At 71.4% G+C, this 55675-nt stretch carries 57 protein-coding genes and 1 tRNA gene (2 of these 58 running past the window's edge); 24 read left to right on the top strand and 34 right to left on the bottom strand.

Going from position 1 to position 55675, the window contains the following annotated elements:
- The 4 genes from ACWEN0_RS02745 to ACWEN0_RS02760 form a co-directional block, all read right to left on the bottom strand.
- Positions 1-616: the start of a ricin-type beta-trefoil lectin domain protein gene (locus ACWEN0_RS02745; RefSeq protein WP_451968327.1), read on the bottom strand. 722 nt of this gene lie to the left of the window's left edge; only the first 616 of its 1338 coding nucleotides appear in the window; its start codon is at positions 614-616; its stop codon lies beyond the left edge, outside the window.
- Between the two features lie 201 nt (positions 617-817).
- A complete protein-coding gene (locus ACWEN0_RS02750) occupies positions 818-2152 on the bottom strand; it encodes an NAD(P)/FAD-dependent oxidoreductase (protein ID WP_451968328.1) in 1335 nt (444 codons plus the stop codon).
- Positions 2153-2236: 84 nt separating this feature from the next.
- Positions 2237-2920 carry a uracil-DNA glycosylase gene (locus ACWEN0_RS02755; RefSeq protein ID WP_451968330.1) on the bottom strand — a complete coding sequence of 228 codons (684 nt, stop codon included), beginning with the start codon at positions 2918-2920 and terminating at the stop codon, positions 2237-2239.
- Positions 2917-3576 (bottom strand): endonuclease V, encoded by a 660-nt coding sequence (locus ACWEN0_RS02760; protein ID WP_451968332.1) that lies wholly within the window; start codon positions 3574-3576, stop codon positions 2917-2919. The genes ACWEN0_RS02755 and ACWEN0_RS02760 overlap by 4 nt, the downstream gene beginning before the upstream one ends.
- A gap of 31 nt (positions 3577-3607) precedes the next feature.
- On the opposite strand from ACWEN0_RS02760, the gene ACWEN0_RS02765 reads away from it, so the two are divergent.
- Positions 3608-5101: a S10 family peptidase gene (locus ACWEN0_RS02765; RefSeq protein ID WP_451968334.1), complete on the top strand. Its 1494-nt coding sequence runs from the start codon at positions 3608-3610 to the stop codon at positions 5099-5101.
- Between the two features lie 67 nt (positions 5102-5168).
- Here the strand turns inward: ACWEN0_RS02765 and ACWEN0_RS02770 are convergent, their stop codons facing one another.
- The 13 genes from ACWEN0_RS02770 to ACWEN0_RS02830 all read right to left on the bottom strand — a co-directional run bounded on the left by ACWEN0_RS02770 (position 5169) and on the right by ACWEN0_RS02830 (position 19050).
- Positions 5169-6002, bottom strand: coding sequence for a hypothetical protein (locus ACWEN0_RS02770; protein ID WP_451968336.1), 834 nt, complete (start codon positions 6000-6002; stop codon positions 5169-5171).
- 134 nt (positions 6003-6136) lie between these two features.
- Positions 6137-7843: a S8 family serine peptidase gene (locus ACWEN0_RS02775; protein WP_451969821.1), complete on the bottom strand. Its 1707-nt coding sequence runs from the start codon at positions 7841-7843 to the stop codon at positions 6137-6139.
- Between the two features lie 103 nt (positions 7844-7946).
- The gene (locus tag ACWEN0_RS02780; RefSeq protein ID WP_451968338.1) at positions 7947-8945 is read right to left on the bottom strand and encodes an ABC transporter ATP-binding protein; all 999 of its coding nucleotides are present in this window, start codon (positions 8943-8945) and stop codon (positions 7947-7949) included.
- On the bottom strand, positions 8938-9933 hold the full coding sequence (locus ACWEN0_RS02785; protein WP_451968340.1) for an ABC transporter ATP-binding protein: 996 nt from the start codon (positions 9931-9933) through the stop codon (positions 8938-8940). Before ACWEN0_RS02785 ends, ACWEN0_RS02780 begins: the two co-directional genes overlap by 8 nt.
- Before the next feature lie 6 nt (positions 9934-9939).
- A complete protein-coding gene (locus ACWEN0_RS02790; protein ID WP_451968341.1) occupies positions 9940-10893 on the bottom strand; it encodes an ABC transporter permease in 954 nt (317 codons plus the stop codon).
- Entirely contained in the window at positions 10886-11815 is a 930-nt protein-coding gene (locus ACWEN0_RS02795; protein WP_451968342.1) for an ABC transporter permease, read from the bottom strand. Before ACWEN0_RS02795 ends, ACWEN0_RS02790 begins: the two co-directional genes overlap by 8 nt.
- Before the next feature lie 100 nt (positions 11816-11915).
- The gene (locus ACWEN0_RS02800) at positions 11916-13502 is read right to left on the bottom strand and encodes a peptide ABC transporter substrate-binding protein (protein WP_451968344.1); all 1587 of its coding nucleotides are present in this window, start codon (positions 13500-13502) and stop codon (positions 11916-11918) included.
- A 352-nt stretch (positions 13503-13854) separates the two neighbouring features.
- Complete coding sequence (locus tag ACWEN0_RS02805; RefSeq protein WP_451968346.1) at positions 13855-14808, bottom strand: Ppx/GppA phosphatase family protein; 954 nt, start codon at positions 14806-14808, stop codon at positions 13855-13857.
- 27 nt (positions 14809-14835) lie between these two features.
- Positions 14836-16008: a lytic transglycosylase domain-containing protein gene (locus ACWEN0_RS02810; RefSeq protein ID WP_451968348.1), complete on the bottom strand. Its 1173-nt coding sequence runs from the start codon at positions 16006-16008 to the stop codon at positions 14836-14838.
- Between the two features lie 153 nt (positions 16009-16161).
- On the bottom strand, positions 16162-16671 hold the full coding sequence (locus ACWEN0_RS02815) for a DUF501 domain-containing protein (RefSeq protein WP_451968350.1): 510 nt from the start codon (positions 16669-16671) through the stop codon (positions 16162-16164).
- Between the two features lie 15 nt (positions 16672-16686).
- Entirely contained in the window at positions 16687-17049 is a 363-nt protein-coding gene (locus tag ACWEN0_RS02820; protein WP_451969823.1) for an FtsB family cell division protein, read from the bottom strand.
- 192 nt (positions 17050-17241) lie between these two features.
- Positions 17242-18528: a phosphopyruvate hydratase gene (gene eno, locus ACWEN0_RS02825; RefSeq protein ID WP_451968352.1), complete on the bottom strand. Its 1287-nt coding sequence runs from the start codon at positions 18526-18528 to the stop codon at positions 17242-17244.
- A gap of 60 nt (positions 18529-18588) precedes the next feature.
- Entirely contained in the window at positions 18589-19050 is a 462-nt protein-coding gene (locus ACWEN0_RS02830; RefSeq protein ID WP_451968354.1) for a VOC family protein, read from the bottom strand.
- Positions 19051-19123: 73 nt separating this feature from the next.
- Here ACWEN0_RS02830 and ACWEN0_RS02835 point away from each other — a divergent pair, with 73 nt between their 5' ends.
- Entirely contained in the window at positions 19124-19528 is a 405-nt protein-coding gene (locus tag ACWEN0_RS02835; protein WP_451969825.1) for a tetratricopeptide repeat protein, read from the top strand.
- A gap of 214 nt (positions 19529-19742) precedes the next feature.
- Here the strand turns inward: ACWEN0_RS02835 and ACWEN0_RS02840 are convergent, their stop codons facing one another.
- Positions 19743-20489, bottom strand: a complete 747-nt coding sequence (locus ACWEN0_RS02840; protein WP_451969827.1) for a murein transglycosylase — start codon at positions 20487-20489, stop codon at positions 19743-19745.
- 369 nt (positions 20490-20858) lie between these two features.
- Between ACWEN0_RS02840 and efeU the strand changes: the two genes are divergently transcribed.
- Genes efeU through ACWEN0_RS02870 form a run of 6 tightly spaced genes read left to right on the top strand, consistent with a single transcriptional unit; the run spans position 20859 to position 26203 of the window.
- Positions 20859-21704: an iron uptake transporter permease EfeU gene (efeU, locus tag ACWEN0_RS02845; RefSeq protein ID WP_451968356.1), complete on the top strand. Its 846-nt coding sequence runs from the start codon at positions 20859-20861 to the stop codon at positions 21702-21704.
- Complete coding sequence (gene efeO, locus ACWEN0_RS02850; RefSeq protein WP_451968358.1) at positions 21701-22846, top strand: iron uptake system protein EfeO; 1146 nt, start codon at positions 21701-21703, stop codon at positions 22844-22846. The genes efeU and efeO overlap by 4 nt, the downstream gene beginning before the upstream one ends.
- A complete protein-coding gene (gene efeB / locus ACWEN0_RS02855) occupies positions 22843-24099 on the top strand; it encodes an iron uptake transporter deferrochelatase/peroxidase subunit (RefSeq protein WP_451968359.1) in 1257 nt (418 codons plus the stop codon). The genes efeO and efeB overlap by 4 nt, the downstream gene beginning before the upstream one ends.
- 48 nt (positions 24100-24147) lie before the next feature.
- Positions 24148-24717, top strand: coding sequence for a TetR/AcrR family transcriptional regulator (locus ACWEN0_RS02860; protein WP_451968361.1), 570 nt, complete (start codon positions 24148-24150; stop codon positions 24715-24717).
- Positions 24714-25775 (top strand): SGNH/GDSL hydrolase family protein, encoded by a 1062-nt coding sequence (locus ACWEN0_RS02865; RefSeq protein WP_451968363.1) that lies wholly within the window; start codon positions 24714-24716, stop codon positions 25773-25775. Before ACWEN0_RS02860 ends, ACWEN0_RS02865 begins: the two co-directional genes overlap by 4 nt.
- A 17-nt stretch (positions 25776-25792) precedes the next feature.
- Positions 25793-26203, top strand: coding sequence for a PPOX class F420-dependent oxidoreductase (locus tag ACWEN0_RS02870; RefSeq protein ID WP_451968365.1), 411 nt, complete (start codon positions 25793-25795; stop codon positions 26201-26203).
- Between the two features lie 36 nt (positions 26204-26239).
- On the opposite strand, the gene ACWEN0_RS02875 is transcribed toward ACWEN0_RS02870, so the two are convergent.
- From ACWEN0_RS02875 to ACWEN0_RS02910, 8 genes are all read right to left on the bottom strand, one after another.
- Entirely contained in the window at positions 26240-26644 is a 405-nt protein-coding gene (locus tag ACWEN0_RS02875; protein ID WP_451968367.1) for a hypothetical protein, read from the bottom strand.
- Positions 26645-26730: 86 nt separating this feature from the next.
- Positions 26731-27294 carry a hypothetical protein gene (locus ACWEN0_RS02880; protein WP_451968368.1) on the bottom strand — a complete coding sequence of 188 codons (564 nt, stop codon included), beginning with the start codon at positions 27292-27294 and terminating at the stop codon, positions 26731-26733.
- A complete protein-coding gene (locus ACWEN0_RS02885; RefSeq protein ID WP_451968370.1) occupies positions 27291-28640 on the bottom strand; it encodes a hypothetical protein in 1350 nt (449 codons plus the stop codon). The genes ACWEN0_RS02880 and ACWEN0_RS02885 overlap by 4 nt, the downstream gene beginning before the upstream one ends.
- A gap of 50 nt (positions 28641-28690) precedes the next feature.
- Positions 28691-29494 carry an ABC transporter ATP-binding protein gene (locus tag ACWEN0_RS02890; protein WP_451968371.1) on the bottom strand — a complete coding sequence of 268 codons (804 nt, stop codon included), beginning with the start codon at positions 29492-29494 and terminating at the stop codon, positions 28691-28693.
- A gap of 10 nt (positions 29495-29504) precedes the next feature.
- Positions 29505-30311, bottom strand: coding sequence for a zf-HC2 domain-containing protein (locus tag ACWEN0_RS02895; protein ID WP_451968372.1), 807 nt, complete (start codon positions 30309-30311; stop codon positions 29505-29507).
- Entirely contained in the window at positions 30308-30868 is a 561-nt protein-coding gene (locus ACWEN0_RS02900) for an RNA polymerase sigma factor (protein ID WP_451968373.1), read from the bottom strand. Before ACWEN0_RS02900 ends, ACWEN0_RS02895 begins: the two co-directional genes overlap by 4 nt.
- Before the next feature lie 60 nt (positions 30869-30928).
- Positions 30929-31855 carry a MazG family protein gene (locus tag ACWEN0_RS02905; RefSeq protein ID WP_451968375.1) on the bottom strand — a complete coding sequence of 309 codons (927 nt, stop codon included), beginning with the start codon at positions 31853-31855 and terminating at the stop codon, positions 30929-30931.
- Positions 31852-32877 (bottom strand): hypothetical protein, encoded by a 1026-nt coding sequence (locus tag ACWEN0_RS02910; protein WP_451968376.1) that lies wholly within the window; start codon positions 32875-32877, stop codon positions 31852-31854. Before ACWEN0_RS02910 ends, ACWEN0_RS02905 begins: the two co-directional genes overlap by 4 nt.
- An 85-nt stretch (positions 32878-32962) precedes the next feature.
- Here ACWEN0_RS02910 and ACWEN0_RS02915 point away from each other — a divergent pair, with 85 nt between their 5' ends.
- Positions 32963-33370, top strand: coding sequence for a hypothetical protein (locus ACWEN0_RS02915; RefSeq protein ID WP_451968377.1), 408 nt, complete (start codon positions 32963-32965; stop codon positions 33368-33370).
- Positions 33371-33432: 62 nt separating this feature from the next.
- Here ACWEN0_RS02915 and mfd read toward each other — a convergent pair whose 3' ends face one another.
- Positions 33433-36990, bottom strand: coding sequence for a transcription-repair coupling factor (gene mfd / locus ACWEN0_RS02920; RefSeq protein WP_451969829.1), 3558 nt, complete (start codon positions 36988-36990; stop codon positions 33433-33435).
- Positions 36991-37042: 52 nt separating this feature from the next.
- Positions 37043-37960, bottom strand: coding sequence for an LLM class flavin-dependent oxidoreductase (locus tag ACWEN0_RS02925; protein WP_451968378.1), 918 nt, complete (start codon positions 37958-37960; stop codon positions 37043-37045).
- A gap of 65 nt (positions 37961-38025) precedes the next feature.
- On the opposite strand from ACWEN0_RS02925, the gene ACWEN0_RS02930 reads away from it, so the two are divergent.
- On the top strand, positions 38026-38799 hold the full coding sequence (locus ACWEN0_RS02930) for an MmyB family transcriptional regulator (RefSeq protein WP_451968379.1): 774 nt from the start codon (positions 38026-38028) through the stop codon (positions 38797-38799).
- Here ACWEN0_RS02930 and ACWEN0_RS02935 read toward each other — a convergent pair.
- Together ACWEN0_RS02935 and ACWEN0_RS02940 are read right to left on the bottom strand one after the other, a co-directional pair.
- Complete coding sequence (locus ACWEN0_RS02935) at positions 38775-39263, bottom strand: DedA family protein (protein WP_451968381.1); 489 nt, start codon at positions 39261-39263, stop codon at positions 38775-38777. The genes ACWEN0_RS02930 and ACWEN0_RS02935 overlap by 25 nt on opposite strands.
- Positions 39235-39831 (bottom strand): class I SAM-dependent methyltransferase, encoded by a 597-nt coding sequence (locus ACWEN0_RS02940; protein WP_451968383.1) that lies wholly within the window; start codon positions 39829-39831, stop codon positions 39235-39237. Before ACWEN0_RS02940 ends, ACWEN0_RS02935 begins: the two co-directional genes overlap by 29 nt.
- Positions 39832-39962: 131 nt before the next feature.
- On the opposite strand from ACWEN0_RS02940, the gene ACWEN0_RS02945 reads away from it, so the two are divergent.
- The 5 genes from ACWEN0_RS02945 to ACWEN0_RS02965 all read left to right on the top strand — a co-directional run bounded on the left by ACWEN0_RS02945 (position 39963) and on the right by ACWEN0_RS02965 (position 44459).
- Entirely contained in the window at positions 39963-41081 is a 1119-nt protein-coding gene (locus ACWEN0_RS02945; RefSeq protein WP_451968385.1) for a sensor histidine kinase, read from the top strand.
- On the top strand, positions 41078-41734 hold the full coding sequence (locus ACWEN0_RS02950) for a response regulator (RefSeq protein ID WP_451968387.1): 657 nt from the start codon (positions 41078-41080) through the stop codon (positions 41732-41734). The genes ACWEN0_RS02945 and ACWEN0_RS02950 overlap by 4 nt, the downstream gene beginning before the upstream one ends.
- 46 nt (positions 41735-41780) lie before the next feature.
- Positions 41781-42623 carry an alpha/beta fold hydrolase gene (locus ACWEN0_RS02955; RefSeq protein WP_451968389.1) on the top strand — a complete coding sequence of 281 codons (843 nt, stop codon included), beginning with the start codon at positions 41781-41783 and terminating at the stop codon, positions 42621-42623.
- A 16-nt stretch (positions 42624-42639) separates the two neighbouring features.
- A complete protein-coding gene (locus tag ACWEN0_RS02960) occupies positions 42640-43821 on the top strand; it encodes a PQQ-dependent sugar dehydrogenase (RefSeq protein WP_451968391.1) in 1182 nt (393 codons plus the stop codon).
- A 245-nt stretch (positions 43822-44066) separates the two neighbouring features.
- Positions 44067-44459 (top strand): NUDIX hydrolase, encoded by a 393-nt coding sequence (locus tag ACWEN0_RS02965; RefSeq protein ID WP_451969830.1) that lies wholly within the window; start codon positions 44067-44069, stop codon positions 44457-44459.
- Between the two features lie 69 nt (positions 44460-44528).
- On the opposite strand, the gene ACWEN0_RS02970 is transcribed toward ACWEN0_RS02965, so the two are convergent.
- Entirely contained in the window at positions 44529-45122 is a 594-nt protein-coding gene (locus ACWEN0_RS02970) for a TetR/AcrR family transcriptional regulator (RefSeq protein WP_286003625.1), read from the bottom strand.
- Positions 45123-45217: 95 nt separating this feature from the next.
- On the bottom strand, positions 45218-46183 hold the full coding sequence (locus tag ACWEN0_RS02975) for an acyl-CoA desaturase (RefSeq protein WP_451968393.1): 966 nt from the start codon (positions 46181-46183) through the stop codon (positions 45218-45220).
- Positions 46184-46387: 204 nt separating this feature from the next.
- On the opposite strand from ACWEN0_RS02975, the gene ACWEN0_RS02980 reads away from it, so the two are divergent.
- The 5 genes from ACWEN0_RS02980 (at position 46388) to ACWEN0_RS03000 (ending at position 51676) form a co-directional block, all read left to right on the top strand.
- Positions 46388-46459: transfer RNA gene (locus ACWEN0_RS02980), tRNA-Gln, on the top strand.
- A 39-nt stretch (positions 46460-46498) separates the two neighbouring features.
- Positions 46499-48253, top strand: coding sequence for a diguanylate cyclase domain-containing protein (locus ACWEN0_RS02985; protein WP_451968395.1), 1755 nt, complete (start codon positions 46499-46501; stop codon positions 48251-48253).
- A gap of 48 nt (positions 48254-48301) precedes the next feature.
- Positions 48302-49774, top strand: coding sequence for a bifunctional UDP-N-acetylglucosamine diphosphorylase/glucosamine-1-phosphate N-acetyltransferase GlmU (glmU, locus tag ACWEN0_RS02990; protein ID WP_451968397.1), 1473 nt, complete (start codon positions 48302-48304; stop codon positions 49772-49774).
- Positions 49771-50751: a ribose-phosphate diphosphokinase gene (locus tag ACWEN0_RS02995; protein WP_451968399.1), complete on the top strand. Its 981-nt coding sequence runs from the start codon at positions 49771-49773 to the stop codon at positions 50749-50751. Before glmU ends, ACWEN0_RS02995 begins: the two co-directional genes overlap by 4 nt.
- Before the next feature lie 64 nt (positions 50752-50815).
- Positions 50816-51676 (top strand): TIGR03621 family F420-dependent LLM class oxidoreductase, encoded by an 861-nt coding sequence (locus tag ACWEN0_RS03000; RefSeq protein ID WP_451968400.1) that lies wholly within the window; start codon positions 50816-50818, stop codon positions 51674-51676.
- Here the strand turns inward: ACWEN0_RS03000 and ACWEN0_RS03005 are convergent.
- Positions 51670-52311, bottom strand: coding sequence for an NAD(P)-dependent oxidoreductase (locus ACWEN0_RS03005; RefSeq protein ID WP_451968402.1), 642 nt, complete (start codon positions 52309-52311; stop codon positions 51670-51672). The two genes, ACWEN0_RS03000 and ACWEN0_RS03005, sit on opposite strands and share 7 nt — an antisense overlap.
- A 98-nt stretch (positions 52312-52409) precedes the next feature.
- Positions 52410-53525 carry a hypothetical protein gene (locus ACWEN0_RS03010; protein ID WP_451968403.1) on the bottom strand — a complete coding sequence of 372 codons (1116 nt, stop codon included), beginning with the start codon at positions 53523-53525 and terminating at the stop codon, positions 52410-52412.
- Positions 53526-53860: 335 nt separating this feature from the next.
- Here ACWEN0_RS03010 and ACWEN0_RS03015 point away from each other — a divergent pair, with 335 nt between their 5' ends.
- The 4 genes from ACWEN0_RS03015 to ACWEN0_RS03030 all read left to right on the top strand — a co-directional run.
- Positions 53861-54472 (top strand): 50S ribosomal protein L25/general stress protein Ctc, encoded by a 612-nt coding sequence (locus ACWEN0_RS03015; protein WP_451968405.1) that lies wholly within the window; start codon positions 53861-53863, stop codon positions 54470-54472.
- A gap of 9 nt (positions 54473-54481) precedes the next feature.
- On the top strand, positions 54482-55075 hold the full coding sequence (pth, locus tag ACWEN0_RS03020) for an aminoacyl-tRNA hydrolase (RefSeq protein ID WP_451968406.1): 594 nt from the start codon (positions 54482-54484) through the stop codon (positions 55073-55075).
- A gap of 21 nt (positions 55076-55096) precedes the next feature.
- On the top strand, positions 55097-55411 hold the full coding sequence (locus tag ACWEN0_RS03025) for a DivIVA domain-containing protein (RefSeq protein ID WP_451968407.1): 315 nt from the start codon (positions 55097-55099) through the stop codon (positions 55409-55411).
- Between the two features lie 168 nt (positions 55412-55579).
- Positions 55580-55675: the 5' end (the start) of a DivIVA domain-containing protein gene (locus ACWEN0_RS03030; RefSeq protein WP_451968408.1), read on the top strand. 261 nt of this gene lie beyond the right edge of the window; the window shows 96 of its 357 coding nt (coding positions 1-96); the start codon lies at positions 55580-55582; its stop codon lies off the right edge, out of view.

A 55675-nucleotide genomic window follows, 5' to 3' on the forward strand; every position in this document is an offset into this window, starting at 1 on the left:
TCACCTTGACGCCCTTGTTCTTGGCGTCGCGCAACAGGTCCTGCTCGTTCGACGGGATGCCCGTCGGGTCGACCGCCAGCGTGTAGTCCACCTGGACCGCCGGGTTCTGCTGCTGCAGCGCGGCCAGCGCGGAGTTGCGGCGCTGGTTGGACGCCGTGTCGTTCAGGACGCCGCCCTCGATGTCGAAGTCGAGGCGGGGCGTGCCGTACGTGGTGACGACGTTCGCGTACGCCGCCGTCAGGCTCGACGTGTTCGTGCAGGTCTGGGCCAGCTCACCGCCTTCGGCGCCGCCGAACGACGGGATGACGTTGCCGCCCGCCGCCTGCAGCGAGCTGATCTGGGACTTGAACGAGCCGACGCCGGTGCCGTTCGCCTCCCACACCGGCGTGCAGCCGGACTGCGGGGTCAGGAACGCCAGCGTGTAGAACTTCGTGCCGGTCGCGTTCAGGTCGGCGGCCAGCTGGCCGGCGTCGGCGTCGCTGATCTGCAGGTACGGCGCCGCGTAGTGGGCGGGGAACGCGGCGCCGGCCGCGGCGGCGGTCGAGGGGGTCGTGGCGAGGACGGCGGCACTCACGAACGCGGGCAAAGCCGCTGCGAGGGCACGGGAAATGCGCATGGGAGCTCCCGGAGGGGACTGTGGGGAGGAGCGGGGGCGGACTTATTCCGCGTTGTGAAGAAAGGGTTTACCCGCTCATCGGCCCAGTTGTCCAGACCATGTCGCTCACCGGCACACAGCCGGGCATCCGCCACCAAAACGCCCCAACAGCAGCAAAAAGCCCCCGGCCGAAACCGGCCGGGGGCGTTCAGCGAACGGAGGTCAGGACTTCGAGACGCGCGCGAACTCGTCCTTCGGGTTGTTGATCTGGCCCAGCGAAATGACCTCGCGCCGGAACAGGCCGCCCAGGATCCAGTCGAACAGGATGCGGATCTTGCGGTTCCAGGTCGGCATCGCCTTGAGGTGGTAGGCGCGGTGGAACAGCCAGGCCGGGAAGCCCTTGATCTTCAGGTTCAGCGCGTCGGCGACGCCCTTGTGCAGGCCGAGGCTGGCGACCGCGCCGAGGTTCTTGTGGTAGTAGTCCTTCGGCTTGCCGCCGCGGATCACCTTGATGATGTTCTTCGCCAGCAGCGTCGCCTGGCGGACCGCGTGCTGGGCGTTCGGCGGGCACGTCGCCGTCGGGTCCTCTTCGGTGCGCGAGAGGTCCGGGATCGCCGCGTTGTCGCCCGCGGTCCACACGTCCGGGTGGCCGACGACCTGCATCGCCGCCGTCGCCTCGACGCGGCCGCGCTTGTCGAGCGGGAGGTCCGAGTCGGCGAGCACCGGGTTGGCCTTCACGCCGGCGGTCCAGATCAGCGTGTCGGTGTCGAACTCCGTGCCGTCCGAGAGCACGACGTGGCCGTTCTCGAACGACTTCGCCGCGGTCGAGAGGTACACCTCGATGCCGCGCTTCTCCAGCTGCTCGACCGTGTACACGCCGAGGGTCTCGCGGACCTCGGGCAGGATGCGCCCGGCGGCCTCGACGAGCACCCAGCGGACGTCGGAAGGCTGGATGTTCGGGTAGTAGTTCTCCACCGCGAAGCGGGTCATGTCCTCGAGCTCGGCCAGCGCCTCGATGCCGGCGAACCCGCCGCCGACGACGGTGAACGTCAGCAGGCGCTTGCGCAGCTCGGGGTCGAGCGTGCTGGCCGCTTCGTCGAGCTTCGTCATGATGTGGTTGCGGAGGTAGATCGCCTCGCCGATGGTCTTGAAGGCGATGCCCTGCTCGACCAGGCCCGGGATCGGCAGGATGCGCGCGACGGCGCCGAGCGCGACGACGAGGACGTCGTAACCGAGCTGCTCGATGTGGCCGTCGGCCGCCTCGACCGTGACGGACTTCTTCTCGTTCTCGATCTTGGTGACGCGCGCGGTCAGCACGTGGCAGCGCTTGAGGACGCGCCGCAGCGGCACGACCACGTGCCGGGGCTCGATCGCGCCGGCCGCGGCCTCCGGGAGGAACGGCGCGTAGGTCATGTGGGGCTGCGGGTCAACGACGGTCACGGAGGCCTCGTTGGCCCGGAGCATCTTCTGGAGGCCGTACGCCGTGTAGAGCCCGACGTACCCACCACCGAGGACGAGGATCCGAGTCGGTTCCGACTTCGACTTCGCAGCAGCCATGTCCTCATGGTGACACCTTCGCGGGCGGCTCGCTCGGGGACCCCATCCGGCTGTGACCAGCGTCGCGGCCGTTTCCGTAACGATTCAGTCCGACGCTGTCACCGAGGTCGCCGCCCGGAACACCCCGGCCACCATGGCGTGGGTCACGCGGCGAGTCTGGACATTGCGCGGCGACACGTGATAACAGCCGAAAAGGCGCAGGTCGTCCAGTTCCACGACCGCTCCGTGCGCGAAGGCCGGGCGCGGCTGCGGCACCGGCCAGCCGGCCGCGGCGAGCACGGGCAGTAACGCCTGCCAGCCGAACGCCCCGAGCACCACGATCGCGCGCAGTGTCGGACGTAACAGTGTCAGCTCTTCGGCGAGCCACGGGCGGCAGGTGTCGCGCTCGGCCGGCGTCGGCTTGTTGTTTGGCGGCGCGCACCGCACCGGTGAGACGAGCCGGGTGCCGTACAGCTCGAGGCCGTCGCCGAGCCGCTCCGACGTCGGCTGCGACGCGAGCCCGACCTCGTGCAGGACGCGGAAGAGGAAGTCGCCGGACGGGTCGCCGGTGAACATCCGGCCGGTGCGGTTCGCGCCGTGCGCCGAGGGCGCCAGGCCGACGACCGCGAGCGACGCGTCCGGCGGGCCGAAGCCCGGCACCGGCCGCGCCCAGTACTCCTCGCCGCGGAACGCCGCCTTCGTGCCCACGACGCCTTCGCGCCAGGTCACCAGCCGCGGGCAGGCGCGGCACCCGGCCACGGCGGCGTCCAGCTCGGCCAGGGACCTCATCGCAGCGCCGCCCGGCACAGCCGGTCGGCCCGGCGCGTCGTCTCGGGGAGGCGGTAGCGCGGGGTCAGCGCCAGGGTCAGCCGGCACGCGTGCGCCAGGCCGATCCGGTGCCCGGCCGAGACGTACACCGGCTTGACGCCGTGCTGGGTCCGCAGCACCGAGCCGACGACCTCCCCCGCGTCGACCAGCGGCGCCGACGAGCCGCGCGCCGCCCCCGGGGCGTCGTGCGTGCCGACGAACCGGGTCTTGCCGACGCCGAACGCGCGCAGCCCGGTGAGCACCCCGAGGTGGCAGGCCAGGCCGAAGCGGCGCGGGTGGGCGAGGCCGTGGCCGTCGCAGACCAGGACGTCCGGCTCGCGGTCCAGGCGCTCGAGCGCGGCCAGCAGCGGCGACAGCTCGCGGAAGGCGAACAGGCCGGGTTCGTACGGGAAGACGGCCCTCGCGCGGTGCGTCCGCTCCTCGACGACCGTCAGCCCGGCCGTCTCGAGCGTGACGGCCGCCGCGGCGATCACGCCGTCCTCGTCGTAGGCGACGTCGAGGCCGGTCACCGTCGGCGGCAGCTCGGGGCCGTCGTCGGTCAGGTCCACCCGGCCGCGCAGGCGCTCCTGCACGGCGAGCGCCTGCTCCGCCGTCGCCGGCCAGTCCCCGGTGTGCACCAGGTCACCCTGCCACAACTAGGTTGGGGCCATGGCGGACACGACCCCCGAAGAGGCCCCCGAGAAGAAGGCCGAGGACACCACCGAGGTCCCGGCCGAGCCGACCGACGACATCGTCACGACCCAGCACACCATCACCGTGAAGCGCAAGAAGCTCGCGTACACGGCGAAGGCGGGCCGGATCGTGCTCCGCAAGGAGGTCGTCAAGGACGGCAAGTCGGAGGGCTTCAAGGCGAAGGCGGAGGTGTTCGTCACCTCCTACACCCTCGACGACGCCGACCCGGGCTCGCGGCCGGTGACGTTCGCCTTCAACGGCGGCCCCGGCTCGTCGAGCATCTGGCTGCACATGGGCCTGCTGGGCCCGCGCCGGGTGCTCTCGGGCGACGTCGACGACCTGGTGCCGCCGCCGTACGGGCTGGCCGACAACCCCGAGACGCTGCTCGCGCACAGCGACCTGGTGTTCATCGACCCGGTGTCCACCGGCTACTCGCGCGCGGCCGAGGGCGGCGAGACGAAGGACTTCCACGGCTTCAAGGGCGACATCGAGTCGGTCGGCGAGGTCATCCGGCTGTGGGTGTCGCGGCACGAGCGCTGGCTGTCGCCGAAGTTCCTGGCCGGCGAGTCGTACGGCACGCTGCGCGCCGCCGGGCTGGCCGCGCACCTGCAGGAGCGGCACGGGCTGTACCTCAACGGCCTGCTGCTGATCTCGTCGGTGCTCGACCTCGGCACGCTGCGGTTCACCGAGGGCAACGACCTGCCGTACTCGCTGTACGTGCCGACGTACGCGGCGATCGCGCACTACCACGGCCTGCACGGCGAGCGCCCGCTCGACGACGTCCTCGCCGACGCCGAGGACTTCGCGGCCAAGGAGCTGCCGTGGGCCCTCTCGCGCGGCGCGCGGCTGTCCACTCAGGACCGGGCGGACGCGGTGGCCACGCTGGCGTCGCTGACCGGGCTCACCGAGTCCTATGTGGACCGGGTGAACCTGCGGATCGAGCACGTCCGGTTCTTCACCGAGCTGCTGCGCGACCGCGGCCTGACGGTCGGCCGGATGGACGGCCGGTTCACGACGTGGGAGCCGGACGGCGGCCGCGAGCACATGAGCGACGACCCGTCGATCTCCCGTGTGGTCGGCGCGTACGCGGCGGCGTTCAACCACTACGTGCGGGCCGAGCTCGGGTACGAGAACGACCTGCCCTACGAGATCATCCACGAGGACACGTTCAAGGCGTGGTCGTATTCGGACTTCGAGGGCCGCTCGGTGTCGGTGGTGGACTCGGTGAGCGCGGCGATGCGCGCGAACCCGCACCTGCAGGTCCACGTGGCGTTCGGCCACTACGACGGCGCGACGGCGTACTTCGCGGCCGAGCACGTGCTGGCCCACCTGCAGATCCCCGAGGAGCTGCGCGACAACATCGACACGGCGTACTACCCGGCGGGGCACATGATGTACGTCCACGAGCCGACCCGGGTGCAGCAGTCGAAGGACCTGGCGAAGTTCGTCAAGAAGGCGTCGAACCGCTGAGGTCCGCCGGTCCCCGGGGGTCAGGCCGGCGCCCGGGGACCGGTGACGTGCGTTCGACGGCGGTCGGTCACCGGCCGTAGCAGCCCGGCGGCAGGCGCCGGTAGCGGCGGCGGACCAGCAGCCAGCCGGTCAGCTGCAGGACACCGACCGTCACGAGATAGGCCAGCGCCAGCCCGCCGAGCCAGCCGGGCGTCGCCCAGTCGACCACGAAGACCGGCATCGCCAAGAACGCGTACAGGAAGCTCGGCGCGAACCGGTACGCGTCCTCGGCCCGCAGCACCTCGTCGACCCGCAGGGACGCGGCGTCCTCCGCGATGACCGGGCCGCGCAGCACCCGGCCGAGCACGAGCGCGGTCGCGCCGGCCCCGGCCGCCAGCGCGACCGTGTGCACCCCGGCCTCCACCGACGGCGAGTACCAGTGCTTCCAGGTGAACTGCGGCTCGGTGACGAACGCCGCCGCGCACAGCACCGCGCCGCCGGCGAACGTGAGGGCCGTCGAGACGAGGTACCACCAGCCGACCTGCGTCACGGCCGTCCGCAGCGGGAGCGGTGCGCCGCCGGCCAGGCTCTCGGCGAGCCGTTCCCGGCGCTGCGCGCTCCGCCAGCGCAGCACCTGGTAGGCCGCGAAGATCACGGCGTAGGCGGCGGTCCGCCCGGGCAGTTCCACCGTGGTGAACGCGATTCCGGCGAACAACCACACGAACGCCACGCCGAGCGTGTAGGCGGGGATCCCCCGCCCCGCGGCACCGCGGCCGCCGATGCGCAGGGCCAGCAGCCGGGTCGGCAGCCACACGCTCACCCCGCGCCGGGCCAGCCACATCCGCGCGCGGCCCACCTCGAGCACCGTCGGCTCGCCCGGCAGCCTCGGATCCACTGGCAACGCCGGTTCACGCACCACCACCGGAACCTCCCCCTGTGCCCGGTACCACGCCGACCGCCCCGGGAAGGTTGTCTCCCGGCGCGGGCTTCGGAGAGCCTTCCCCCACCACGGAAAAACGGCCCACCCCCGCACGGAGGTGGGCCGTTCCGCGAACACTACTTCAGGTACTGCGCCCCGTGGGTCACCGCCGAGTAGGCGTCGACCGCGCCGTGGCCGTAGAAGCCGTTGAACGACGCGTCGCCGGTGCACGTTGCCGTGAACGTCGCGTCGCGGCCTTCCTTCAGGTAGTCCACCGTGCGCGGGACCGGGCAGGCGATCTTCGACGCCGTGCCCTCGAGCACGCGCTGGACCGCGTCCGGCGAGAGGCCGAAGTCGCCGTGCGACGGCTTGCCGTACTGCGAAACGATCAGCGCCGCCACGCCGGTCGCGTGCGGGGTCGCCATCGACGTGCCCTGCAGCCACTGGTAGTAGCCGACGCGGCCGTCGGGCGCCGTCGCCTTCTGGATGCCCGCCGTCGTGCCCGCCGCGGTGATGTTCCCGTCGGCGTCGATGTTCCCGGCCGCCACCCCCACGTTCTTCGGGTACGTCGAGAGGATCTCGTTCTGCAGCGTGCGGAACCACGGAGTGCCGAAGCCGTCGCGGAAGTAGCCGCCCGGCGCGGAAACCGAGATCTGCTCGGTGCCGTAGTTCGAGTAGTCCGCCTTCGCCTGCGACGGCCCGAACGCGCTCACGCCGATCGTGTGCGGGCCCTCGACCGGCAGGTTCAGGCAGGTCGCGTTGTCGACGGTACGCGGGTGCGTGCTGGAGCTCGGGTAGTCCGGGCTGGTGGTGTCCGGCTGCGGTGCGCCCAGGTCGGTGTGCTGGTTCCCCAGCGCGACGACCGAGGTGACCCCCTTGCGGTAGGCGTAGTTCAGCGCGCGGGTCGTGGCCTCGATGATCGTGCGCTGCTCGGCCTGCTCGGCGGCCGAGTCCGCCGGGTTGGCGGTGCAGTTGTACAGCCACGGGTCGGTGTAGAAGGACATGTTGACCACGTCGATGCCCGCGTCGCCGGCGTAGGTCAGCGCGTCCACGGTCGGCTGCAGGAAGAAGAACCCGGAGTCCTGGCCGGCGCGGACGTTCACCAGCGTCACGTTCGGCGCGACGCCGGAGACACCGAAGTCGTTCAACGCGGCGCCGATGGTGCCCGCCACGTGCGTCCCGTGGCCGTTGTCGTCGTGGTCGACCGGGTCCACGCAGCCGCGGAACTCGCAGGGCCCGTCGACGACGGTGCCGTTGACGTCGGTGGGGATGTCCTTGGTGAAGTTGCGCGAGTCGGCGTAGTCGAAGTTCGGGGCGATGTCGGGGTGCGTGCCGTCGACGCCGGTGTCGATGATGCCGACCTTGACGCGCTTGTCGCCGCGCTGCACCGTGTGCGCGAGGTCGGCGCGGACGGCCTGCTGCCCCCAGAGCTGGCTGTCGAGCGGGTCGGTCTTGATCGGCTGGGGCTTCTTCGCGGCGGCCTTCGGTGCCGCGGCGGCGGTGCCCTGGCCCTCCTTCTCGACGGCGTCCGGCTTGGTCTTCGGGGCGCCGTCCTTGGGCGCCTTGCCGATCACGCGTTCCTTCGCGGCGCCGAACACGGCCCGGTTCGCGTTGACGCGCTCGGCGAAGCCGGTGGCCGGGGCGCTGGCCTTGATCAGGCCGACGGCGGTGTTCGTCTCCAGCACGGTGCCGCCCGCGGCCTTGATGGCCTGCTGGGTGGCGCCGATGCTCTGGACGTCCTTGGCGAGCACGGTGAACTCGGTCGCCGGGCCGGACAGGGCGGGCTGCGCCGACGCGACCGGGACCGCGACGGCCGAGATCGCCCCGAACAGCGGGACGGCCATGGCCGCGGCGAGAAGCCTGGGTCTCTTCACGATTCTCCTCCTCGGGAAAGCGGTTCCTGCACCGTATAGATCGGACATTGCACTTACAACGGCAGAAAGTACGTTATGGAACAACCGACTTCTGCTCCGCGAAGTGACAAGCTGACAAGTGGCCGTCCGTCCTCGGCACCAGTTCCGGCACCTCGGTGGCGCACTTGTCCTGCGCCTTCCAGCAGCGCGTGCGGAACCGGCACCCGGACGGCGGATCCAGGGGACTCGGCACGTCCCCGGTCAGCCGGATCACCTGCCGCTGGCCGCGCACCGCCGGGTCGGCCACCGGCACCGCCGACAGCAGCGCCTGGGTGTACGGGTGGGACGGTCGTTCGTAGATCTCCTCGTCCGTGCCGATTTCGACGATCTTGCCGAGGTACATCACCGCGACCCGGTTGGACAGGTGCCGCACCACGGACAGGTCGTGGGCGATGAACACGTAGGACAGCCCGAACTCGGTCTGCAGGTCGCCGAGCAGGTTCATCACCTGCGCCTGGATCGAGACGTCCAGTGCGGACACCGGCTCGTCGCAGATGATCACCTTGGGCCGCAGCGCGAGCGCCCGCGCGATGCCGATGCGCTGGCGCTGGCCGCCGGAGAACTGGTGCGGGTAGCGGTTGAGGTGCTCGGGGTTGAGCCCGACGACCTCCAGCAGCTCCTGCACCTTCGCCGCGCGCGAGCCCTTCGGCGCGACGTCGGGGTGGATCTCGAACGGCTCGCCGACGATGTCGCCGACGGTCATCCGCGGGTTCAGCGACGTGTACGGGTCCTGCAGCACGATCTGGATTTCGCGGCGCAGCTTCCGCAGTTCGGTGCCCTTCATCGAAAAGATGTCGCGGCCTTCGAACGTCGCGCTGCCCGCGGTCGGTTCCTCCAGGCGCATCAGCACCTGGGCCAAAGTGGACTTCCCGCAGCCGGACTCGCCGACGACGCCGAGGGTCTCGCCCGGCATCAGGTCGAACGAGACGCCGTCGACCGCCTTGACCTGGCCGATCGTGCGCTTGAACAGGATTCCGGTGCGGACCGGGAAGTACTTCTTGAGGTCGGTGACCGACAGGATGGGGTCAGGCACGGGAGTTCACCACCTCTTCGGCGAAGTGGCACGCGCTCGTCCGGCCGAAGCCGATCCCGCGCGGTGGCGGCACTTCTTCGGAACAACGGGCTTCGGCTCGCTTGCACCGCGGGTGGAACGGGCAGCCCGGCGGGATGTCGAGCAGGCTCGGCGGCAGGCCCTTGATGGTTTCCAGGGTCTGTCCCTTGAGGTCCAGCCGGGGCAGGGAGTCCATCAGGGCGGCGGTGTACGGGTGGGCCGGCGCGCGGAACAGCTCGACGACGTCGGCCTGTTCGACGATCCGGCCCGCGTACATCACGGCGATCCGGTCGGCGACCTCGGCGACGACACCCAGGTCGTGCGTGATGAGCACGAGCCCCATCTTGCGCTCGGCCTGGATCTCGGCCAGCAGGTCCATGATCTGGGCCTGCACGGTGACGTCGAGCGCGGTGGTCGGCTCGTCGGCGATGAGCAGGTCCGGGTCCAGCGCCAGGGACATCGCGATCATCGCGCGCTGGCGCATGCCGCCGGAGAACTGGTGCGGGTAGTCCTTGATCCGCCGTTCGGCGGCCGGGATGCGGACGGTGTCGAGCAGCTCGATCGCGCGCTTCCGCGCGTCCTTTTTGGACATCCCGAGCCGCACCCGCAGCTGTTCCTCGATCTGGAAGCCGACGGTGAACACCGGGTTCAGCGCGGACAGCGCGTCCTGGAAGATCATCGCGATCTCACTGCCGCGCACCTCGCGGCGGCGTTCGTCGGACGCGGTCAGCAGGTCCTCGCCGCGCCAGCGCACCGCGCCGCCGGTGATCACACCCGGCGGCATGTCGAGGATGCCCATCACGGTCTGCGCGGTGACGCTCTTGCCGGAGCCGGATTCGCCCAGCACGGCCAGGGTTTCGCCCGCGTGCACCGCGTAGCCGACGCCGTTGAGCACGTTCGCGACGCCGTCGGACGTCCGGAACTCGACGTGCAGGTCTTCGACTTCGAGAAGGAGTTCGTGGTCGGACAAGGAGATCTACCTCGACTTCGGATCGAGCGCGTCGCGGATGCCGTCGCCCAGCATCACGAAGGCCAGCACGGTCAGGGTGACGAAGGCACCGGGGAACAGCAGCATGTGCGGGTCGTTCCGGAAGTAGTCCCGCGAGTCGCTGATCATCACGCCCCACGAGATGACGGGCGGGCGCACGCCGATCCCGAGGTAGGCGAGCGTCGCCTCGGCGCCGATGAACGCGCCGAGCGCGATGGTCGCGTACACCAGCACCGGCGCGAGGGTGTTCGGCAGCAGGTGGCGGAAGATGATCCGCGGCGTGCTCGCGCCGAGGCCGCGGGCGGCCTTGACGTAGTCGAGCTGCTTGGCCACCAGCGTCGCCGACCGCATGATCCGCATCGCCACCGGCCAGCTCAGCACCGCGATCGAGCAGACCACCTGGACGATGATCGTGACCGCGCCCGGGTTCGAGCCGGGCGCGTTGAACGTCGTCAGGATGACGATCGCGCCGAGCACGAACGGCAGGCCGGCGAAGATGTCGCCGAAGCGCGAAAGGATGCTGTCGACGAACCGGCCGTAGTAGCCGGCGAGGATGCCGATCACCGAGCCGATCAGGACCGTCAGCAGCGTCGCGAACACCCCGACCAGCAGGGACGCGCGGGTGCCGTAGATCGTCCGGGCGTAGACGTCGGCGCCCTGGTTGTCGTAGCCGAACCAGGCGTCCGCGGACGGGCCTTCGTTGGCGTGGGACAGGTCGCTGAAGCCGGCGTCGCGCGAGCTGAACAGCCCCGGCGCGATCGCGATCAGCACGATCAGCACGATGATCACCGCCGAAGCGACGAACGCCGGCTTGCGCCGCAGCTGACGCCACGCGTCGCTCCACAGGCTGCGGGGCTTCTGCGGGCCGGTGGCGGAGTCGTCGACGCGGGACAGCTCGGCCGCGTCGGCCCCGCCGCCGCCCACCAGGTTCGGGTCAGTCATAGCGGATCCTCGGGTCGAGAACGGCGTAGAGCAGGTCGACGATCAGGCTCATCAGCAGGTACACCAGCACCAGCAGGACGACGACGCCGACGACGGTCGCGCTCTCCCGGTTCTGGATCCCGCGGAAGATGAGCCCGCCCAGGCCGTTGATGTTGAACACGCCTTCGGTGACGATCGCGCCGCCCATCAGCGCGCCCAGGTCGGTGCCGAGGAAGGTGAGCACCGGGATCACCGAGTTGCGCAGCAGGTGGACGCCGACGACGCGGCTCTGCGGCTGGCCCTTCGCGATCGCCGTCCGCACGTAGTCGGCGTGGCGGTTTTCGGCGATGCTCGTTCTCGACAGCCGGGCGACGTAGGCCATGGACAGGCTGCCGAGCGCGATGCCGGGCACGATGAGCTCCCCGATGCCCGGGTCGTCCGACACGCTCGCCTCGATCAGGCCGAGGCCGTTGCCGCCCAGCGCGAGCTGCAGCACGATCGCCGTGACGAACACCGGCAGCGAGATCAGGAAGGTGGTCGAGACCAGCACCAGGTTGTCGAGGAAACCCTTGCCGCGCAGGCCGGTCAGCACGCCGGCGGTGAGGCCGATGACCGCCTCGATGACCACCGCGATCACGGCCAGGCGCAGCGTGATCGGGTACGACGTCGCGATCAGCTCGCCGACGGAAGTGCCGTTGAAGGTCTCGCCCCAGTCGCCGGTGAACAGGCTCCCGAGGTACTTGAAGTACTGGACGAAGATGTTGTCGTTCAGGTGGAACTTCTCGGTCATCTGGGCGATGTAGGCCTGCGGGCAGGCGGCCTGGCCGCACTTGCCCGAGAACGGGTCGCCGGGCACCGCCCAGACCAGGACGTAGATGAGGAAGGTGGTGCCGAAGAACACCGGGACCAGCTGGAGCAGCCGTCGCAGAACATAGCGGATCATGACGTTCCTAGTGCGCGCCGGCCGTCGTGGGTGGTCAGGGCGGTGGGAACCGCCCTAGCCACCCACGACGGCGTGGTGGTGGGTACGGCCGGTCAGCGCGTCACTTCTTGAGGACCTCGATGGACGGGTAGTCCGGCATGCGCCGGAAGTCCAGCGCGGCCGACTTGAGGTTCTTCGACTTCGCCGCGACGCCCTTCTCGTCCCACACCGGGATCGACGGCAGGTCCTTCGCGACCAGGTCCTCGGCCTGCTGGTACAGCTTGACCGCGGCGTCCTTGTCGGCCGTCGCGTCGGCCTGCGCGAGGATCGCATCGACCTGCGGGTTCGAGTAGCTGGAGTCGTTCGAGGACCCGCCGGTCTTGTAGATCGGGTTGAGGAAGTCCTCGATGGACGGGTAGTCCGCGGACCAGTCCGACCGGCCCATGCCGGTCAGCTTCTTGCCCGTGACGATGCTGCGCCACTGGCCGAAGTCGGTGGCCGGCACGAAGTCGCACTCGACGCCGAGGGTGTTCTTGATGCTGTTGCACGCCGCGGTCAGCGGTTCCTTGCGGCCACCGTCCGCGTTGGACGCGATGGTCAGCTTGCCCTTGAAGCCGGACTTCGCGAAGGCCTCCTTGGCCGCCGCCGGGTCGAACTTGCAGAACTGGCAGACGCCGGAGCGCGCACCGGTGATGCCCTGGGCGACGTAGCCGTCGAGCGGGACGTAGGTGTCGTTCATGACGGTCTTGGTGATCTGCGCGCGGTCGATCGCCATCGAGATGGCCTTGCGCAACTCGAGGTTGTTGTACCCCTGGACGTAGTACGGCACGGCGATGGTGCTGACGCCGAGCAGGTGGCCGGTCACGAGCCGGTCGCCGAGGTCGTTCTTGTACTTGCCGCCCGCGACCGCCGACGGCGGCAGCGCCTCCATGAAGTCCAGCCGCCCGCTCAGCAGGTCCTGGTAGGCGGTCTCCTGGCTGGAGTAGATCTTGATGTCGAGGTCCTTGAAGTGGACCTTGTCGTCACCCTTGTAGTCGTCGAAGCGGGTGAGCTTGATGTCCTGGTTCGGCGTCCGCGAGACGAACTTCATCGGGCCGTTGCCGATCGGGTGCTGCTCGAAGGCCTTGGGGTCCTTGAAGAACGAGTCCGGCAGCGGCGCGAACGCCTGGTAGCCGACCTTGATGTCGAACACCGAGAACGGCGCGTCGAGCGTCACCTGGAACTCGTAGTCGCCCTTGGCGACCAGGCCGGACATCTTGTCCACGGCGGGCTTGGCGTTCTCGTCCGCGGGGTGGACGTCCTTGTAGCCCTGGATGTTCGAGAAGAAGTCGGTGTTGAGCTGGCCGTTCGGCCCGTAGGCGCCGTAGTTCCAGGCGTCGATGAAGTTGTGCGCCTTCACCTCGGTGCCGTCGTGGAACTTCCAGCCCTGCTTGATCTTGATGTCGTACACCTTGGAGTCGGTCGTGGTGATCGACTCGGCCATCAGGTTGAACGGCTTGGCGTCCGCGCCCTTGAAGCCGACCAGCGTGGCGAACATCGGCTGGATCGCCTTGGTGCCGCCGAGGTCGTTGATGTTCGTCGGGACCAGCGCGTTCTGCGGTTCGGTGCCGTAGACGCTGACCGTGCCGTCCGGGTCCGCCTGGCCCGCCCCCGTGGAACTGCCCGACCCGCCACCGCACGCGGCGAGCACGAGTGCCAGCGAAGTCATCACCACCGTGGGTCCCCAGAGCCTGCGCGAACGACGCATGATCCCCTCCATATCCGGTGTGTCCGAAAGGTGAGACGCACGCTATCGGGGGGCGGGAAGCCGATCACAGGACTGCGGTGTTGCAAATGTGTGACGACCGTCGGGACCACCTGGTTGGAGCACAACCAAGGTAGGAAACCGGGTACTCCGGACGGCCCAGCGCGGACTGCAGGTCATCGCGCGCTCACCCACGGTTCCGTTGCGCCACAAGCCCTTTGGGGCGGCCGAACGGTCGGTCAGGTCGCGGACGGTGTCCGGTCGGGCCGGGGTCGGCGTGATCCCGTCGAGGGAGCACGGGCCCGGACCACGGCGGTCAGGCCAGGGCCAGTGCGATGCCGTCGAGGATGTCGTGCTCGCTGACGACCAGCTCGGTCGGGCCCCCGCGGGCGGCCAGCTGCTCGGCCAGGGTCTGGACCACCACCGCGCCGCCGCCGATCACGTCGACCCGGCCCGGGTGGATCACCGGGTTCGCCGCGCGCGCCGCGTGGTCCTCGGCCAGCAGGCGCGTCGCCAGGCGGTCGATGTCCGCGGCGCCCAATGTGGACAGGTGGACGCGCTCGGGGTCGTACTCCGGCAGTTCCTGGGCGATCGCCGAGAGCGTGGTCACCGTGCCGGCGACGCCCACCCAGGTGCGGGCGCGGGCGACGTCGACGACGTCGAACGCCTCGGTCAGCACCTTGCCGGCCAGGTCGCGGGCGGCGGCGATCTCGTCGGCCGTCGGCGGGTCGCTCTTCAGCGCGCGCTCGGTGATCCGCACGCAGCCGATGTCCACGGACTTCGCGGCGAGCACCTCCGCCTGCCGGCCGTCCCAGGTGCCCAGGACCAGCTCGGTCGAGCCGCCGCCGACGTCGCAGACGACGAACGGGCCGTCGTCCGGGTCCTGCTCCCCGACCGCGCCGGTGAAGGACAGGCGCGCCTCTTCGTCACCGCTGATCACCTCGGCCTCGACCCCGAGCGTCTCGCGCGTCATGCGGAAGAACTCGTCGCGGTTCTTGGCGTCGCGGGTCGCGGAGGTGGCGACCATCCGCACCTTCTCGACGCCCTTGCGCCGCGCGGCGATCGTGTAGTCGGCCAGCGCCGCGCGGGTCCGCTCGAGGGCTTCGGGGGCCAGCTCGCCGGTGGCGTCGACGCCTTGGCCGAGCCGGACGATCCGCATCTCGCGGTGCAGGTCGCGCAGGTCGACCGTGCCGTCGTGGCGCGGCGTCAGCTCGGCGACGAGCAGGCGGATGGAGTTGGTCCCACAGTCGATCGCGGCAACACGAGGCATGCGATCACCCTAACCGGCGCGGCGCGCTCAGCTGGTCGGCGGACCCACGGTGGTCGTCGTCGGGGTGGTCGACGTGCTGACCGAGGTGACCGTCTCCCCGCAGGTCGGGTCCGGCGGCGTGGTCGGGGTGGTCGTCTTCCCCGTGGTCGTCGTGGTCGGAGTCATGGACGGCGGCGGGGTCGTCGTCGTGGTGACGCTCGTGATCGTCGTCTCGATCACCTTCGTGGTCGGCGGCGCGCACGCCGGCTTCGACGTCGTCGGCGGCAAGGCCGTGGTCGGCGGTGGGCCGGCCGTCGTCGTCGTCGTCGGGGTCGGCGGGGGCGGGATCGCCGGCGGTGCGGGCATCGCCGCCGCGTTCGGCGCGCCGATCGGGACCGTGCTGTCCGGGACCTGCATGATCCCGTTGCGGTAGGCCTCGGCCCACAGGACCACGGTGTTCACGTAGGTGTCGGAGTTGTTGTAGCGGTAGATCGCGCCGCGCAGCTGGTCGGGCTTCGCCAGGTCGAACCCGCCGGAGCAGAGGTACCGGCCGGTGGCGAGCGCCGCGTCGAAGATGTTGTTCGGGTCGGACTTGCCGTCGCCGTTGCCGTCGGAGGCGTACGCCCGCCAGGTCGCCGGGATGAACTGCGTCGGGCCGACCGCGCGGTCCCAGACCGGGTCGGTGTCGAGGACGCCGTGGTCGGTGTCGGGGATCGCGGCGAACCCGCCCTGGCCGTTGAGCTCGGGGCCGAGGATCGGCTCGCGGGTGGTGCCGTTCGCGTCGACGTACCCGCCGCGGGCGTGGTTGGACTCGATCCGGCCGATGCTGGCGATCAGGGCCCAGTCGATGTGGCACGCGGGCAGTTCGCGGCCGAGGATGTCGGCGGCGTTCTTGTACGCGGCGAGGGCGGTGGCGGGGATGCCGAGGGGGCCGTCGGGGAGTTCGTAGGCCGGGAGCGGCAGCGGGGTGGGGGCGCCGGGGAGGGTGCCGTCGACGGCGACCTGCTGGATGGCGGCGTGGCCGGGGTCGTAGCCCTGGCCGAGCGCGGCGTCGCGGGTGTGGTCACCGCTGCCGCCGAGCCACGCGAGGGTGACACCGCCGGCGACGAGCGCCGGGACCACCGCGAAGATGCCCGTCATCAAGGGGTAGGCGGTGCGGTGGCGGAGCCCGAATCTTCGGGTGTGGCTCCCGACTGCGTCAGGCAGTCGCCGCACGCGCATCGCTCGAAACCCTCCTGGCCGCCTTGTCCCACCCGCCCTCGGGTGACAGCCTGCCGTACCCGGGGCGTGGTTTCACCCCTTCGGGAGTCTGGATCTCGCCGGACGGGGCTTTTCGCTCACCCAGCCCAGTTATCTGTTGACGACGCGCGAGCGTTACTCGGCACAGTCTCCCGTGGGCCACCCGTTCGCCTTAAGCAGCTCGAGCGTCTCGTCACCGAACGGGTTCACCCCCGGACCGACGGCGAGCGCGTGCGCGACGTGCACGTGCAGGCACTTGACGCGGCCGGGCATGCCCCCGGCGGTGACCTGGTGGCCGAGCGGCTCGATCGCGTCGCGCTCGGCGAGGTACGTCTCGTGCGTGCGCTGGTAGTGCGCGGCCAGCTCGGGATCGGTGGTGAGCCGCTCGGTCATCTCCTTCATGATCCCGGACGCCTCGATCGTGCCGATCATCGAGTTCAGCTTCGGGCAGGTCAGGTAGTAGAGCGTCGGGAACGGCGTCCCGTTCTCCAGCCGCGGGCTGGTCTGCACCACCGACGGGTGCCCGCTCGGGCACCGGGCGGCGACGGCCCGCAGCGCGCGCGGCGGCCGTCCGAGCTGCTCCGCGATGATCTCGCGGTCGGCTTCGGTGACGGGCTCGAACCGGTGCTGCTGCGTGCTGTTCACGCGCACCAGGTTAGTTCAGCCGCCCGAGACCTGGTTCCAGAGGTTCTCGTACCAGGAGCCGGCCGCGGCCGGCTGCTGGCCCTGCTGCGGGGCCGCGTCGGGCGCCTTGTCCTCGGGCAGCTGGACGATGTAGGGCGTCTCGCCCGGCTTGACGTAGCGCAGCCGCCGCCGGGCTTCGGCCTCGATCTGCGCCGGGTCGCTCAGCTCTGCCTTGCGGCCCTGGAGCTGGGCGACCGTCTGCTGCAGCTGCGCCTGCTGGGCCTGCTGGTCGCGGATTTCGGTGCGCTGGGCGAGGTAGGTGCGCAACGGCACGGCGATGGTGAACGCCAGCGCGCACACCACGATCGCCACCACCGCCGCCCGGCGGGTGGTGGACATGCCGAGCACCTTCGCCGCCCCGGACGCGCGCTTCGCCGCCAGGCTCCGGCGCAGCCGGGCCCGGGTCGTCTCGACGTCGCCGGTGCGGCGCCCCGCCTGGGGGCGGCGGGCCGGCGCGGGCCGGTTGGCCCGCGAAGCCCCGCCGCCGCTCCGGCGGTTGCGCGTCGTCCTCCCCCGATCCGCCACCGGCGATCAGCCCTCGGCGCTGAACCGCGGGAAGGCCAGCTCGCCGGCGTAGCGGGCGGCGTCACCGAGGGTCTCCTCGATGCGCAGCAGCTGGTTGTACTTGGCGATGCGCTCGCCGCGGGCCGGCGCACCGGTCTTGATCTGGCCGACGCCGGTGGCGACCGCCAGGTCCGCGATGAACGTGTCCTCGGTCTCGCCGGAGCGGTGGCTCATCATCGACTTGTAGCCGAACGACGTGGCCAGCGAGATCGCGTCGAGCGTCTCGGACAGGGTGCCGATCTGGTTGACCTTCACCAGCAGCGCGTTCGCGGCGCGGCGGGTGATGCCCTCCTCGAGGCGGTCCGGGTTGGTGACGAACAGGTCGTCGCCGACGATCTGGACCTTCTCGCCGATCTCGGCGGTCAGGGTGACCCAGCCGTCCCAGTCGTCCTCGCTCAGCGGGTCCTCGATGGACACGAGCGGGTAGTCCCGCAGCAGCTCGGCGTAGTACGCCGACATCTGCTCGGCGCTCTTCTTGCTGCCCTCGAAGGTGTACGCGCCGTCGGCGAAGAACTCGGTCGCGGCGACGTCCAGCGCGAGCGCGACGTCGCGGCCCGGGGCGTACCCGGCCTTCTCGATGGCCTGCAGGATCAGGTCGAGCGCTTCGCGGTTGTTCGCCAGGTTCGGCGCGAAGCCGCCTTCGTCGCCCAGGCCGGTCGACAGGCCGCGGCCCTTCAGGACCGACTTCAGCGAGTGGTAGACCTCGGCGCCCCAGCGCAGGGCCTCGCGGAAGGTCTCGGCGCCGATCGGCGCGATCATGAACTCCTGGACGTCGACGTTGCTGTCGGCGTGCGAACCACCGTTGAGGATGTTCAGCATCGGCACGGGCAGCACGTGCGCGTTCGGCCCGCCCAGGTAGCGGAAGAGCTCCAGCTCGGCCGACTCGGCGGCGGCCTTCGCGACGGCCAGCGAGACGCCGAGGATGGCGTTCGCGCCGAGGCGGGACTTCGCCGGCGTGCCGTCGAGGTCGACCAGCTTCTGGTCGACGATCCGCTGGTCGACGGCCTCGATGCCGACCATCTCCGGGCCGATCTCGTCGAGCACCGCGGCGACCGCGCGCTCGACGCCCTTGCCGTTGTAGCGGCCGGTGTCGCCGTCGCGCAGCTCGACCGCCTCGTGTTCGCCGGTCGACGCCCCCGACGGGACGGCGGCCCGAGCCAGGGTGCCGTCGTCGAGAGCCACCTCCACCTCGACCGTCGGGTTGCCACGCGAGTCCAGAATCTCGCGCGCGCCTACCTGCTCGATGAGAGCCACGCCATGCTCCTCGGTGCGTCTTGCCTGCGATGACGCACCCAGCCTAGCCGTCGTGGCTGTTCACCCGTTGGAGGACTCACCGCCCGCGCGGACCGCCTGCCAGCCCGGCGGCAGCTCGACGTCGTCGGACGTCTGCTGCCAGAACGTCCAGCTGTTCCCGCCGAGATCGCCGACGGTGTAGACGCGGGCGCCGTAGGGCTGGTCCTGCGGCGGGTCGAGCTCGGTGTCGTCCCCGAGCGCGGCGACGACCCCTTCGTAGTGGGCGTCGACGTCGTCGACGTAGACGATGTTCAGCTGGCCGACCGGGCCGTCCACGCCCTTGGCCTGCCAGTACTCCGCGCCGACGCCCGCGATCTGGATCCGCGCGTCGCCCACGCACAGCGTCGCCTGGAACACTTCGCCGGCCCCGTCGCTGAACCGGACCTCCTCGGTGAACCCGAAGACCCTGGTCAGCCAGGCGAGCGCCTCGGTGGCGTCGGCGTAGTAGAGGTAGGGCGCCAGGCCCCGGTACGGGCTGCTCATGGCGGCACAGTCCATCACGTCCCGATCGGCGGCGTGTGCAACCCCCTCTTCCCGAGGTAACGTGGGAATGACCATGACGGACGCCGCAGCTGCTTCGCAGCCTCCCGAGGAGTCGCGGTTCCACGCCTTCCGCCAGGCCGAAGACCTGGTCGGCCGCCGCCGTCCGCTGGACGCGCTGAAGGCGTTGCAGCCCCTGCTGGAGTCCGAAACGGACAAGCCGTCGGTGCACCTGCTCGCCGGCCGCGCGTACTTCCACTCCGCCCAGCTGCGCCGCGCCGAACAGGCGTTCACGCGCGTGCTTGAGCTGGACCCGACCGACCACTACGCCCGGTTCATCCTGGGCCGGACGCTGCAGCGGCTCGGCCGGTTCGTCGAGGCGCTGGCGCAGATGCGGATGGCCTCGGCGATGAACCCGGTGCCCGAGTACCTCGAGGCGATCAGCGAGGTCAAGGCGCACATCGCGCTGCGCGAGCCCTGAGGCCAGGGCCGAACGGCCCTCGCGGCCTCGGACTTTCGGCTGATGAGGCCGGGCCCCTCGGCCGATCCGCGGGACCCCCGGTTCCGGCGAAGCTGGTTCCAGACCGAACCAGGGAGGAACCGGAAATGTCGATCTTCGCCACGCTGGGTGCCTACGCGGGGTTGCTGCTGCTGGTGATCGTGGCCGTCACGCCGCTGTTCGCCGACCGGGAGCTCTAAGGCGCGACACTGGCTTCCGCGTAGGCGTCCGCCGCGCTGAAGACGTCCTGGCCGTACGTCACGCCTTGGTTGTAGAACAGGATCGCCCGCCACCAGCCGGCCGGGGTGCCCAGGTCGTCGCCGCCCGAGCAGAGGTAGCGGGCCGCCGTGAAGGCCGCGTCGTCGATGTTCTGGGGGTCGGGCGCGCCGCCGTCGCCGTTCGCGCGCTCCTGGTACTTCTTCCACGTCGCCGGCTGGAACTGCATCGGGCCGATCGCGTGGTCCCACGACTTGTCGCCGTCGAGCTTGCCGCCGTCGGTGTCGTGCACCGCCGGGACGCCCGGCGAGCCGTCCAGGGGCGGGCCGACCACCGGTTTCGCGACGCGGCCGTTCGCGGTGATCGCCGAAAGGTCGAACCCCGTGCGTTCCGCCTCGACCCGGCCGATGCCCGCGAGCGTCGCCCACGAGAGGTGGCACGTCGGCTTCTGGCGCTGCATCCACATTTCCGCCCGGCCGTACGCGGAAAGCACGCGCGCCGGGAGGTGCGTCTTGCCCGCGACGCGCGTCGCCCACGCGTCCAGCTCGGCCTGGTCGGACACCTCCGGCCGGTCGACCGGGGCGGCGAGCCCGGCGCGCGGCGATTCGGCGCCGGGCTGCGGGCGCTGCTCCGGGATCGGCAACGCCGGTTGCGCCGGCGGGGGCGCGGCGGGGGTGTCCGGGTTCCGGACACCGATCGTAACGACGAGGACCACGCCGGTCACCACCAGCGCGACCGTCAGGGCCACCCGGCCGAGATAGCGCCGCGGCGGACCGCCCGGGGGCGAGTGCGGAGGCGTGACGGTCGGCTGAGCGGTATCGGCCACCCGATCAGGTTACGGAGGCACTCAAGGGGGTCCCCCGACAGCCTGACCAGGCAAGCGGAGGGTTAAAACAGGTCCGCTGCCAGCGACGTCACAGAATTCGTTATCGAGTCGACGCGCAAGGCTCTGACCTGCGGTTACCCTAACCTAACTTCAGTGTCGCGCCCTGTTTGTCCGATTGCATCGTTTCGAGCCGGGCCGGGTCCGCTGGACTTACAGGTGAGCCTTACCTAAAAACTTCCTGGAGCCAGAAAATCTCAGGGAGGCGGACCGGTGTTGTTCTCGAGCGCGCTGATCGGGCTGCGCGAAGGCCTGGAGGCCGCACTGGTCGTCAGCATCCTGGTCGCGTTCCTGGTCAAGACGGACCGGCGGCACGCGCTGCGCTGGGTGTGGCCCGGCGTCGGTGCCGCGGTGCTGCTGTCGGTCGCGGTCGGCGCGATCCTCACCTACACGACCGCCCAGCTCTCGTTCGAGCACCAGGAGCTGCTCGGCGGGAGCCTGTCGATCGTGGCGGTCGTGTTCGTCACCGCGATGATCTTCTGGATGCGCAAGGCGTCGAAGAGCATCGCCGCCGAGCTGCGCGGGAAGATGGACGACGCGCTGGACGTCGGCCCGCTGGCCGTGCTGCTGCTGTCGTTCCTCGCGGTCGGGCGCGAAGGGCTGGAGACCGCGGTGTTCTTCTACTCCGCCGTCCAGACCGCGCAGTCGGACACCGTGCAGCCGCTGATCGGCTTCGCCATCGGCATCGCCGCGGCCGTCGTGCTCGCCTGGCTGCTCTACAAGGGCGCGGTCCGGTTCAACCTGGGCAAGTTCTTCACGATCACCGGCGTCCTGCTCGTGTTCGTCGCCGCGGGGGTGCTCGGCTACGGCCTGCACGACCTGCAGGAAGCCGCCTTCCTGCCGGGTATCGGCACGCTCGCGTTCGACGCGTCGAACGCGCTGCCGGAGACGTCCTGGTACGGCGCGCTGCTCAAGGGGATCTTCAACTATTCGCAGCAGACGACCGTGCTGCAGGCCGTCGCCTGGGTCGCCTACGTCGTCGTCGTGCTCCCGCTGTTCCTCAAGCCCAGCAAGAAGACCGCGCCGGCGCCCGCCGCCGCGGCCGCCTCGAAGGAGTGACCGTGCGCAAGACCACCCCGCTGGCCGTCCTGGCCGGTGCCACCGCCCTGGTGGCGCTGTCCGCCTGCGACAGCAAGAGCGACACCGCCGGTGCCGCGGCGGCCGGCGGCCCGATCAAGGTGTCGGCGTCCGACACCGCGTGCGAGGTCTCCGCGAACACGGCGGGCGCGGGCAACCTGACCTTCGAGATCACGAACAAGGGCACCAAGGTCACCGAGTTCTACCTCTACGCCGAGGGCGACCGGATCATGGGCGAGGTCGAGAACATCGCGCCCGGGCTGAACCGGCGGCTGATCGTCGAGGTCGCCGACGCGGGCAAGTACCAGACCGCGTGCAAGCCGGGCATGGCCGGCGACGGCATCCGCGGCGACTTCACCGTCACCGGCGGCGCGCCGAAACAGGGCGACGCGAACGCGCAGAAGGCCCAGGCGACCAAGAGCTACAACGACTACATCGCGAACAACACCGCGGCCCTCGAGGAGGAGACCGGCAAGTTCGTCGGCCTCGTCAAGGCGGGCAAGGTCGACGAGGCGAAGGCCGCGTACGCGCGCACCCGCGTCTACTACGAGCGCATCGAGCCGGTGGCCGAGAAGTTCGGCGACCTCGACCCGGCCATCGACGTCCGCGAGGCCGACCTCGAGCCGGGCCAGCAGTTCACCGGGTTCCACCGGCTGGAGAAGGACCTGTTCAAGACCGGCCTGCAGCCCGACAGCCCGCAGATCGCGGACAAGCTGCTGACCGACGTCAAGGACCTGGTCGCGAAGACCAAGACGCTGCAGCTGACCGCGCTCGACCTCGCGAACGGCGCGAAGGGCCTGCTCGACGAGGTCGCCACCAAGAAGATCGCCGGCGAGGAGGAGATCTTCTCGCACACCGACCTCTGGGACTTCCAGGCCAACCTGGACGGCTCGAAGGGCGCGATCACGTCGCTGCGGCCGATCCTGCAGGCGAAGGACGCCGCCCTGGTGTCCACTTTGGACAAGGAGTTCGCGAACGTCCAGGGCCTGCTCGACAAGCAGCGCGCGGGTGACGGCTTCAAGTCCTACACGGACCTTTCCCAGGACCAGGTCAAGGAGTTCGCCTCGGCCGTCGACGCGCTGAGCGAGCCGCTGAGCAAGGTTGCGGAGGTCGTCTCGAAGTGACGGCGCACGAGGGCACGCGGGTATCCCGGCGGAAGCTCTTCGGCCTGGCGGGCGCGGGGGTCGCGCTCGCCGGCGCGGGGGCCGCCGCCGGCATCGGGATCGACAAGGCGACGGGCAGCGCCGAGGCCGCGGTGAACATCGTCGGCTTCGACGGCGAGCACCAGGCCGGCATCGTCACGCCGGCCCAGGCGAACCTGCACTTCGCGGCCCTCGACGTCATCACGAAGGACCGCGAGAAGCTGCGACAGCTGCTGAAGACGTGGACCGACGCGGCCCGCCGGATGACGGCGGGCCAGGAGGTCGTGGCGGACGGCGCGATCGGCGGCGGCGAGTACGCGCCGCCCGGCGACACCGGCGAGGCGCTCGACCTGCCGGCGTCGAACCTGACGCTGACCATCGGCTTCGGGCCGTCGCTGTTCGACGGCCGGTTCGGCCTCGCGGCGAAGCGGCCGCCGCAGCTGATCGACCTGCCGCTGTTCCCGAAGGACAAGCTCGACCCGGCCCGCAGCGGCGGCGACCTGTGCATCCAGGCCTGCGCGGACGACCCGCAGGTGGCGGTGCACGCGGTCCGCAACCTGGTGCGGCTCGGCTTCGGCGTCACCGAGGTCCGCTGGTCGCAGCTCGGCTTCGGCCGCAGCTCGTCGACGTCGCGGGCGCAGGCGACGCCGCGGAACCTGTTCGGCTTCAAGGACGGCACGAACAACGTCAAGTCCGAGGACACCGACATCCTGCGCGACCAGGTGTGGGCCGAGCCCGGCGACGGCCAGGCCTGGATGGCCGGCGGCTCGTACCTGGTGGCGCGCCGGATCCGGATGCACATCGAGACGTGGGACCGCGAAACCCTCGACGGCCAGGAGAAGATCATCGGCCGCACGAAGGGCACCGGCGCCCCGCTGGGCCAGACCGCGGAGTTCGACGAGCTGGACCTCGACGTCGGCGGCGCGGGCGGCGAGAAGGTGATCCCGGAGGACGCGCACGTCCGGCTGGCCTCGCACCAGGCGCTCAACGGCGTGCGGATCCTGCGCCGCGGCTACAACTTCGTCGACGGTTCGGACGGCGTCGGGCACCTCGAGGCGGGGTTGTTCTTCCTGGCGTTCAACCGCGACACCCGCAAGCAGTACGTGCCGATGCAGCAGGCGCTGTCGTCGAAGGACGCGATGATGGAGTACGTCCAGCACACCGGCTCGGCGCACTTCGCGATCCCCCCGGGCGTTTCGAAAACCGCCTCCTGGGGCGACGCCCTGTTTGCCTAAGAGTTTTAGGCTGAGCTACACTCCTTTTAGGCAATAGGGAGTGTAGCTATGGTTCGTGCCGGACTCACCACCGAACGCGTGGTGCTCGCCGGAGCCGAACTCGCCGACGAGATCGGGTTCGACGCGGTGACGCCGTCGGAGCTGGCGCGGCGGTTCGACGTCAAGGTCGCCAGCCTGTATTCGCACGTCAAGAACGCGCACGACCTGCGGACGCGGATCGCGCTGCTGGCGCTCGACGAGCTCGCCGAGCGGGCCGCCGCCGCGCTGGCCGGGCGGTCCGGGCGGGCGGCGCTCGTCGCGTACTCCGATGTCCAGCGCGACTACGCCCGGGCACACCCCGGGCGGTTCGCCGCGGCGCAGCTGCGGCTGGACCCCGAGACCGCGGCGGCGAGCGCCGGCGTGCGGCACGCGCAGCTGATGCGCGCGATCCTGCGCGGCTACGACGTGACCGGGCCCGACCAGACGCACGCCGTCCGGCTGCTCGGCAGCTTCGTCCGCGGGTTCGTCGCCCTCGAAGCCGACGGCGGCTTCGACCACAGCTCGCCGCCGCCGGGCGAAAGCTGGACCCGCCTCCTCGACGTCCTCGACTCCCTTCTCCGCGATTGGCCACAGCCTTGATCACCACCCCCCTGACCGGCCTCGTCCACGGCGCCCTCGAACTCGAAGCGACCCCGCGCGGCCTGGTCCCGCACCGGCTGCCGGCCCGCGCGCGGGCCCAGAACACCGACCCGCGGCTCGCGATGGCCGAGGCGCAACCCGCGGGCGTGCGCGTGCGGTTCCGCACGACGGCCCGCCTGGTCGAACTCGAGACGCTGGCGGCCAAGGTCGAGTACCCGGGCGCGCCGCCGCGGCCCGACGGCGTGTACGACCTGCTGCTCGACGGCAAGCTCGCCGCACAGGCGACCGCGCCCGCCGGCGTGCGGTTCGCGGACCTGCCCGGGCACGACAAGGACGTCGAGATCTGGTTGCCGCACAACGAACTCACGACGCTGGTCGCGCTGCGCACGGACGCGCCGGTCACGCCCGTGCCGCCGTCCGAGCGGGTGTGGCTGCACCACGGCAGCTCGATCAGCCAGGGCTCGAACGCGCTGAGCCCGTCCACGACGTGGACCGCGCTGACCGCGATGGCCGCCGGAGTGGAGCTGGTGAACCTGGGCTTCAGCGGCAACGCGCTGCTGGACCCGTTCACCGCCCGCGCGCTGCGGGACACCCCGGCCGACGTCGTCAGCGTCAAGCTCGGCATCAACGTGGTCAACGCGGACCTGATGCGGCTGCGCGCGTTCGGCCCGGCGGTCCACGGGTTCCTCGACACGATCCGCGAGGGCCACCCGTCGGCGCCGCTGCTGGTCGTCTCGCCGCTGTACTGCCCGATCCACGAGCGGACGCCCGGGCCCGGCGACTTCGACCACGAGGCGCTGGCGGCGGGGGTCGTGCGGTTCCGGGCCACCGGCGTCCCTGGTGAGGGGAAGCTGACGCTGGAGGTGATCCGCGACGCGCTGGCGGAAATCGTGGCGCAGCGCGAAGATCCCGCGTTGCACTACGTGGACGGGCTGTCGTTGTACGGACCCGCCGACTACGCGGAGTTCCCCCTGCCGGATGAGCTGCACCCGGACGGCCCCGCCCACGAACGCATCGCGGCGCGGTTCGCGCCACTGCTTGACTTCAACCTCGCTTGAAGTTCGAGGCTGGGACCATGTTCACCGAAGCAGAGCTCGCGTACCTCGAGGCCCAGCCCCTCGGCCGGCTGGCGACCCAGCAGCCGAACGGCACCCTGCAGGTCAGCCCGGTCGGCTTCCGGTACCACCCGGAGGCGAAAGCCATCGACGTCACCGGGCACAACCTGGCCGGGAGCAAGAAGTTCCGCAACGTCCGCGCGAACGGCCGCGTCGCGTTCGTCGTCGACGACCTGCCGTCGACGAACCCGTGGCGCGTCCGGTGCCTGGAGATCCGCGGCCGCGCGGAGGCCCTGACGGGGGTCAACGAGGCCGACGGCCACTTCGACGACGCCGTGATCCGCATCCACCCCGAGCGGATCATCGCGTTCGGGGTGGAGGACTGGGACCGGGAGCCGCTGGAGCTGGAGGCCAACATCCGCAACGTCTGACGCGGTGGGGCGCCGGCCGGCGCCCCACCGCCGGCGTCACTCGGCGACGCAGCCGGTCCGGGTGCAACCGCGCTGGCCCAGCTTGTGGTTGGAGCCGTCGTACAGGCTGATGTGGATGAGCTGCACGCCACCGACCTTGTCGATGGTGTGCCCGTGGGAGATGGGGGCATTGGTTCCCGCGGCCGCGGTCGTGCACTTGACCGGGCTGGCGTCGGTGCCGTTGACCCCCCACGAGCAGACTTCGCGGACGCCACCGCCGGCGTGAAGACTGCCGGTGACCGTCGCCGAACGCCCGTCACCCCAGGAGATCGTGCCCGCCGCCACGGTCGCCGTGTACTCGATCCGCCACGACGTCGTGGTCGCCGCGTCGGCCGCGGTGGCGCCGGCGGCGAGGCCGCCGACGACCAGCCCGGTGGCCAGGACGGTCTTGAAGATGCGCATGGAGGTTCCTTCCCCTGAAGACGCGGCCGGTCACGGCGACCGGCCGCGTACTCCACGCGCGGGGGCGGGGTTCGGTTGAGCCGGGTTCACCGGCGCCCGCCCCGGACCGTGTACGCGGCCACGCCGGTGACGGCCAGGACCACCGCCGTGGCCGTCGCCACCGGCGTTCCCGCCGGCTGGAGCATCCAGGCCGCGATCTCACTGGCCGTCGAGCCGTCGTTCCGGACGAACAGGGCCACCGCCGACCAGGCGACCGGGAGCGTCCAGCCGAACTGGCCGCCGGCCGTCGTCGCGGCCAGGCCCGCCAGGCCCAGCAGGCCCGCCGCGTCGCGGAGGATGACCGGCGGGCCGACACCCGGCGGGTCCAGCCGCTGGACCGCCAGCACCGCGCCCGCCGCGGCCAGACCGATCAGGACGAGGTGCGCGAAGCGACGGGAAGGCCACGGGAGCGCCGCAGTGCGGTCGAGGTCCGGGTCCTGGCCGGTCAGGCCGGTCGCCGCCACCGCGATCGACGCCGTCAGGGCCAGCAGCGCCGTCGGGGCCGCCCAGGCGTCGCGGGCCAGCAGCCACACCAGCGCCGTGCTCACCACCAGCGCGGTGAACGCGGCCGGCAGCCGCCGCGAGCGCGCGTACAGGACCGCCCACCTCACGGCGACACCAGCTTCGCGAGCGGATCGCCCTGGCAGGTCAGCAGCACCTGCCGGGCCGCCGCGACGCGGGCGAGCTGGACGTCCGCGGGCAGCGCGTGGAACGTCGCCCACAGCCGATCGACCGTGCCGCGCTGGTCCGAGAGCCAGCTTCCGTTGTACTCCGGCAGCTTCCGCACTTCGCCGGTGAAGTACGCGGCCGTGATCATGCGCGCGGCCTGGTCCGGGAGGTCGGCGGTGCTCGGCCGCTCGCACGACGGCAGCCCGGCACCGGCCAGGACCGCGAGCCGCAGCGTGGGCGCGTCCGCCGTCAGGAGGGCGTCGTTGCGCTGGAAGTCCAGGTAGACGACCTCCGCGGCCCGCCGGGGCGGCTGGTCGGGGGCCGAAGGCGCGGTCTGCTCCTCGATCCGCGTCGGCGCGCCGGGGAGTTTTGCCAGCAGCGCCAACGCTTCCCGGCCCGGTCCGGCCAGTGCGGCCAGGCGGCCGGCGTGCAGCCGGCTGAGGCAGATCGGCCCCTCGCACACCTTCTCGGCGGCGAAGCCGTCCGTGGTGTGGACCTCCGCCTGCGTGGCCGGGAACAGCGGCACCGCGATGGCGGCGCCCGCCACCACCGGCAGCAGCGCCAGCAGCCGGGCCCGCACGGATTCCGCCGCCAGCACCAGGAACCCGGTCGCGGCGAGGCCGAGGAACCAGACGGCCTGCCCGGCGTCGAGCGACGCCGTGGTCGTCACCAGCGTGCCCTGCGGCTCGGCGAGCGCCGGTGCCAGCAACCCGGCCCGCACGGACAGCACCGAGTACACGCCCGGTTCGAGCGCCATCCAGCAGAGCACGGAGAGGACCAGCGTCACGACGGCCAGCCCCGGCGCGGTCAGCGGGTGCGGCAGCAGCCGTCCGACGGCCAGCCCCACCCAGCTCCCGGCGACGACGCCGAGCAGCCCGACGGCCAGCACGGGCACGAACCCCGCCGAGAAGAACCCGCCGTGGGCCAGGACTTCGACCGCACCGACGGCGAAGACCAGCAGGAACCCGAGCGCACTCAGCCCGCCGACGGCCCCGGCCAGCCTCGCCGCCCGGTGCCGGCCCGGCCGAGAAGTGGTGCCGAGCAGCTCGACCATGCCCGAGCGGCTGTCTCGCATGCCCTGGATCGCGCCGGCGCCGACCACGATGGGCCACAGGAACTGCAGGAGGTACCGCACCCACAGGGCGGTGGTCGTCGCGTGCGCGGTCCACGGCGCGGGCACCTTCCACCACGGCCCGGAGAGCAGGAAGAGAAACCCGAGCGCGACGGCGAGGACCGCGAGACCCGCCCAGGGCGCGATGGACCGCCGGAGTTCGATGCGCAGGATCATCGGACGCCCCCCGCGGCGGCTCGGCACCCGCGCAGTGCGCCGGCTCGTCATCACCACGCCCCCTTGCCCGGTTCGTGGTTCAGCAGCGCCGAATACCCTCGCTCGATCGGGCTGTCCCCCACGTGCTCCGCCGTCCCCGCGGCCGCCAGCTCGCCGGGAGTTCCCTGGAACACGAGCTTCCCCTCGGCGAACAGCACCACGTCCGTGCACGCCGTCGCGACGTCTTCCACCAGGTGCGTCGAGATCAGGACGCACGAGTCGTGGCCGAGCTCCTGCACCAGCTCGCGGAACCGGACGCGCTGCGCCGGGTCGAGGCCGGCCGTCGGCTCGTCCAGCAGGAGGATGTCCGGGTCGTTGACGATCGCCTGGGCGATGCCCACCCGCCGGACCATGCCGCCCGACAACGTCTTCATGCGGTCGTCCGCCCGGTCCGCCAGGCCCACCCGCTCGATCGCCCGCTGGACCGCCCCGGGGACGTCCTCTTGGGACATCTCCTTCAGCCACGCCATGTACTCGACGAACTCGCGGACCGTGAACCGCTTGTAATAGCCGAAGTTCTGCGGCAGGTAACCGATCCGGCGGCGCAGGCCGCGCTGGCCCGTGCGTCCCCCGGCCGGCGCGCCGAGCAGCGACAGCCGGCCTTCCGCCGGCCGCAGCACCGTCGCCAGCGCCCGGATCAGCGTCGTCTTGCCCGCGCCGTTGGGCCCGAGCAAGCCGTGCACCCCCTTGCCGAGCGACAGGTCCAGCCCGTCCACGGCCATCTTCCGCCGCCCCACCCGCACCTTCAGCCCCTCCGCCCGGATCTCCCAGGCGTAGGTCGTCGGCGCCACCTCGGCGGCTCCCACAGCCCGCATGTCTTCCTCCCTAGTGGTACGCGCCGAGCCGGGTGAACGCCGCCTTGTGCAGGACGACGACCACCGAGGTCAGCGCGAAGATTCCGGCCCAGACCGGCAGCGCGCCGGTGCCGAGCGCGAACGTCTGTCCCGGCACCGCGAACGTCGGCAGCACGACGATCGCGACCCACAGCGCGATCAGCGCGTACGCCGCGCGGCTGATCCCGATCAGCCCGCCGAGGGCGAGCGTTCCCGTGGTGAACGCCAGGCTCGGCAGCAGCCAGAGCGCCGGCGCGGTGCCGGTGAGCCAGCCGGCCACCCCGAGCACCGGCAGGACGACGGCGAGCACCGCCACCGTCCGCCGGACGACCAGGTAGAGCCCCGCCCGCGGCGTCGCGGCGACGACTTCGTACGCCGGGTCGAGCCCCCGGGCCCACGACGCCGCCACCCCGAACACCGGCAGCACCGGCGCGAAGAGCTGCACCCCCGTCACGTCGAACACCGAATTCCAGACCTGGTCGAGCACCACGGCGAGCAGCGTGACCAGCCCGATCATCGCCAGCCACGGCACCGTCGCCGGCGTGACCCAGGTGACGAGCCGCCGGTGCCGCCGCGGCCGCGGCCCGGGCGCGTGGAACGGCTCGCCCGGGAGCTCGATCTCGGCCTGCAGCCGGTTCCAGACGACGTCGACCACCGGCTGGACGGGCGCCACCTCGGCGAGCCGCGCCCGGCACACCGGGCAGGTCTCGAGGTGCGCTTCGAGGCCCCAAAGCTGGTCGCCCGGGAGGTCGTCGCCCGCCGCGTACCCGGCGATGAGCCGGTCCGACGCATGGTTCATGACAGTGCCTCCCGCATCGCGATCCGCGCCCGGCGGGCCCGGGTCTTGACGGTTCCTTCCGGCAGGCCGAGCAGGACGGCCGTCTCGCGGACGCTCAGCCCGTCGAGCACCATCGCCTGCAGCACCGCCCGCAGCTCCGGCGCGAGGTCGCGCAGCGCGTCCCCGACGTCGTCGCCCATCGTCACCGCCAGTGCGACGTCCTCCGCCGCCGGCACCGGCGCGACGTCGAAGGCCGCCACCGGCGGCGGCTGCGCGTGGTGCGCCCGGCGGCGGAACGCGTCGACCAGCCGGCGCGCCGCGATCGTCCACACCCAGCCGACCGCGCTGCCGCCGGTCGCGGCCCCCGCGAACGAGCCGGCCGCGCGCCAGACGGCCAGGTACGTCTCCTGCATGACCTCGGCGACGACCTGCTCGTCCGCGCACCGGCGGCGCAGGCGCACGGCGAGCCAGGGCGACGTGCGGCGGTAGAGCTCCTCGAACGCCGCGCGGTCGCCCTTCGCCGTGCGCCGGACGAGGTGCTCCTCGTCGGCGCCTTCGGGTGGCTGGTGTCGGCTCACACCAGGCAAGACGCCGGGTGATCGGAACCGGTTCTCACCCGAATGTGTGCTGCGTCACACTCAGCTCGACGGCCAGAACTTCCGCCAGCCGTCGGCCTCCAGGGTCGTCGGCTCCAGCCCGGCGTCGCGGGCGGCCTGCTCGGCGGCCCGGACGTCGGCCGCGAACTGCTTCGCCAGCGCCCGCAGCTCGCCTTCCGGGTCGACGCCCGAGCGGCGCGCCGTCGCGGCGACGCGGAACAGCTGGGCGGCGGCGCCGGTACCGGCCGGGAACAGGTCGAGCGGGATGCCCGCGCGCCCGGAACGCTGCCCGAGCTTGCCGGCGAGCGCCACAGCGGGCTGGCCGAGCGCGACGCCGTCCACAATGGACAAACGGCGTTTCTCCTGCTGCTTCAGCTCTTCCCACTTGACGTTCTGGTGCTCGACCGTGTGCACCCGGTCGCCGTCGGCGAACACGTGCGGGTGCCGGCCGACCAGCTTCTCGACGAGCCCGCCGGCGACGTCGTCGATGTCGAACGGGTTGTCGGCGTCTTCCGCGGCGAGCCGGGCGTGGAAGAGCACCTGGAGCAGGACGTCGCCGAGCTCTTCGCGCAGCGCTTCCCGGTCGCCCGACTCGATGGCGTCGAGCAGCTCGTAGGTTTCTTCGACCAGGTACTGCCGCAGGGATTCGTGCGTCTGGGCCGCGTCCCACGGGCAACCACCGGGCGAGCGGAGGCGGTCCATGACGCCAGCGGCCTCGACGAGCGGCGGCACCGGCGTCTCGATGACCTCGGCACCGGTCGCGATGAGCAGGGACGCCGCGGGCTCGTCCCGGGATCCGGCGAGCAGCACGATGTCCTTCAGCGAAAGGGCCTCCGTGACGGCCGGGACGCCGAACACGCTCGCGTCGACGTCGGTCGCCGCGTACACGGCGGTGGAGTCACGAAGGATCTTGAGCGCCGCGGCGGGCAGCGTCGCCCCACGGACGACTACGACGACGCCCGTGCTCACTGCTTCGCGGGTGCGGCACCGCTCAAGGGCAGCACCGCGCCCTTGGTGGCGTCCTGGTTCGGCACGAGGTTCATGCCCACAACATCCCACACGCCGTACCGGGGGTTGACGCGCAGCCCGGCGTCCGGCAGGTAGGCCTGCAGGAAGCGGGTGCCGATCGAGGTCAGCTGCTGGTCGGTGGGCTTCTGCGCTTCCTGGTCGGCCGGGACGGGCTTGTCGGTGCCGCGGGCGCGGACGACGAAGATGTACCAGTCGGGCTTCGACGGCATCCGCGCCTGGAACGCGACGACGCTGTTCGCCGGGGACCCGAAGAGCGGGGTCTGCGCGAGCGCGAGGTACTGCGCGGCACCGAAGAGCTCGGTCATGCCCGCGTCCGAGAAGCCGCCGGCGCCGGGCGCGCCGGTCTGCTGCGCCTGCTGGGCTTCCTGGCCGGCCTGCTGGATCGTGCCCTGGATCTTGCCCGGGTCGGCCGCGAACTGCTTCGCGAGGTCGAGCGCGCGGGCACGCGCCTCCGGGTCGGTGTCGCTCGTCGCGCTGATGCCGACGTAGTCCGCGCTGACCGACAGCTTCGGCAGGTACTTCTGGGCGAGCTGCATCTCGAGGACGACGTCGCTCGCGACCTCGTTGCGGTCGCGCAGCTTCGAGACGATCTGCGTGACCGCGACGCCGTCGCCCTGCCCGGTGTCACCGACCGGCGTGGCGTTCTCCTGCGCGGCCAGGCCGGCGATCTTCGCCTGGTCGGCGACGAGGCCTTCCTTCTGCGCGGCACGCAAGGTCAGCTCGTGGAGGACCGTCTGCCGGACGATCTCACGGCCGAGCAGGTCGAGCTTGTGCTCACGGGCGAGCTTCTGCGCGTACGGCTGCTCGCGGACGGCCTGGTCGATCATCGACTGGACCTGGTCGAGCCCCACCGACCGGTCGCCGACGATGACCGCGCTGCCGACCTGGCTGGGGCCCGAACCGCACCCGGCGAGCAGAAGAGCACCGGCAACGACCGCGACCAGCGCGCGAGGGCGCCCCATGATCCGCATCACAGCGCATACCCTCTCACACCATCGCACCCGAAACGCAACACCCATGGGATGTCGCCGGCGGTAATGTCGACTTATGGACCACTGGCTGACCATCGAGGTGTTCGACGGTGAGCACTCGGCCACGAAGTGGCGGCTCGCCTACGGTGACGCGCTCACCGAAGCCGCGTTGACGAACGGCGCGGAGCAGTGGGTCTGGCACGAACACCGGTGGGGTGTGGTGCTGGAGATCGAATTCACGGCGGAGGCCTGGCGGGACGCGTTCCGGACGCTGCCGGTCGTGACGGCGGCGCTGGACGCGGTGCCCGACCCGGCGCGCGGCCTGCTCGTGTACCCGGGACGCGGCGGCGGTGCGGGATCCCGGATGCCGCGGAAGCCCCGGCCGTTGCCGATGGCCGGGGCGGGCGCCGTTCCGGTGCCGGTGGAGTCGGTGAAGATGGGGCTGGCGGAGGCTTTGCCGCCGATGTTCAGCGAAGTCGGCTGAGCGCAGCACGACCGCCGTTTCGCGTGCCGCCGCGGCGGTCTCCTGCACCGGGCCGTGACCGTCTAGCTCACCGCCGCCGGCTTCTTCGTGAGCTGCGTGAGCAGCTTCGTGCACCAGTCCAGCAGTTCCTCGTCCCGCAGGGTGGGGGCGCCCATGCGGCCTCCCGCGGGGCCCTCCGTCGGCTTCGGGACCGAGACCGTGTTCGTCACGGCCTTGAACATCGCCTTCGGGTACAGCCGCTTCAAGCGGACCATCTGCGAATCGGCCAGGGGCAGCGGGGCGAAGCGGATCGTGGTGCCCTGGACCGCCACCTCCGTCACGCCCGCCTCGCGGCACGTGTGCCGGAACCGCGCCACCGCCAGCAGGCGGTTCACCGGTGCCGGCGGCTGGCCGTAGCGGTCGATCAGCTCTTCGCGGACCGCGTCCAGGCCCTCGGTGTCCGGCGCCGCCGCGATCTTGCGGTACGCCTCCAGCCGCAGCCGCTCGCCCGGGACGTAGTCGTGCGGGATGTGCGCGTCGATCGGGAGGTCGACGCGGACCTCCGCGAGCTCCTCGTCCTCCGCCGGCTCCGCGCCCGCGTGGCGGCGGAACGCGTCCACCGCTTCGCCGACCAACCGCACGTACAGGTCGAACCCGACGCCCGCGATGTGCCCGGACTGCTCCGCGCCCAGGATGTTGCCCGCGCCGCGGATCTCGAGGTCCTTCATCGCGACCGCCATGCCCGCGCCCAGCTCGGTGTTCTGGGCGATCGTGGCCAGCCGGTCGTGCGCCGTCTCCGTCAGCGGCGCCTCCGGCGGGTACAGGAAGTACGCGTACCCGCGCTCCCGCCCTCGCCCGACGCGGCCGCGAAGCTGGTGCAGCTGAGCCAGACCGAGCAGGTCACCGCGCTCGACGAGCAGCGTGTTCGCGTTCGAGATGTCCAGGCCGGTCTCGACGATCGTGGTGCACACCAGGACGTCGTACTCGTTCTCCCAGAAGCCCTGGATGATCTTTTCGAGCTTTTCCTCGTTCATCTGGCCGTGCGCGGTGACGACCCGTGCCTCCGGCACCAGCTCCCGGATCCGCCGCGCCGCCTTCTCGATCGACGACACGCGGTTGTGGACGTAGAAGACCTGGCCGTCACGCAGCAGTTCACGGCGGATCGCCGCGCCGACCTGCTTGTCGTCGTACGCGCCGACGTACGTCAAGATCGGGTGCCGGTCCTCCGGCGGGGTCAGGATCGTCGACATCTCGCGGATGCCCGCCAGGGACATCTCCAGCGTCCGCGGGATCGGCGTCGCCGACATCGTGAGCACGTCGACGTGCGTGCGCAGCGCCTTGATGTGCTCCTTGTGCTCGACGCCGAAGCGCTGCTCCTCGTCGACGATCACGAGCCCGAGGTCCTTGTAGCGGATGCCCGTCTGCAGCAGCCGGTGCGTGCCGATCACGATGTCGACCTCGCCGCCGGCGAGCTGCTCGAGGATCGCGTCCGACTCCGCCTTGTTCGTGAAGCGGGACAAGCCCTTGATCGTCACCGGGAACGAGCGCATCCGCTCGTGGAAGGTGTTCAGGTGCTGCTGGGCGAGCAGCGTCGTCGGGACCAGCACGGCGACCTGCTTGCCGTCCTGCACCGCCTTGAACGCGGCCCGGACGGCGATCTCCGTCTTGCCGTAGCCGACGTCACCGCAGATGACGCGGTCCATCGGGACGCCGCGTTCCATGTCCGCCTTGACCTCGTCGATCGCGGCGAGCTGGTCGTTCGTCTCCGTGAACGGGAACGCGTCTTCCAGCTCGTGCTGCCACGGCGTGTCCGGGCCGAAGGCGTGCCCGGGCGCGGCTTGGCGCGCGGCGTAGAGCTGGACCAGCTCGGCCGCGATCTCCTTGACCGCCTTCTTGGCCTTGGCCTTGGTGTTCTTCCAGTCGGAGCCGCCGAGCTTGTTGAGCGTGGGCAGCTCGCCGCCGACGTAGCGGGAGACCTCGTCGAGCTGGTCGGTGGGCACGAACAGCCGGTCACCCGGGTGGCCGCGCTTGGACGACGCGTACTCGAGCAGCAGGTACTCGCGCGTCGCGCCGGCGACCGTCCGCTGGACCATCTCGACGAACCGGCCGATGCCGTGCTGGTCGTGCACGACGTAGTCGCCCGCCTTGAGCGCCAGCGGGTCGACCGCGTTGCGCCGCCGGGACGGCATCTTGGTGTTGAGGTCCTTTGTGGACGTTCCGGCCCCCGCGCCGCGGCCGGTGAGGTCCGCTTCGCTCAGCACGACCAGAGCGCGCTCCGGCGAGACGAAGCCGTCGGTGAGGCCGCCGCAGGTGACCGTGACCATGCCCGGGGCCGGGGCGCCGGTGAGGCCGTCGCCCGCCTGCGTCGCCGGGACGTCGGCGCCGCTCAGCTGCTCGACCGCGCGCGCCGCGGTGCCCTGGCCGGCGACGACGAGCACCGCCGTGCCGCCCGCCGCGGTGTGCGCCCGCAGGTCCGCCATCGCGCGCTCGAGCTCGCCGCGGTAGGACGGCGCGGCCTCGACGGAGACGCGGAAGACGTCGGGGTCTTCGCTGGTCAGCTGGGTGAGCGTCCACCAGGGGCGCTTGGTGTCCTGGGCGTGCGTGGCGATCTCTTCGAGGCCGCGGTAGGCGGACGCGCCGAGGTCGATCGGGGCCTGGCCGCCCGCCGCGGCCGTCGTCCACGACGCCTCGAGGAACTCCTGGCCGGTGCGGACGAGGTCGGCGGCGCGGGCGCGGATCTTCTCCGGGTCGGTGAGCAGGACGTGGGTGCCCACCGGCATCGCGTCGGTGAGCAGCTCCAGCTCGCCTTCGCAGAGCACCGGGATGAGGGCTTCCATGCCCTCGACCGGGATGCCGTCGGCGAGCTTGGTGAGCATCTCGGCCAGGTGCGCGTCCGCTTCGTACGTCTTCGCCAGCTCCGCGGCCTTCTCCTTGACCGGCGCGGTGAGCAGCAGCTCACGGCACGGCGGCGCGGTGACGCGCGGGATCTCGCCGGGCAGCGACCGCTGGTCGGAGACGGCGAACGCGCGGATCTCGCTGACCTCGTCGCCCCAGAACTCGACGCGGACGGGGTGCTGCGCGGTCGGCCCGAACAGGTCGAGGATGCCGCCGCGGACCGCGAACTCGCCGCGCTTCTCGACCATGTCGACGCGGGTGTAGGCCAGCTCGACGAGCCGTTCGAGCAGCGCTTCGAACGGCTGCTCCTCGCCGACGACCAGGTCGATCGGCTCGAGCGAGCCGAGGCCGGGCGCCATCGGCTGGATGAGGCTGCGGACGGTCGCGACGACGACGCGCAGGGTGTCGTCCTCGGTCTTCAGCCGGTGCAGCACCTCCAGCCGGCGGCCGACGGTGTCGGCGCGCGGCGAGAGGCGTTCGTGCGGGAGGGTCTCCCAGCTGGGGAAATCGGCGACTCTCGACTTGCCGAGGAGGGCGCCGAGGGACGCGGTCAGCTCGTCGGCCTCGCGGCCGGTGGCGGTGACGGCGAGGACGGGCTTGGCCGCGCCCTCGTCGGTGGCCAGGGCGGCGGCGACGAGCTGACGGGCGGCGATCGGGCCCTGGAGCTCGAGCAGCGGCGCACCGGCGCGCTCGACCACGCCGCGCAGGGCCGGGTCGGGAAGGATGGCGGTGAGGAGTCCGGACAGTGGAGCGTCGGTCACGGTCCCAGCCTACGTGCCACCCCCGACAGGTTTCCGATCACGGCTGGTCGCGCAGCAGTTCCACCACCTCCGCGAGCCGGGGCAGCTGCTCGTCGAACACCTTCGGGTCGGTGCTCGCGATCCGCAGCAGGAAGTGCTCCGCGCCTTCGTATTCCCGCAGCCGGGCGGCCACCTCCGGCGCGGATCCCGTCACCTGCAGCTGGATCCCCTGGACGAAGCCGGCCGGCATGCCGTAGTTCCGCCGGCAGTACTCCTCGAGCAGCGCGCGGCCGCGGGAAGGGTCGTCCTCCACCAGCACCGTCGCGAACAAGGCCGGGGTCATCGGGCGCGACGACCGGATTCGCGCCAGGCCCGACGCGTAGTCCGCCGGGTCGGGCGGGTACGGCAGCCAGCCGTCGTACAGCCGGCCGACGCGCTCCAGCGCACCCGGCGTGTACGCCGCCAGCCACACCGGCGGGCCGCCGGCGCGTGCGGGCGCCGGGTAGGACGGCAGCGAGTCGTAGTGCAGCACCGGCCCGTGGAACGACGTCTCCCCGCGCCACGCGGCCCGCCACAGCCCCACGATGTCGTCCAGCCGGGCCCGCCGCCGCGCCCACGGAACGCCCGCGAACGCGAACTCGGGCTCGCTCCGCCCGGCGAACCCGGCGCCGACGGCCACCGTCAGCCGGCCGCCGCTCAGCAGGTCGAGCGACAGCAGCTGGTTCGCCGAGAGCACCGGGTCCCGCAGGGCCGGGAGCAGCGCGGCCGTCCCCAGCGTCACCCGTGAGGTCCGGGCCGCGAAGGCCCCCAAAACGGTCAAGGCGTCGAGCGGAGCGCGTGCGAGGGTGTCGCCCACCCACACCGAGTCGAGCCCGAGCTCTTCGGCGGCGACCGCGACGTCGACCAGCTCGGGCGCGGTCCGCCCGGCGTCGAGGATGGGCTGGTAGGTCGGCACGACCAGGCCGTGTTTCGTCATACCCGGACCCTCGCCGAATCCGGGAAACGGCTCAATTCCCCACGGGGAATGACGAAGATGGACCCGTGGACTTCGGAACCGCGCTCAAGGACTGGCGCACGAGGCGCCGGCTCAGCCAGCTCGACCTCGCCCTGCGCGCGGGGACGACGCAGCGGCACGTCAGCTTCATGGAGAGCGGGCGCTCGCTGCCCGGCCGCGGCATGGTGCTGCGCGTCGCGGAGTCGCTCGAACTCCCCCTGCGCGAGCGCAACGGCCTCCTGCACGCCGCCGGCTACGCGCCGACGTACCCCGAAACCCGGCTCGACGACCCCGCGATCCGGCCGGTGCTCGACGGGCTGCGGCGGCTCCTGGACGGCCACCGGCCCTACCCCGCGATCGTCGTCGACCGCTACGGCGTGCTCGTCGCGAAGAACGACGCGTTCGCCCTGCTCGTCGAAGACGTCGCGCCCGAACTGCTGCGCGAGCCGGTCGACACGCTGCGGCTCGCGCTGCACCCGCGCGGGATGGCGCCACGCGTGCGCAACCTCGACGACTGGGCCCGGCACATCCTCGAGCGCCTCCGCAACGACCTCGCGCGCACCCCGGACGACCGGCTGGCCGCGCAGCTCGCCGAGCTGACGGGCTACCTGCCGCCGCACCACCCGCCGGGCGACGGCCACCTCGGTTTCGCCGTCCCCGTGCGACTGTCCACTTCGGTCGGTGAGCTGCGGCTGATCACCGCGATCACGACGTTCGCGACCGCGGCCGACGTCACGGTGTCGGAGCTGAAGCTGGAGACGTTCCTGCCCGCGGACGCCGAGACCGCGGAACGCCTTCAGACCACCATCGCCGTCACCTGACCCGCCAGCAGCTCCGCGCTCGCCCACAGCACCGCCGCGCCCGCGCTGCCCGCGGCGAACCGCCGGTACGGCATCGCCGCCGAACCCGCGACGCGCGGGACCACCGTCCGCAGCCCGGCCAGGCACCGGCCCGCGACCACCGCCGGGACGCCGTAGCGCGCGATCGCCGCTTCGGCGCGGGCCCAGCGGTCCCGGCCGACGCGACGCGCCAGCCGCGGCCCCCACCACCGCCCTTCGAAGTACGCGAGCTGGTCGCCCAGGACGGCGGCCGCGACGGCCACGGCCAGCGCGAGTCCGAGGTGGAGCGTGCCCCGCTGCGCGAGGTAGCCCATCAGGAGCAGCGCCGACAGCGTCGGCAGCACGATTCCCGGCAGCAGCGCGGTTTCCGCGGTGATCAGCAGCGCGCAGACGAGGTAGACGGCCGCCGGCGGCGCGTCAAGCAGTGGCCGCAGCAGGCTGTCCACGCCGGGTCCTCCCCACCGCCACCGGCAGCGCCGCACGGTAGACGAACGCGGGCGGCAGGTTCCCCCAGACGACCGAAGTGCGCTCTACGACTGCGAAACGGCTTCGCAGCGAAGCGGCGAAGCGACGCGCGGGTGGCGTCCAGGCCGCGTGGGCGTACGCGAACGTCGTGAACCGGCCGTTCGGCGCCAGCGCCGCCGTGACCGCGTCAAGGATGCCGTGCTGCCGGTCCGCGGCCATCGCCGTCCACGGCAGGCCCGAGACGACGACGTCGAAGCCGTCCGGCGCGAGGTGTTCGGCCGATCCCGCGACGACGTCGACCTGGGGAAACCGCCGGCGAAGCTCGCCGGCGAATCGCGGGTTGATCTCGACGGCCGTCAGCCGCGCTTCGGGGCGAAGCAGCGCGAGGACCGCTTCGGTGAACACGCCGGTACCGGGCCCGAGTTCGGCGACGCGGGCCGCGCGCTCCAGGCCGAGGCCCGCCGTCATCGTCCCGGCCAGCCGTGGCGAGCTCGGCGCGATGGCGCCCGTCAGCATCGGGTGGCGGAAGAACTCCCTGGTGATCGACATGACCCCGACGCTAGGTTCGCCGGGGGTGGCCGCGAATCCGTCGGAGCGACCGGTTCCCTCCTCCCGCGGGAGGACCAGGTCGAGCCGCCGGGATGACGCCGTGGGCCGCGTCGCCGCGTTACGTTCGGCGCGTGGAACGGCTCGTGAAGTGGGTGCGCAGGCACCGGTGGACGGTGGACTTGCCCCTGTACGCCGTGTTCGTCTTCCTCGCGCCCGGCTGGACTGGCCAGGACCCGTGGGTGCTGCGCGCGATCCCGATGCTGTTCCTGCTCCCCCTGCTGGTCCGCCGCCGGTACCCGCGCACGGTCGCGGTGCTCGTCCTGGCGGCCACGCTCGCCGCCTACGCGAACGGGGTCTGGGCGTACGACCGTGGCCGCGCCGAGCTGAGCATGGCCGTCGTGCTGTTCAACCTCGTCCAGCGAGGCGACCGGCGGTTCGCCGCGCTGACCGCGGCCGGGATCCTCGCGCTCGACGTGTTGTGGGGGATCGGCCGGGGCCCCGACACGCAGAACCCGGTCCTGAACGTCGTCATCATCCTCCCGATCCACTTCGCCGCGTGGGCGCTCGGGGAGTTCTTCCACGCGAAGGCGCAGCTGACCGCGGAAGAGAACCGGCGCGCCGAAGCGCAGGCCCGGGCGGCGATCGCGGAGGAGCGCACCCGGATCGCGCGCGAGCTGCACGACGTCCTGGCGCACAGCATGAGCGTGATCGTGCTGAACGCCGAGGGCGCGAAGCTCGCGCGGCACCGCGACCCCGAAGCCGTCGACCGGACGCTCGACACGATCGGCCGCACGGGCCGGGACGCGCTGGCCGAGCTCCGGCGGCTCCTCGAAGTACTGCACGCGGGCCCGGGGGCGCGCCGTCCCCAGCCGACCGTCGCCGAGCTGCGCGGGCTCGTCGAGCAGTGCGGCCGCCCCGTCACGCTCGAGGTCACCGGCGACCCGGCCGGGCTGCCCGCGAGCGCCGCGCTGCAGGCGTACCGGATCGTCCAGGAGGCACTGACCAACATGATCAAGCACGCCCCCGCCGACGCGACCGGCCGCGTCGACGTCGCGTTCGAGCCGGACGGGATCCGGATCGAGGTGACGAACACCGGTGGCCGCGCCGCGCCCGTCGCGACGCTGCCGTCGTCCGGGCGCGGGCTGGCCGGGATGCGCCAGCGCGTCGAGATGTTCCACGGCGAGCTGGCGGCCGGCCCGCGGCCGGACGGCGGCTACCGCGTGGGCGCGAGCCTGGTGGTGCGGCCGTGAGCACCCGGGTCCTGCTCTGCGACGACCAGGAGCTGGTGCGCGTCGGGCTGCGGATGATCGTCGAAAGCCAGGACGACCTCGTCGTCGCGGCCGAGGCGGCGAACGGCGAAGAGGCCGTCGCGAAGGCCCGGGCGCTGCGGCCGGACCTCGTGCTGATGGACGTCCGGATGCCGGTGCTCGACGGCGTCGCGGCGACCGGGCGGATCTGCGCCGAGCTGCCGGACGTGCGCGTCCTGATCATCACGACGTTCGACCTCGACGAGTACGCGTACGCCGCGTTGCGCGCCGGCGCCAGCGGCTTCCTGGTGAAGGACGCGCCGTCCGAAGAGATGCTCGTGGCGATCCGCGGGGTGCTGCGCGGCGACGCGATGGTCTCGCCTTCGGTCACGCGGCGGCTGCTCGACCGCTACCTCGCCGACGACCGCGACCCGGTGGACGTCGCGAAGCTCGAGGTGCTGACCGAACGCGAGAAGGACGTCTTGGGCCTCATCGCGCGTGGCCTGTCCAACGGCGAGATCGCCGCGAAGCTCTACATCGGCGAGACGACCGTGAAGACGCACGTCGGCCGGATCCTCGGCAAGCTGCGCCTGCGCGACCGGGTGCACGCGGTGGTGTTCGCCTACGAATCCGGGCTGGTGCGACCCGGCTCCTGATCACTCCTTATTTATCCTCTTTATAGGGAGCGTTAGAGTACTTTGCATGACGATATACAAGTCCGAAGCCGGAGCGCGCCTGCTGCGTGAGCGCTACCTCGACGCCCTGACGGCGTGGCCCGCCCACGACCAGGTGCGCGTGCCGACCCCCGAAGGCGAGACGTTCGTGCTGGTCACGGGCCCGGCGAGCGCACCACCACTGGTGCTGCTGCACGGCTCCGGCAGCAACTCCGCGGAATGGGCCGAGCGGATCCCGGCGCTCGCCGAGCGGTTCCGGGTGCACGCCGTCGACATCATCGGCGAGCCCGGACTGAGCGCCGAGACGCGGCCGCCACTGGACGGCGACCGGTACGCGCGGTGGCTGGACGCGGTGCTGGACCACTTCGCGGTGGCGCGGGCGGCCTTCCTGACGTCGTCGTTCGGCGGCTGGCTCGCGCTGGACTACGCGACCCGGCGGCCCGAGCGCGTCGCCGCGCTGGCGTTGCGGTGCCCGATCGGCCTCGGCCCGATGAAGAAGGGCTTCGTCGTCAAGGCGATGTTGCTGTCGCTATTCGGTGAGAAGGGACGGCGGAAGTCGGTGGCCGGCGTGCTCGGCGAACCGGGGACGTCGCCGATCGTCGAGCACCAGCTGCTGGTGTCCGCGCACTACCGGTACCGCACCGGGCCGTTCCCGGTCTTCGGCGACGCGGCGCTGGCCCGGCTGACCATGCCGGTGTACGCCGTCGCCGGGGCGGACGACACAATGGCCGACTCCGCGACGACGCACCGCTGGCTCGAGGCGGCGGGCGCCGAAGTGGACCTGGTGCCCGGCACGGGGCACTACATCCCGGGCTCGCGCGACCTGGACTTCCTCACGGCGGTCGCGGCGAACGGCGATTTCACCGCTTGATGGCAGGATGAACCGTATGCGGCGTGTGCTGGGTCTCATCGGTGCGGTGTCCCTGCTGGTCGCGGGCTGCTCGGGCGCGTCGAGCGCGCCCGTCCAGAGCGTCCCGGCCGCGGCCACGCCGGCGGCGTCGACCGGGAAGTTCAAGGTCGAGACGGTCACCGCCGGATTGCAGCACGGCTGGGACATCGGCTTCCTGCCCGACGGCGGCATCCTCGTGCCGCAGCGGCCCGGCAAGCTCGCGCTGATCCGCGGCGGGAAGGCGGCCGACGTCAAGGCCGACTTCTCCGACGTCCTCGTGCAGGGCGAAGGCGGGCTGCTCGGCATGGTCATCAGCCCGGACTTCGCGACCAGCCGCGAGTTCATCACCTGCCAGGACCACCAGGAGGGCGGCAAGGCCGTCGACATCCGGCTGGTCACCTGGAAGCTCGCCGAGGACGGCGCCAGCGCGACGAAGGTGAAGAACCTGCTCACCGGGCTGCCGGTGAACCCGAGCGGCCGGCACTCGGGCTGCCGGCCGACGTTCGCGCCGGACGGCGCGCTGCTCGTCGGCACCGGCGACACCGCGCGCTCGACCGTCGCGCAGGACCGCCACTCCCTCGGCGGCAAGGTGCTGCGGCTGGACGCGAAGACCGGGAACCCGTTGCCGGACAACCCGTTCATCACTTCGGCCGACCCGCACGAGCGGCTGATCTACACCTACGGGCACCGCAACGTCCAGGGCGTGGCGATCCGCCCGGGCAGCGGCCAGGTGATCACGGCCGAGCACGGGCCGGCCTTCGACGACGAGGTCAACCTGCTGAAGCCGGGCGCCAACTACGGCTGGGACCCGTCCAAGGGCGGCACGGACTCCAACTACGACGAGAGCGTCCCGATGACCGACCTCAAGCGCTTCCCGGACGCGGTCAGTCCACTGTGGACGTCCGGCAAGATCACCGAGGCGATCAGCGGCGACGCCTTCCTGACGGGTGCGCAGTGGGGCAAGGACGACGGCGCGCTCGTCGTGGTGGCGTTGAAGGGCCAGAAGCTGCTGCTGTACCACTTGGACGCGGCGGGCAAGGTCCTCGACGTCACCCTGCCACCGGAGTTCGACGACAAGTTCGGCCGTCTGCGGGCGGTCCGCAGCGGCCCGGACGGGGCGTTGTACGTGACCACGTCGGACGGCACCGACGACAAGCTCCTGAGGGTCACCCCCGCCTGACCGTGAGAAAGCCACGGCCGTCCGGTGCCGTGGGCACTTCCGCCGCGGGTGGCGGATCGCGGAACATGGTTCACACCAAGAGTTTCGCCCGCCCCCGACGAGTGTTGGACGCGGTCCGAAGATGGTTTTCCCGCGGCAGCACCGCGCCGGTCCCCGTGCGCCACCGCCGACCTGGCGGACGGGGACCGGCCTCCAGCTCCACCTGCCCACGGCTCCCACCCCGCGCCTAGGATCGGGCCATGACCGTGATCGACAAGATCGCCTGGATCCACGTCGCGGACGGCCGCGTCCTGGCCGCACGCTCCCGCGGCAAGGACAAGTTCTACCTCCCGGGCGGCAAGCGCGAGCCGGGCGAGACGGACGCCGAGACGCTGGTGCGGGAGATCCGCGAGGAGCTGGACGTCGAGATCACCCCGTCGACGATCGAGCCGGCGGGCACGTTCGAAGGCCAGGCCCACGGCAAGGCGGCGGGCACCGTGGTCCGCACGACGGCCTACCGGGCGGAGTACACCGGGACGCTGCGGGCGAACAGCGAGATCGAGGAGATCGCCTGGCTGACCCACGCGGACCGGCCGCGGGTGTCGTTGGTGGCGCAGCTGATCTTCGACCACCTGCGTGAGACCGGCCGGCTCAAGTAGCCAGGAACCCGGCGACGTCCGCGCTGAACGGGCGCAGTTTCGGCACGCCCGGCCCCGCGCCGGAAACGCTCACCCCAGCCGCAGCTTCGGTTTGTGCTCCAGGTGCGACAAGCCGTTCCAAGCCAGGTTCACGAGGTGCGCTGCGACCTCGTCGCGCTTCGGTTTGCGGGCGTCCAGCCACCACTGGCCCGTCAGCGCGACCATGCCCACCAGTGCCTGCGCGTACAGGGCAGCCAGTTTCTCGTCGTAGCCGCGGGCCGCGAACTGCTGGGCCAGGATGTGCTCCACCTGGCTCGCGATGTCGTTGAGGACCGTGGAAAACGTGCCCGTCGAACTGGCCACCGGGGAGTCGCGGACCAGGATGCGGAAGCCGTCGTGGGAATCCTCGACGTAGGACAGCAGTGCCGTCGCCGCCTGCTCCAGCATCACGCGGGGGTGGCCGCCGTGGAGGGTCGAGACCATGCGGTCGAGCAGGAGCTGGGTTTCGCGGTCGACGACCACCGCGTAGATGCCCTCTTTGCCGCCGAAGTGTTCGTACACCACGGGTTTCGACACGTTGGCGCGGTGCGCGATCTCCTCGATCGACGTGCCGTCGAACCCTTTTTCGGCGAACAGGGCCCGCGCCACGTTGAGCAGCTGCTGGCGCCGCTCGCTGCCGGTCATCCGGACCCGGGTCACCGGGGCGACCGGACGCGCCCCGGTGACCTGCTGCTCACGCTTCGACCGTCGTCTCCCCGCCACCAGAGCAGCCTAGTTGACTAGCCCTTTTCCATCTTGATACGGGCCAGCCGCTGCGGGGTCGGCCAGCGGACGTCGTGCACCCAGCCGAACTTCTCGAAGATCCAGATCAGCCGCGCGGAGATGTCGATCTGGCCGCGCTTGACGCCGTGGCGCGCGGACGTCGGGTCGGCGTGGTGCAGGTTGTGCCACGACTCGCCGAAGCTGAAGATCGCCAGCGGCCAGAAGTTCGCCGACTTGTCGCGCGCGGCGAACGGGCGCTCGCCGATCATGTGGCAGATCGAGTTGACCGACCACGTCACGTGGTGCAGCACGCAGATGCGCACCAGGCCCGCCCAGAAGAACGCGGTGACCGCGCCCCAGAGCGACCACGAGATCAGGCCGCCCAGCAGCGCCGGCAGCAGCAGGCTCACCAGGGACCACAGCCAGAACAGCTCGTCGACCTTCTTGATGGCCGGATCCTTCACCAAGTCGGGCGCGAAGCGCTCCGCGTTGGTCTGGTCGCGCTCGAACAGCCAGCCCATGTGCGCGTGCCAGAAGCCCTTCGCGATGGCCCACGGCGAGGTGCCGAACGCCCACGGCGAGTGCGGGTCGCCGTCGCGGTCGGAGAACGCGTGGTGGCGACGGTGGTCGGCGACCCAGGTGATCACCGGGCCCTGCAGGGCGATGCTGCCCGCGATGGCCATGACCACGCGCAGCCACTGCTTGGCCTTGAACGAGCCGTGCGTGAAGTAACGGTGGTAGGACACCGTGATGCCCAGCCCGCTGATCGCGTAGAACACCACGAAGATGCCGACGTCGACCCAGCTCAGTCCCCAGCCCCAGGCGAACGGCACGGCGACCAGCAGGGCCACCAGCGGCGCGATGACGCCGAAGTAGACCGACAGCTGCACGCCGATCCCGCGCGTGCCTTCGATGACGGGTTTGGGCCCCTTCGGAGCCGGTGGCTCCCCGGTGGGCTGCGATCGGTCGAGCGTGGCCGTCATACGCTTCACTTCTTCCTACAGGGTGCCCTTTACAAAGGGTGACCTAACCTACGATGCCGTAAGTTACGGTACAGGAGGTTCGGGTGCCTGGGGAGTGCCTGAACGCTCACACCGGTGCTTCGGAGCGAAGTACCCCGCGGACGGCCCGGTAACGCATCCCCCGCGCGGACGACACCCGATCGTCGCTATCCTGACCAGGTTCGATCCGCCGTAGTGTAATCGGCAGCACTTCAGATTTTGGTTCTGACAGTTCAGGTTCGAATCCTGGCGGCGGAGCAGCAGCACGAGAACCCCGAAACCCACGACACCGGGAGGTTGGCGCTGACCGAAGAGGCGACCGACCCGGTATCGGCCAGGCGGCCCGCGCTGGTCGAGATGTCCGACGCGTGGCTCGTCGGGCGCGCGCGCGAGCTGACCGCCGCGATCCAGCGCTCCGAATACCCGCAGCAGCTCGAAATCGTCTCGCTGATGGACGAGCTGCTCGACGAGACCCAGCGGCGCGGGGAACCCCTGCTCGTCGCGCAGCTGCTGCGCGCGTCCGCGACCGCGCGCCTGATCACGAAGGGCCTGGCCGCCGAAGCGGAGCCGCGGCTCGACGAAATGCTCGCGCACACCCGGCGGCACGGCCTGGCCCTGCTGCGCGCCGACGCGCACGCCCTGCGGGGGCGCCGGCTCGTGCTCGCCGCGCAGGAAGACGCCGCGCTCACCGAGATCGCCCGCGCGCTCGCCATCCTCGACGACTCCGCGACGCCGGACCGGCAGGTCGGGGTCCGCGCGTGGAACCGGATGCTGTGGTCGACGCTGAACGACTGCTGGATCGTGCTGAACCAGCTCGGCGTGTACGAGTCCGCCGAAGAGGTCAGCAGCCGCGCCGCCGCCGCGATCCGCGAAAGCGCCAGCCCGCACGAGATCACCCTGCAGCTGCTGAACCGCGTGAAGATGCTGCTCGGCTGGGGCCTGCGGCTGGAGCGGATCGAAGAGTACGACGAGAGCGCCGAGAAGTTCCGGACCGCCGCGTCGATGTCGATGGCCATCGAAGGGCCCTACAGCGAGTCGCTGTTCCCGCGCCGGGCCGGCGTCGAAGCCGTCGAGCAGGTCGGCGTGCTCGCCGCCGCGCTCGCGCTGCACCGGCCCAGCGAGGACCAGGTCGACCGGCTCCGGCGGCTCCACGAAGGCACCGCCTACCCGGGCGAACGCGAGATCGTGACGATCGCGCTGGCCCGCTGCCTGGACAAGGCGGGCCACCGCGAGGAGGCGCTCGGCGTCCTGCGGTCGGCCCGCGAGTCGCTGACCGACGACACGTCCCAGCCGTCGATGCGGCTGAACATCGCGCGCGAGCTCGCCCGGCTCGACACGAGCCCGGACTACGCGTCCGGCGCCAGCCAGTCGCTGATCGACTACGCGACCCGGCTCGAGACCGAGATGTGGAGCCTGCGCGAGTCGCAGATCGCCACGCTGAACGCCCGCCGCGAGCACGAACGGCTGTCCGCCGAACACGGCGCGATCACCCAGCAGGCGCTGCAGGACCCGCTCACCGGCCTGCCGAACCGGCGCGCGCTGGACGAGAAGCTGCGCCAGCTCGCGTCGTCGGCCGACGCGCAGCCTCTCGCCGTCGCGCTCGTCGACCTCGACGGGTTCAAGGGCGTCAACGACAAGCAGTCGCACGCCGAAGGCGACAACGTGCTGCGCGTCGTCGCGAGCACGCTTCGTGACGCCCTGCGCGGTGACGACCTCGTGGCGCGCTACGGCGGCGACGAGTTCATCGTCCTGCTCCCGGGCACGCCGGCGTCGGCGGCGAAGATGGCGCTCGGCCGCGCAGTGAAGTCCGTCGCAGGTCTGCCGCACCACCTCTCGCACGGCGTCACGCTCTCGATCGGGCTCGTCTCGCTGCGGCCGCAGGAGCGCGGCGAACAGGTCCTCGCGCGCGCGGATGCGGCCATGTACCAGGCAAAACGCGGCGGCGGCAACCAGGTCGCGTCGGCCAACTCGATGGCCGCCGACCCGGCCGCGGCGTGGGCGGGCGAAGGCCCTCCCACCGACCCCGCGTGGGACGCCGAAGAGCCCGGTTAGGATCGGTGCCCGACAGAAGCCACACGTTGGTAACCGTTGGGAGCGCCGTTGACCGGCCCGCTGAGCACGTTGATCCTCGCCGCGGGTGAGGGCACCCGCATGCGTTCTTCGACCCCGAAGGTGCTGCACCCGATCGCCGGGCGGCCCCTCGTCGAGCACGCCGTCCGGGCCGCCGCCGGCCTGTCCCCCGAGCACCTCGTCGTCGTGACCGGCCACGGTCGCGAAGCCGTCGGCGCCCGGCTCGCCGAGGTCGCCACCGCGCTCGGCCGCGAGGTCGGCACCGCGGTCCAGGCCGAGCAGAAGGGCACCGGCCACGCCGTGTCCTGCGCGCTCGCGACGCTGCCGGCGGACCTCACGGGCACGGTGATCGTCAGCTACGGCGACGTCCCGCTGCTCGACACCGACACGCTGCGCTCGCTGCTCGAGGAGCACACCGAGGCGAAGAACGCGGTCACCGTGCTCACCGCGGTCGTCGCCGACCCGACCGGCTACGGCCGGATCGTGCGCGACACCGACGGCAAGGTCACCGGCATCGTCGAGCACAAGGACGCCACCCCGGCGCAGGCGGAAATCACCGAGATCAACTCGGGTGTGTACGCCTTCGACGCCGCCGTTCTGCGCGACGGCCTTTCGCGCCTGTCGACCGACAACGCGCAGGGCGAGCTGTACCTCACCGACGTCCTCGGCATCGCGAACGGCGACGGGCTGCACGTCGGCGCGCTCGTCGTCGACGATCCGTGGCTGACCGAGGGCGTGAACGACCGCGTCCAGCTGTCGGTCCTCGGCGCCGAGCTGAACCGCCGGATCGTGCGGCGCTGGCAGCGCGAGGGCGTCACCGTCGTCGACCCGGCCACGACCTGGATCGACGCGGGCGTGACCCTCTCCCGCGACGTCGTCCTCGAACCGAACGTGCAGCTCAAGGGCACCACGTCGGTCGGCGAGGGCAGCACGGTCGGGCCGGACAGCACGCTGACGAACGTGCGGATCGGCGCCGGCGCGTCGGTCGTGCGGGTCCACGGCTCCGACTCCGAGCTGGGCGACCGCGTCAACGTCGGCCCGTTCACCTACCTGCGGCCCGGCACCAAGCTGGGTGAGAAGGGCAAGCTCGGCGCGTTCGTCGAGACGAAGGCGGCCGACATCGGCGCCGGCACGAAGGTGCCGCACCTGACCTACGTCGGCGACGCCACGATCGGCGAGCACAGCAACATCGGCTGCTCGAGCGTGTTCGTGAACTACGACGGGGTGAACAAGCACCGGACCGTTATCGGGTCGTATGTCCGGTTGGGTGCCGACAACACCTTCGTCGCCCCGGTGCAGGTGGGCGACGGCGCTTACAGTGGAGCCGGCGCGGTGATCCGGGAGGACGTCCCACCGGGCGCTCTCGCGGTGTCCGCGCCGCCGCAGCGCACCATCGAAGGCTGGGCGGTCCGGCGCAGGCCGGGCACGCCCGCGGCCGAGGCGGCCCAGGCCGCGCTCGACGCCGAGTCAGAAGCAGGAACCGACGGGGAGTCGCCAGCATGAGTCCGAAGTCCGGCACGCCGAAGAAGAACCTGATGCTCTTCTCCGGGCGTGCACACCAGGAGCTCGCCGAAGAGGTCGCCAAGCACCTCAACGTGACGATCACCCCGCAGACGGCGCACACGTTCGCCAACGGCGAGCTGTTCGTCCGCTTCGAGGAGTCCGTCCGCGGCACCGACGCCTTCGTCATCCAGGCGCACACCACGCCCATCAACGAGTACGTGATGGAGCAGCTGATCATGGTGGACGCGCTCAAGCGGGCGAGCGCGAAGCGGATCACCGTGGTGATGCCGTTCTACCCGTACGCGCGCCAGGACAAGAAGCACAAGGGCCGCGAGCCGATCTCGGCGCGGCTGATCGCGGACCTGTTCAAGACCGCGGGCGCCGACCGGATCATGACGGTCGACCTGCACACCGCGCAGATCCAGGGCTTCTTCGACGGCCCGGTCGACCACCTGATGGCGCAGACCGTGCTGGCCGACCACATCAAGGCCACCTACGGCGACGCCGACATCACGGTCGTCTCCCCGGACTCGGGCCGCGTGCGGCTGGCGGAGAAGTGGGCCCAGCAGCTGGGTGACCGCCCGATCGCGTTCATCCACAAGACGCGCGACCCGGACAAGCCGAACCAGGCCGTGGCCAACCGCGTGGTCGGCAAGGTCGAGGGCAAGCTCTGCGTCCTGATCGACGACATGATCGACACCGGCGGCACGATCGTGAAGGCGACGGAAGCGCTGATCGACGAGGGCGCGGCGGACGTCGTCATCGCGACGACCCACGGCATCCTGTCCGACCCGGCGACCGAGCGGCTTTCGCAGTGCAAGGCGCGCGAGGTCATCGTGACGAACTCGCTGCCGATCCCGGACGAGAAGCGGTTCGAGGGCCTGACAGTCCTGTCGATCGCCCCGATGCTGGCGGAGGCGATCCAGCAGGTCTTCGAAGACGGCTCGGTGACGTCCCTCTTCGACGGCAACGCCTGACGACCCGTCCGCCGGGCGCGAAACTCCGCGCCCGGCGGGGGTTTCCGGCGCTACCGTCGCCGGCATGGGGAACTTCAAGTTCGGCGTCAGCTTCCGCGAGATCGGCAGCCGGGACGCGTGGATCGCCAAGTGCCGCCGCGCCGAGGAACTCGGCTACGACGTCATCACCGTGCCCGACCACCTCGGCACCGGGCGGTTCGCGCCGTTCCCGGTGCTGGCCATGGCGGCCGCCGTCACCGAACGGCCGCGGCTCGGCACGCTCGTGTCCAATGTGCCCTTCTACAACTTCGCGCTCTTCGCACGCGAAGCGTCTTCGACGGCCGCGCTGCTCGACGGGCGCCTCGACCTCGGCCTCGGCGCCGGGCACATGAAGGCCGAGTTCGACAACGCGGGCCTCCCCTGGCGGCAGGCCGCGGACCGGATCGCCTATCTCGAAGAGAGCCTCGGCCACCTGCGCAGGCACTTCGAAGACGAGGGCATCGCGCACCCGCGGCTGCTGATCGCGGGCAACAGCGACGGCGTCCTGGACCTGGCCGCCGAGCACGCGGACGTCGTCGGCTTCGCGGGCTTGAAGCAGCAGCCCGGCAAGCCGCCCGGCACGTTCGAGCTCGACACCGCGATGGACGAACGGGTGCGGTACTTCCGGGCCAGGACCAGCCGCGAGGTCGAACACAACATGCTCGTCCAGCACGTCGAGATCACCGAAGACCGCGAGAAAGCCGCCGAAGCGTGGCACGAGCTGACCGAACGCAGCGCCGTCGCCGACGCCCGGGACCTCCTCGACGCGCCCCAGCTCCTGCTGGGCACCGTCGGGGAGATCGCCGGGCAGCTCGAACAGCGGCGCGAGCGCTACGGCTTCTCGTACATCACGGTGTTCGAACCGTTCCTCGAGACCTTCGCGCCGGTGATCCGGGAACTTCAGTAAGCGACGGTGAACCGCGCGCGGTGGTGCTTCGGCTGCTCGATCTCGTCGACGTACGCGATCGCGAAGTCGTCGCCGCCGATGTGGGACCTGCCGTTCTCGTCGGTCACCAGGACGTCGCCGCCGACGCGGTAGGTGCCCGTGCGTTCCCCGGGGGTCCAGGCGCCGAACTCGGCGGCGGGGCTGACGTAGAACCAGTCGAGGCCCTCGGGCTGCTCGCGCAGCAGGCCGAGCACCTCGGCGTGGCTGCCGGCCTCGTCCTTGTACTCGGCCGGGAACTCCGGGGTGTCGAACAGCCGCGGGCCGCCCTCGGCGACGAGCAGGCTAGCCGCGCCACCGACGAACGACAGCCGGACTTCGTGCTCGCGCGCGATCCGGGCCAGCGCCGGCACGGCCTCGATGAGCTTCTTGCCGTCGAGCGCGCGGGCCGGGGTGGCGACGACGAACACGTCGGCGTCCTTCGCCAGCTCCGCCACGAGCTCCTCGTCGTGCAGCGAACCCTGCCGCTCGTCGACGCCCTCGGGCGCCGAACCCGGGTGGCGCGCGACGCCGACCACCTCGTGACCGCGGCGCACCGCCTCGGCGCCGATCTTGCCACCGGCGTACCCGGTCCCCCCGAAAACCACCAGCTTGGCCATGGGATCTCCCTGTTCGTAGTCGGCCTTCGAGGCCGATGGTAGGAACGGAAGATCGCCTACTTCAACGGGAGCAACGCACCCCCGGGTAGGTGTCCAGCTCAGCCGCCCAGGCCGGCGAACTCCGCCGCGACCTGCTGCTTCACCGCGTTGACGTCGAGGGCCGCGCGGACCTCCGCGACGGCGTTCGGCTTCGACAGCACCTGGTAGCTCGCCGTGCGGTTGGGCAGCTTGAAGTTGACCGTGCAGGACATCTTCACCGTGGCGTACGGCTCGGCGTCGGCCGTCGTCGTGCACGTCTGCGAGCCGAGCGCGTCGGCGCTCACCTCGACCGAGAGGTTGATGTGGATGACGCTCTTGCCGCCCGAGGACGGTGAGCCGACGACGCTGGTGGAGACGTCGACCGTCGTCGTGCAGGAGCCGACGAAGTCCTTGCAGTCGAGCTTGTCGTTCGTGACGACGGCGCTGGCCTGCACCAGCCCTTCGAACGGCTGCCCCAGCCCGGCGACGGCGGCGTCCAGGTCGGTGTGGAACGTCTTGAGGGCGTCGCCGGCCAGCGGGGCGACGCGGAACTCGGCGCCGAACTTCGGCCCGTTCTGCGGGTCGAGCAGCGCCGGGGCGAAGCTGACGACCCGGTTCGGCTTGGCGGTGGTGACGCGCAGAACGCTCGGGGCGGCACCGAGCTGGTAGACCTCGGTGCCGTCGGGGAGCTTCGCCATGACCGGGTCGCTCAGCCGGTCGAGCCCGGGGAGCGCCTTGCGCAGCCCGTCGGCGAGGGCCTGGGGCGCGAACCGGGCCGCCGGGTCGAAGGGCAGCTCGGAGCCGAGCGACCGCACCCAGCTCGTGCCGAACTGCGTGCCCTCGTCGATCGCGTGCGCCTTCCAGTACTCCGGGTCGGCCTGCAGGTAGAACTGGCCCGCGGCGGCGGTCACCTGGACGACCCGGCCTTCGATCGGCAAACCACCGGCCGCGGTCCCGCCGCGGGTGACGCGGAACTGCTGCTCGGCGCCGTTGGTCGTCGCCTTCAGCGAGAGCGCGGGCGCCTGGCCCAGCGCGGTCAGGGCCGCGTCGACCGCGGCGCGCTGTTCGGCGCGCCGGTCGGCCGTCTGCCGGCCCGCGGCGGAGACACCGGCGCTGCCGGGGACCGCCACCTGGCAGCCGGCCAGCAGTCCGCCCAGCAGCAGCACCGCCGCCGCCGTGGCCCGTCGTGCCCGCATTTCCGCCCCCTGCTCTCCCGGCGTACCCGAGAACACCTCGGCCGGTTCGGTCCCGCCACCGGATTCGTGTCGTCACGCGCCCGGGTTTCTGGGAGGGTTCTAGCCTGGCGCGGGCCCCCGCCGCAACCCACCGTGATGAGGTTGGTTTACACTCTTGAGGTTGTCTCGGCGAGGCGGGGCCCTTCTGGGGTGCCCGGCGTGATCGACGCGGCGGCTCGAGTAGCCCCCGTCGTCGTGCACGCCCGGAAACTCGCCGCCGAACGCAACCGCCTGAGAAGAAAACACCGGCCATCCCCGCCGCCGCATGCTGTCTTGATTTGAAGGAGTGCCACACCGTGTCCGAGGTACGTCTGTCCGTCGAGCCGCGCACCGAGTTCGGCAAGGGCGCCGCGCGTCGCACGCGTCGCGCCGGCAAGATCCCCGCCGTCCTGTACGGCCACGGCTCGGACCCGCGGCACTTCGCGCTGCCGGCCATCGAGTTCGCCCGCGTCGTCCGCGAGAACGGCTCCAACGCCGTCATCACGCTGGACCTGGAGGGCAACAGCGAGCTGGCCCTCACCAAGACCATCGTCGTGCACCCGCTGAAGAACTACATCGAGCACGTCGACCTGCTGGTCGTCAAGCGCGGCGAGAAGGTCACCGTCGACGTCCCGGTCGTCGTCTCCGGCACCCCGGCCCCGGGCACCCTGGTCAACCAGGACCTCGACGCCATCCAGATCGAGGTCGAGGCGCTGCACATCCCCGACCAGGTCGAGGTCTCCGTCGAGGGCGCCGAGCTGGGCACCCAGATCACCGCCGCCGACGTCGCCCTGCCGAAGGGCGCGACGCTGGTCACCGACGGCGAGGCCCTGATCGTGGCCATCGCCGAGCCGCAGCGCGAGGAGCTGCCGGAGGACGAGGCCGCGGCTTCGACCGAGGGTGAAGAGTCCGCCGAAGCGGCCGAATAACATCTCCGCATGACCGAAGACCTCCCCGGGGCCGGCGAGCTGATCCTGCTCGCCGGCCTCGGCAATCCCGGGCCCCAGTACGCCGGGAACCGGCACAACGTCGGGTTCATGGTGCTGGACGAGCTCGCCGCGCGGATCGGCGGCAGGTTCAAGGCGCACAAGACCGGTGGCGAGGTCCTCGAAGGCCGGCTGGGCGGCCGCCGCGTGGTGCTCGTGAAGCCGCGGTCCTACATGAACCTCTCCGGCGGGCCGGTGGTCGGCGCGGCGCGGTTCTACAAGGTGCCGCCGTCCGGCGTGGTGGTGGTGCACGACGAGCTGGACGTCGACTTCGGCGCGCTGAAGCTGAAGTTCGGCGGCGGCGACAACGGCCACAACGGACTCCGCTCGATCACCAAGTCGCTGGGCACCCGCGACTACTACCGGGTCCGGTTCGGCATCGGCCGCCCGCCCGGCCGCCAGGACCCGGCGGACTTCGTGCTGAAGGACTTCTCGACGGTCGAGCGCAAGGAGCTCCCGTTCGAGGTGGACCGCTGCGCGGACGCGACGGAGGCGCTGGTCGGCACCGGCCTCGCGGCCGCGCAGAACGCCTTCCATGCGGGCTGACATCGGTGGCAAGGTGAAGCCATGACCCCTGACGAAGTCCGGGCGATCGCGTTCGGCAAACCCCGGTTCGGCCGGCGCGGCTACAACGAGGACGAGGTCGACGCGTTCCTCGACCTGATCGCGGAAGCACTGTCCGGGCGGAACATCCTCACGCCCGACGACATCCACTACGTCGACTTCACGATCATGCCGGTCGGCATGCGCAGCTACGACCAGGCCCAGGTCGACCTGTTCCTGGACGAGGCCGAGGCCGCGCTGGTGGCGCTGCGGAACCCGCGGCCGGCGGCCGAGGAGCCGCGGCCGCAGGGCCCGCGGAAGTGGTTCGGCCGCACCTGACGCTGTGAGACCGGCCACACAGCGCTGCGTAGTCCCGGCTCACTCACAGGCGGACGGCGACCGCCCGTCGGGGTGAGCTTCGGGCTTCAACCCTTCCGGGGGAGCCCGTCCGCGGGTTAGGACGGTGTACGGCAGTTCGCACCGCTCAACCCCGAATCGGAGAGTTGCATGTCGTTCACCGCCGAAGACCTCGCCGAGGTCACCTTCGGTAACGCCCCGATCGGCCGCCGTGGCTACGCGAAGCACGAGGTCGACGAGTTCGTC

The organism is Amycolatopsis sp. NPDC004378 (assembly GCF_053602455.1).

Coding starts and splice junctions, on each gene's coding strand:
- ACWEN0_RS02750 (WP_451968328.1), bottom strand. CDS start 2,152: ATGGCTGCTGCGAAGTCGAAGTCGGAACCGACTCGGATCCTCGTCCTC.
- ACWEN0_RS02755 (WP_451968330.1), bottom strand. CDS start 2,920: ATGAGGTCCCTGGCCGAGCTGGACGCCGCCGTGGCCGGGTGCCGCGCC.
- ACWEN0_RS02765 (WP_451968334.1), top strand. CDS start 3,608: ATGGCGGACACGACCCCCGAAGAGGCCCCCGAGAAGAAGGCCGAGGAC.
- ACWEN0_RS02775 (WP_451969821.1), bottom strand. CDS start 7,843: ATGGCCGTCCCGCTGTTCGGGGCGATCTCGGCCGTCGCGGTCCCGGTC.
- ACWEN0_RS02790 (WP_451968341.1), bottom strand. CDS start 10,893: ATGACTGACCCGAACCTGGTGGGCGGCGGCGGGGCCGACGCGGCCGAG.
- ACWEN0_RS02795 (WP_451968342.1), bottom strand. CDS start 11,815: ATGATCCGCTATGTTCTGCGACGGCTGCTCCAGCTGGTCCCGGTGTTC.
- ACWEN0_RS02800 (WP_451968344.1), bottom strand. CDS start 13,502: ATGACTTCGCTGGCACTCGTGCTCGCCGCGTGCGGTGGCGGGTCGGGC.
- ACWEN0_RS02805 (WP_451968346.1), bottom strand. CDS start 14,808: ATGCCTCGTGTTGCCGCGATCGACTGTGGGACCAACTCCATCCGCCTG.
- ACWEN0_RS02810 (WP_451968348.1), bottom strand. CDS start 16,008: ATGCGCGTGCGGCGACTGCCTGACGCAGTCGGGAGCCACACCCGAAGA.
- ACWEN0_RS02820 (WP_451969823.1), bottom strand. CDS start 17,049: ATGTCCACCACCCGCCGGGCGGCGGTGGTGGCGATCGTGGTGTGCGCG.
- ACWEN0_RS02830 (WP_451968354.1), bottom strand. CDS start 19,050: ATGAGCAGCCCGTACCGGGGCCTGGCGCCCTACCTCTACTACGCCGAC.
- ACWEN0_RS02835 (WP_451969825.1), top strand. CDS start 19,124: ATGACGGACGCCGCAGCTGCTTCGCAGCCTCCCGAGGAGTCGCGGTTC.
- ACWEN0_RS02860 (WP_451968361.1), top strand. CDS start 24,148: ATGGTTCGTGCCGGACTCACCACCGAACGCGTGGTGCTCGCCGGAGCC.
- ACWEN0_RS02870 (WP_451968365.1), top strand. CDS start 25,793: ATGTTCACCGAAGCAGAGCTCGCGTACCTCGAGGCCCAGCCCCTCGGC.
- ACWEN0_RS02875 (WP_451968367.1), bottom strand. CDS start 26,644: ATGCGCATCTTCAAGACCGTCCTGGCCACCGGGCTGGTCGTCGGCGGC.
- ACWEN0_RS02885 (WP_451968370.1), bottom strand. CDS start 28,640: ATGATCCTGCGCATCGAACTCCGGCGGTCCATCGCGCCCTGGGCGGGT.
- ACWEN0_RS02890 (WP_451968371.1), bottom strand. CDS start 29,494: ATGCGGGCTGTGGGAGCCGCCGAGGTGGCGCCGACGACCTACGCCTGG.
- ACWEN0_RS02895 (WP_451968372.1), bottom strand. CDS start 30,311: ATGAACCATGCGTCGGACCGGCTCATCGCCGGGTACGCGGCGGGCGAC.
- ACWEN0_RS02910 (WP_451968376.1), bottom strand. CDS start 32,877: ATGGGGCGCCCTCGCGCGCTGGTCGCGGTCGTTGCCGGTGCTCTTCTG.
- ACWEN0_RS02915 (WP_451968377.1), top strand. CDS start 32,963: ATGGACCACTGGCTGACCATCGAGGTGTTCGACGGTGAGCACTCGGCC.
- ACWEN0_RS02925 (WP_451968378.1), bottom strand. CDS start 37,960: ATGACGAAACACGGCCTGGTCGTGCCGACCTACCAGCCCATCCTCGAC.
- ACWEN0_RS02940 (WP_451968383.1), bottom strand. CDS start 39,831: ATGTCGATCACCAGGGAGTTCTTCCGCCACCCGATGCTGACGGGCGCC.
- ACWEN0_RS02955 (WP_451968389.1), top strand. CDS start 41,781: ATGACGATATACAAGTCCGAAGCCGGAGCGCGCCTGCTGCGTGAGCGC.
- ACWEN0_RS02960 (WP_451968391.1), top strand. CDS start 42,640: ATGCGGCGTGTGCTGGGTCTCATCGGTGCGGTGTCCCTGCTGGTCGCG.
- ACWEN0_RS02970 (WP_286003625.1), bottom strand. CDS start 45,122: ATGACCGGCAGCGAGCGGCGCCAGCAGCTGCTCAACGTGGCGCGGGCC.
- ACWEN0_RS02975 (WP_451968393.1), bottom strand. CDS start 46,183: ATGACGGCCACGCTCGACCGATCGCAGCCCACCGGGGAGCCACCGGCT.
- ACWEN0_RS02995 (WP_451968399.1), top strand. CDS start 49,771: ATGAGTCCGAAGTCCGGCACGCCGAAGAAGAACCTGATGCTCTTCTCC.
- ACWEN0_RS03000 (WP_451968400.1), top strand. CDS start 50,816: ATGGGGAACTTCAAGTTCGGCGTCAGCTTCCGCGAGATCGGCAGCCGG.
- ACWEN0_RS03005 (WP_451968402.1), bottom strand. CDS start 52,311: ATGGCCAAGCTGGTGGTTTTCGGGGGGACCGGGTACGCCGGTGGCAAG.
- ACWEN0_RS03010 (WP_451968403.1), bottom strand. CDS start 53,525: ATGCGGGCACGACGGGCCACGGCGGCGGCGGTGCTGCTGCTGGGCGGA.
- pth (WP_451968406.1), top strand. CDS start 54,482: ATGACCGAAGACCTCCCCGGGGCCGGCGAGCTGATCCTGCTCGCCGGC.
- ACWEN0_RS03025 (WP_451968407.1), top strand. CDS start 55,097: ATGACCCCTGACGAAGTCCGGGCGATCGCGTTCGGCAAACCCCGGTTC.